Here is a 57,671-nt window from a genome sequence, read left to right as displayed (position 1 = left end):
CACGATCGGGAACCCTGCGACGATCGCGAGCGGACTCGTCACGACTGCACCGCAGCCGTTCGCGAACGTCACCATCATCCGGCAGTCGATGATTCCTTGACCCTTGCACGTTCGGTCGGCGGCTCGAATGGCGTCGGCTTCCGTCGGGTGGTTGACCGAAAACGCGTAGACGTTGCCCCACGCACTGAGTGAAACGGCGCCCCAGTTGACCGGGTCGGCGGCGGCAGGCGGCGCCGCAAGAACGGCAGCGGCGCTCACCGAGAGGGCGGCGACCGCAAAGGATTTGTTGAACAAGTCTCGTGCTTCCTCTGCGCGCCGACCAGGGTGCGGCGATCGCATGGAAGATACCGCAGCGCATGGAATCGAGATCGCCCCAAGTCTTGGGGGCACGGCAAAGACCATCACGAACTGCGGTGTTCGTGACGAATCTGCCGAAACCGATCTAGTCGCCCTTGGCTGCGGCAGCGCCCCCGTCAGTGGCCATCGCCTCGCGCAGCGACGCACGCGGTCAACTATGAGTGCACGCGCATCGCGATGGCCGGGCCGTTGGCGAACGCGTCAGAAAGTCAACTGCGTCTGTTGACTCTTGGCGGTAGCCTGGGCGCTCGGCGTTGCAGAGGGAGGGGTTATGGCGCATATCTGGGTGGTCGTGTGCTTGCCGCCGGACGCAATCGATGACGTACAAACGGCGCTCACTCGAGCCCTCGCTCCGTTCGAGATGTACGAACAGCCCGCTGAGCGAGGTATGTGGGATACATGGCGGATTCGCGGCGGCGGCGAAGGCGCTGGGTTCTATGTACGACCGGGCTTTGAGGACGACCCCCGGTTGATCCACGACACCCCCAACTACAGGGGCGAAGTGTTGCCCACCAACCGAGGCGAGTGCGCGGGTGGGCCAAAGGCATTGCTGGATCTCGCAAGGAGAACCCTCACATGGTCGGATCTGCTCACTCTCGACGGTTGGTGGGTCGAGGAGAGCGGCGTCTGGGCCCATAGGGACTGGGACGAAAACACGTCTTACGAAAACGAGCCCGACTGCCCGGTACCACCGGGCGGCAACAAGAACTACCTGGCGGCATTGCCCGAAGACACAGTGCTTGTCCGGGTCTATTGCCACGGGTGACAACGCACTCATCTGCCGCATACCGCGCTGACTGAACCGGCCACCGCGGACAGCCATCGACACGGCTCAATGAGTCTGTGCGCGTGGCGGTTTGCCCACGAGTTAGACGTTGAAGCGGAATTCGACCACGTTGACATCCAATATCTGCACGTCAAACGCCCTCCCCACCCCTCGGCTCGCGTTCCGGAACCGAACAACCTCAGAGCGGGACCAGCCGTTGGACGACGACCCGTAATGCCGAATGCCGAGTGGCACATGGTGGAGGTGAATCTGGACAAAAGCCCTCCAGGACGTGCCCCTCGGCGACGATGGCGCTGACCGTGCTGTCCGAACCGGCTGGGACGGGGGTGCGGAAGATCAACCGGCCGTCGCGATCGGCCGGTTACCAGCCGTCGCCAGCAAGCCATTCCGCTTGGAACTCCGACGGGGTGATGTGATCTCGGCTGCACGGGCATTCGGATCCGCCGACAGTGTTGCGAGATCGAGGTCATCATTCAGCCACGTGTGATCGGTTCGGACGAACCCTCCGGCGCATTCTGTGCGGCCGTCTCGAAACTTCTGGACCTTCCGACACTCGAAACCTTCGTCATGGACCTCACTGAAGATTTCATACCCTTCGACCATGCAAGCCGACATTGCAGGCGCTGTGCGCGTCGCGAGTAGAGCGAGGGCCTTCGAGTGGACCTGGGCGCAAGCTGACATCGATCGGTTCTAAGAGACGGACGAGATGAGTCGCTCGAGCGGCTTACGGTCACCATCACGGATCTAACCCGCGATGCCACCCCGGCTCTCACCGTGGCCCTTGCCGATCATTTCGATCAGTTGGCGGAGCGGTTGACGCGAGACTTCGGTCCCCCGACCCACATCGAGGCCAAGCCGGAGTCGGAGATCGGTTGGGAGTACCCCGATGTGGTGATCAACGTCGTATCCCACGACAGATTCCTGCTGTTGGAGATCGTGAATCCGCGGCGGTGGAGAGAGCGACGTGCGGATCAGGACTCCGACTGACGGTTCTAGTAGTCGGGAAGTGCGCTTCATCAAGCTGCCCGGAGCTCGACATACGGCCGGCCTCCGAACGCACTCTTCTGCCGCTTCCCGCGCTGACCGAATGGGCCAGCGCGAGGAGGACGACATGATCCAGCTGTTCGGGACCCCGGTGGTCGGGTCACGGCGCCTCATTCGATGAGTCGTCGAAGCGGCAGCGGCCGGTGTCGCGTTCTTACAATCGTGGGCGGCGTCGGCGATCCAGACTGGGCTGACAGCAATGTTGTTGCGGAGAGGAAAGATCCATGGCAGTTGCCACGCTGAAGATGCTCACCCTGGACAGTGCCGACGCGCGCCGAGACGCGGAGTTCTGGGCGGCCGCGCTCGGTTGGGAGATCGCCCACGTGCAGGACGAGTACGCCATGCTTACTGGTCCAGACCACGCGCTGGGATTCGGCACGGTCGCGGGCTATCAGCCGCCCACCTGGCCGAACGAGAATGGAACCAAGCAGTTCCATCTGGATTTGGCGGTCGAAGACCTCGAGATGGCCAGTAAGCAACTGGTCGAGTTGGGCGCTACGGTGCCCGAGTTTCAACCGGGTGAAAGCTGGCGGGTGCTGCTCGATCCGAGCGGCCACCCGTTCTGCCTCACCCTCGCGGCCAATTGGGCTAGCTGACCGGTCTGGCCGTATCTGACCGGGTATCCGCATGCCGCGCTGACCGGACCGGCCGGCGCGGCCACCCATGACACAGCTCAGCCCCGCGCAGAACACCGGGCGGGCTCAATGAGTCTGTGCACAGGCGCTGCTTCGTACGGACTGCGTACGCGTTGTTTTGCCGAATGCAGCGCGTTTGCTCGTCAGTAAGTGCCTGTGTGCGAACTGATCATTTGGTGCGGCGCGGCGGCGCCGTATCAGGATGATGATGGCCCGCTGGACCTGACGGACCAGCCTATGAACTGTCGGTTACGGAAGCACGGGCACAATCCCGGCAAGCGGTCAGCCGCGCAGCGGGCCGATGAAGGTGCCCGGATGGGTCGCACCTTCGGGCCAGACCATGATCGAGCCCAGAGCGGCAGGCCAGACTGCATGCAGTTGGGTGGTGGAATCGGGTGGGGTGACGATGATTTCGGTGGGGGTACTGGTGCCGGTTGCGTAGGTCAGGGTGCTCTTGGCCTGACCTCCCGGGGGTAGGTGGACCGGTCGGCCCTGTTCGGTGGTTCGGGGCAGCGAGGCGCGGCCATTGTCGCCCACCGCGGCCAGGTCGACTCCCGGGAAGCCTTGCAGGACACAGGATTCCTGAGACAGATTCGTCAGCACAACGCTCGCGGTGCGCTGACTTCCGCCGGGCTGTCCGAGCTCGGGCTGCACTGTGAGGCCCAGCCGGGAGGCCCCGCACCACGGCTCATCCGCCTGCGCCTGTCCCGCCGCCATGCAGGGTACTACCGCCCCGGCCACCACCAGCACCGCCGAAGCCACTGCCCTGAAACGCATATGCCGATCCTTCCGCATCGTCGTGATCGACAGTGATCTTGCGGATGGAACCTTGTGGGCGACTTATGATCCGCTGAACACTGCCGTCCTCGGTGGAGGCGGCGTAACCGGGCCAATGCGGCAGGCTCCGCGCGCCGCCATTGAAGACGTGGCGGCCAAGCTCAACCAGGCACGCACGGGTTTCGCAACTACGTACTCTCTGCGTACCCGTCCGGGGGGCGAAGGATGCGGACCCGGGCAAGGAAACGGCCTGACCTGCGGCCGAAAGTGTGCCCTCGGCAGGATTCGAACCTGCGACACCCGCTTTAGGAGAGCGGTGCTCTATCCCCTGAGCTACGAGGGCTGACCGCCCGGCCGAGGCCGGGTCGTCGGCAGTCTACCTGGTTGGGGGCTCGGGGGTCGCATCCGCTGGGTCAGCGGCGGGAGGCCTCGGATTCGAGGTAGTCGGCGGGGGTGAATCTGGTTGTTTTCCAGCGGAACAGGAGGGTGGCGCCGGGCCAGTTGTTGGTGATGCGGCCCGAGGCGTTGCGGTACCAGCTGGAGCAGAAGTTCCAGGGGGTGTCCTTCAGGCGGCGCTGCAGCCAGTCGTCCCAGGACTGTTCCGCCTCGGGGGTGGCGGAAAGGTAGCGGCCGGGGTGGCGGGACAGGTAGGAGATGGCCTGGCGGATGTAGCGGGACTGGGACTCCAGCATGTAGATGATGGAGCCGGACCCGACATTGGTATTGGGGCCGTACATGAGGAACAGGTTCGGGAAACCGGGGACCGACATGCCCAGGAAGGCGCGGGCGCCCTCGGGGGACCACTCGTCGGCCAGTTTGCGGCCGTGCAGGCCGTAGATGTTCATGGGGGCCAGGAACTCGGTGCCCTTGAAACCGGTGCCGTAGACGATCACGTCGACCGGGTGCTCGACACCGTCCGCGGTGCGAATCCCGTTGGGGGTCACCGCCTCGATGGCGGTGGTCTCGACCGTCACATTGGGCTGCGACAGGGCGGGGAAGTACTCGTTGGAGAACAGACCACGCTTGCAGCCCGCCGCGTAATCGGGGGTCAGCTTGGCGCGCAGGGCCTCGTCGGGAACCTGCTTGGCGCGGTGTCGATCGGCGATCGCGATCACCGGATGCTTGATCGCCGGAACATCGGTGAGCGCCAGCGCCATCACCTCGAAGAAGGTCCAGATGGCGAACCGCTCCGCCAGTCGCGCACCGGGCACGTACTCGAACAGGGCGTGGTGCAGCCGGGTGTATTCGACATCGAACTTCGGCAGCACCCAGGCGGCCGAACGCTGGAACAGCGTCAGCTGGTCGACCTTCGGCTGGATCGCCGGAATATATTGAATGGCACTGGCTCCCGTGCCGATACACGCCACCCGCTTACCGGTCAGATCCACCGAATGATCCCATTCGGCCGAATGGAACGCCGCGCCCGTGAAGGAATCGATGCCGGGCAGATTCGGCATGGCCGGCCGCGACAGCTGCCCGACCGCGGGAATCAGCACATCCGCCAGGTGGGTGACGCCGTCGGCGGTGCGGACCCGCCACATCGCGCTCGACTCGTCGAACTCGGCGTCCACCACCTCGGCGCCGAACTCGATCTTGGCCGGCAGACCGTGCTTCTCGGCGACCGTGCGCATGTACGCGTGGATATCGGCCTGCTGCGAGAATCGCCGCGGCCAATCCGATTTCGGCTCGAACGACCACGAGTACAGCGGCGACGGCACATCGCAGGCCGCGCCCGGATAGGTGTTCTCCCGCCAGACCCCGCCGAGGTCGGCGGCCTTCTCCAGAATGGTGAAGTTGGTCAGGCCGTGGCGCTGCAATTCCAGCGCCATACCCAGTCCGGCGAATCCGGCACCGATGATCAGAATGGACGGCTCCCGCTGCATACCAGCAACGGTAGAGCGCATTACCGCTGGTCATGCAGACATCGCCGGTCAGTGAATCGGTATTTTCGGTCACTCCGGGTTGTGAGCCCGGGTTCGGATGCCGGGAGTTGCCGGAATGTCGTTCTCACGGTCCACTGTCCGGGTCAGTGAGCGCCGTCTGACCTGCGACGCTGTCCCCGACTGGACAGCCCGGTGTCACACTCCCTATATTCACGGAAGTCTTTGCTCCAATTTGCTTGTCCTGGTTAGTGATTGGCTATTCTGCGCCGCCGCAGGGGGCGTCGTCAGCGCGCCGAGTCGCTGATCAGGACCGCGGAGCCGGCTGGTCGTCGTGTTGGGCGGCGGCGGGTCGGCAACGGGCTGCGGACGGCGAGGGTGGGGTTCGTCGTCCGCAGCCCGAGACCTCGTCCCCCGCCCCGGGGCGACTTCCTCTCGGCTCATGTCCGAATTCGGCTAGGCTCGCCGAAGTGACTCAGTTCACGTCACTCGTGACATGCAAGGAGCGGTTGGGAAATGTTGAGCACCATGCAGGACGAGCAGCTGTCACTGGCGACACTGCTGCGCTACGCCTCCACCTTCCAGGGCGACAGTCATGTCTCCACCTGGACCGGCGACGGATTGCGCACTCAGACCTATCGTGAGGTCGGCCAGGACGCGGCCCGGCTCGCCAATGCCCTGCGTGACCTGGGCATCGGTGTCGGAGACCGGGTCGGCACCTTCATGTGGAACAACAACGAGCACATGGTCGCCTACATCGCGGTCCCCGCGATGGGCGCGGTGCTGCACGCCCTCAACATCCGGTTGTTCCCCGAACAGCTGGTGTTCGTGGCCAACCACGCCGAAGACCAGGTGGTGATCGTCGACGGCTCGCTGCTGCCGATGTTCGCCCAGTACCTGCCCAACCTGAAGACCGTCCGCCACGTGATCGTCGCCAATGGCGACGCGGCCGCGCTCCAGGCTCCCGAGGGCGTCACCGTGCACTCCTACCGCGAGCTGCTCGACGCCCAGCCCGACAGCTACGACTTCCCGGTCATCGACGAGCGCTCCGCCGCCGGTATGTGCTACACCTCCGGCACCACCGGCGACCCCAAGGGCGTCGTCTACTCGCACCGCTCCAACTGGCTGCACGCCATGCAGGTGATCTCGCCCAACGGCATGGGCTTCGACGCCGCCGACACCGTGCTCGCCATCGTGCCGCTGTTCCATGCCAACGCCTGGGGCATCCCGTACGCCGCCATGATGTCCGGCGCCAATGTGCTCATGCCCGACCGCTTCCTGCAGCCCGCCCCGCTGCTGGAGATGATGGCCGCCGCCAAGCCCACCTTCGCCGCCGCCGTGCCCACCATCTGGGGTGGCGTGCTGGCCGGGCTGCAGGCGCAGCCGCAGGACATCTCGCACCTGCGCACCTGCGTGGTCGGCGGCGCGGCCGTGCCGCCGTCGATGATGCAGGCCTTCCAGGAGCGGCACGGCGTCAAGCTGCTGCACGCCTGGGGCATGACCGAGACCTCCCCGCTGGGTTCGGTGGCGCACCCGCCCGCCGGCGCCGAGGGGGAGGAAGCCTGGAACTACCGCTACACCCAGGGCCGCTTCCCGGCCGGCGTGCAGGCCCGCCTGGTCGCCGACGACGGCTCGGTGCTGCCGAACGACGGAGAAGCGCTGGGCGAGTTGGAGGTTCGCGGCCAGTGGATCACCGGCGCGTACTATTCGCCGTCCGGCGCCGAGGTGGATCCCGACAAGTTCCACGACGGCTGGCTGCGCACCGGTGACGTCGGCAAGATCAGCCCGAACGGCTACCTCACCCTGGTCGACCGCTCCAAGGACGTCATCAAGTCCGGCGGCGAGTGGATCTCCTCGGTGGACCTGGAGAACGCGGTCATGGGCCACCCGGCCGTGGCCGAGGCCGCCGTCATCGGCATCCCGGACGAGAAGTGGGACGAGCGCCCGCTGGTCGCCATCGTGCTGGCCGACGGTTCCGCGGCCAAACCCGAAGAGCTGCGCGACTTCATCGCGCCGAAGTTCGCCAAGTGGCAACTGCCCGAACACTGGGCCTTCATCGCGGAGGTGCCCAAGACCAGTGTCGGCAAGTTCGACAAGAAGCGGCTGCGCGCCCAGCACGCCGACGGCTCGCTGACCGTCGTCACGCTGGCCTGATCGCTGTACCCGTCATACGGCTCGAGCCGCGTCCCCATGTGGGACGTGGCTCGAAAATCAGGTGCCTGACCGGGGCGAATTACCCCATATACAGATCAGTCCCCGGTAGTCTCCACCGAATTCGGAGTATCAGTCGTCGCTGATTACTCTCCATCCGACTGGCTTGCCGGGGGCCTGGCCGGATTCCTCGAACATGCCACCCATGTCTTCCGACGTCTCGTCCGACACTATGGCTCGCCCCGGTGTTCCGGTGTGAATTCAAGTGTCTCGCCGTAGGGATCGCCAGTCAATAGCTTGCGGCTATCTGTCTTTGACCGCGCTCAATCCGTAGAGCACCGGGACGATCGGATCCGCGGGCGGGAGCCGCCACCAGCCGGTCTCGGTCGGCACCATCTGCGGCCAGCGCGGCCACGGCAGGGTGTCGGTCTCGGTCAGGCCGGTCAGGCGCAGGCCCGCGTCGAGCAGGGCGGTGACCACCTCACCGAGACCGTGCCGCCATTCGTAGGCGGTGGTGTCGGAGGTCAGGTCCGGGCCGTCGGTGTAGGTGTGCGCGCTGTCCCGGCGTTGCGCGCCGCGCCCGGCCAGATAGTCGTCGTGCAGGACGAGCTGACTCGGGTCGATCTCCGGCGGCGGCGTGGGACCCAGCGCGTGCAGCAGCGGATGGAATTCCACCAGATAGAACAGCCCACCGGGCCGCAGCAGATCGGCGACCACCCGCGCCCAGCGGGTCAGATCCGGCAGATAGCAGAGCGCGCCCTTGCCGGTGTAGACGACGTCGAAACTATTCTCGCCCAGGGCCTCTCGGGCGTCGTACACGTCGGCGCACACGTATTCGACGGCATCCCCGGCCAATTCGCGCGCGTGCCGGACCGACTCCGGGGAGAAGTCCAGGCCCACCGCGCGAGCGCCCCGGCGCGCGAATTCGACCGTCTCCGTGCCCAGATGACATTGCAGATGGGCGACGTCCAGGCCGCCCACATCCCCCAGGACATCCCATTCGAAGGGTGCGAACCAGTAGCTCGCATCGTGATCACGGTAGAAACGGCTGGCGGCGTGGATGCCGGCGCGGGCATCCCAGTTCCGCCGATTCGCCGACAACGGATCTGTCACGGTCGCCATGATAGGCAGTTCCGGTCGCGGCCCCGGGTCCGTACGGTTAGTTTGAGGGCAGATGCCCGCAATCCGCAGGGGTGGACGAGGAGGTCCGGGGTGCAATCGAAACAGGGTGGTCAGGCATGACATTCGGGCTGATCAAGTCGGTGGGGGAGCGGGCCTACCTGGAAGCCGAATCCGCGCGCCTGGCCCTGGAAGCCGGGTTGGCGCGCCTGGAATCCCCGGCGGTCCTGCTGGCTGCCGCCACCGCCATGCTGCGCTACGGCACCCTGGCCGCCGGGCTGCGGCTGTCCGCAGCGCGCTACGGCGGTCGTATCGCCGTCATCGACGAACTGGGCGAACTCACCTTCGCCGAACTCGAGGACCGCTCCAACCGGCTCGCCAACGCCTGGCGCGCACGCGGACTGAAACCGCGTGAGGGCGTGGCCGTGCTGGCCCGCAATCACCGCGGCCTGCTCGAGGCCATCTTCGCCGCCGCCAAGTGCGGGGCCCGGATCATCCTGCTCAATACCGATTTCGCGGCCCCGCAGATCCGCGACGTCGCCACCCGCGAGGGCACCGACCTGCTCGTCTACGACGACGAGTACGCCGAACTGCTCGGCGAGGTGCACCCCAAGCGCGGCAGCTACCGAGCCTGGACCGAGGAGCCGCGCGAGGACAGCCTCGAACACCTCATCGCCACCGGCTCGTCCGCCGCGCCGCCCGCGCCCGGGGCCGAACCCAAGATCATCCTGCTCACCAGCGGCACCACCGGCACCCCCAAGGGCGCGCCCCGCGCGGAACCGAAATCGCTGCTGTCCCTGGGCGGTCTGCTGTCCAAGGTCCCGTTCCGGGTGAACGAGGTGACCGAATGCTGCGCCCCCATGTTCCACACCCTCGGCTTCGCCATGGCCATGCTGAGCCTCGGCTTCGGCTCCACGCTGGTGATCCGCCGCCGCTTCGACCCGCAGACCGCCATCGACTCCATGGACCGGCACGGCGCCACCACGCTGATCGTGGTGCCGGTCATGTTGTCGCGCATGGTGGATCTGGGTGGGCAGGCGCTGGCCGGACGCGACCTGTCCGCGCTGCGCATCGTATTCGTGGCCGGATCCCAGCTGGGCGCGCAACTGTGCCGGGAGGTGACGGCGGCGTTCGGGCCGGTCGTCTACAACCTGTACGGGTCCACCGAGGTCGCCTACGCCACCATCGCCACCCCCGCCGACCTCGCGGAAGAGCCCGGCTGCGTGGGCAAACCGGTGCTGGGGGCGCGCGTGGAGATCCTCGACGAGCGGGGCCGCACGGTGCCGAACGGCGCGACCGGTCGCATCTTCGTCGGCAACACCATCCAGTTCGAGGGGTACACCGGCGGCGGCCACAAGGAAGTCATCCGCGGGCTGATGTCCTCCGGGGACGTCGGCCACTTCGACGCCGCCGGACGGCTTTTCATCGACGGCCGCGACGACGACATGATCGTGTCCGGCGGCGAGAACGTCTTCCCGGCCGAGGTCGAGGAACTGCTCTACACGCATCCGGCGGTACGGGAGGCGGCGGTGATCGGGGTCGCGGACGAGCAATTCGGTGCGCGGCTCAAGGCTTTCGTGGTCGTCCACGACGGAGCCTCGTGCACTGAACCCGAGGTCAAGGACTTCGTGAAGGACAACCTGGCCCGGTACAAGGTGCCGCGCGAGGTGGTGTTCCTCGCCGAACTGCCCCGCAACCCCACCGGCAAGGTGCTCAAGCGCAAACTCCAGGAGGTCTGAGCGACAGCGCTGTTCGGCGGGCGCGTCCGCACGCTGCCCTTCCGGCGGACCGCGCCGTATGCTGGGCAGCGCAGTACGCGGTCGAGTCAGGGAGGACAGGTGCCGGGGGCAGGTAATCTCGGCCATTATCGGCTGCTCAAGCTGCTCGGCCGCGGCGGTATGGGTCAGGTGTGGCTGGCCGAGGACACCCGGCTCGAGCGGGAAGTGGCGCTGAAACTGCTGCCGGTCGAACTCGCCGAGGACGAGGACTATCGGCGGCGGTTCGAACGCGAGGCCCGGCTGGCCGCCCGGCTGCGCGGACCGCACGTGGTGCCCATTCACGCCTTCGGTGAACTCGACGGCCGCCTCTACATCGACATGGAGTTGGTCGATGGCTCCGACCTGGGGAAGATCCTGCGCGAGCAGGGAGCCCTGGCGCCCGCCCGGGCCGTCGAACTCGTCGCCCAGGTCGCCGACGCGCTCGACATCGCGCACAAGGCCGGGCTGGTGCACCGGGATGTGAAGCCCTCCAACGTCTTGACGCTGCCCAGCGGATTCGCCTATCTCATCGACTTCGGCATCGCCCGCGGCGTCGGCCAGGCCACCATCACCGGTACCGGTGTGGCCGTGGGCACCTGGGCCTACATGGCGCCCGAACGCTACTCCGGCGACGAGGACCTACGCTCGGACGTCTACTCGCTGGCCTGTCTGCTGTACGAAACCCTCACCGGCGCGAAACCTTTCGCCCACGCCGATCCCGTCCAGCAGATGGCCGCGCACGTGACGTCCGAACCGCCCCGGGCCAGCGACCGCAGCTCCCTCGTTCCCGCCGCCCTCGACGCGGTCGTCATCCGCGGCATGGCCAAGGATCCGGCCCGGCGGTTTCCGAGCGCGGGCGCCCTGGCCGCCGCGGCCCGCGCCGCCCTGGAATCCGCGCCCGCCCCGCAGCCGGGCCCGCCCCGCCGATCCGATCCGACCACGAAATGGGATGGCGACGACGGCTTCCCGAGCCACGGTTCCACCCCCGCGCCGCAGTACCCGCCCTACACCCCGGCCCCGGGACCCGCGCCCGGCCTCGCGGCCCACAATCGCCGCGCACCAGGCGCGACACCCCTGCCGGCCAGAACCCCTTCGGGCGCAACGCCTCCGCCGAAGAGAATCAACACGGGCACACCGCCGCCGAGCCGAATCGGCCCGCAGAGCGGCCCGGGCCGGAGCGCGACGCCGCGACCGCAGGGGATGAATTCGGGCGCGACGCCCTTGGCGACCGGGACACCGGGTGCGACGCTGCTGCCCACCGGGATGGGTTCGGGCGCAACGCCGCCGCCCGGGATGAGCTCGGGCGCAACGCCTGGCCCCGGTGGCATGGGCTCCGGCGCGACGCCGATGTCCAGCGGGATGGGCTCGGGTGCGACGCCGTTGCCGGGTGGCATGGTCGGCGGCGGAGCTGGGCGGCCGGGTGGGACGGGGCCGATGTCCGTGCCCGCCGGGATGGGGCCGGTCGGCGCGTCCGGGTCCGGTGCGATGGGGTTCGGGTCGCCGTACGCGGCGGGTTACGGGGCGATGGCGGCGAAGCCGGAACGGCGGCAGGGGATTCGGCCGTGGCAGCCGGTGTGGTGGGCGATCCTCGGAGTGGGGGTGCTGTTCTTCGGGATCATGAGCGTCGGCGTACTGGCGGTGACGTTCTCCGAAGGGTTCGACGACTGGCTGGAGACGCTGATCGCGTATCTGATCTTCGTCGCGCCGTTCGCGGGATCGATCTGGGTGACGGTGCTGGAGGTGCGTCGGTTCCGGGCGCGGGGGTAGTGCGGAAACGGCGCGACCGGGTCGCGGTCGCGCCGAATCCGGATGGGGCGCTCAGCAGTTGCGCAGTTCCGGGCTCTGGTTGAGCAGCTGGGCCCGGGTGGAGATGAAGGTGGAGTAGGTGTCGCCGCCGACCGAGGCGAGCGGGAAGGCCGCGACCCGGTGGCAGTTCTGGAAGGCGAGCTTGATGCCGAAATGGCGTTCCAGGCCGCCGCGAATGGCGTCGGAGGCCATGGCTCGCAGCAGCTGACCGCGCGCCGTCTCGTCCGGCGGCGCGATGGTGTTGTCGGCGTATTCCGCCGTGCCGGAACGCAGATCGTCGGCTACCCGGCTGACGACCTCGTAGGCGTAGGGCAGCGAGTTACGGACGCATTCGACGAACTCTGCGTCGCTGACTTCACCGCGTTCGGCGCGCTCGAGTAGTGCGGTGGGTACATCGAGTGACATAGCGCTCTCCTCATGGGATGGCGGAAGGTGTCAGCCGATTGTAGATGAAATCCGTTGTCAATAAGTCTGAATTCGCGTCGAAAGTGCCCGCTCCAGAGCCTTTTTCGCGTCCGCGGTGAGGGTTCGGACCAACTCGCCCGCCGGTAGCTCCGGCGCCAGCGCATGCGCCTGACCTGCCCAGAGATTCACCGCGTCGGCATTGCCCTCGGCCCGCGCCGCCGCTCGCAAAGGCCCGGTGGCGTAATGGATCTCGGGATAGGCGACCGGTGCGTCCGGATGCTCCACCAGGAATCGATTCCGCAGCCCGCGCGCCCGGCGGCCGGTGAAGGCGCGGGTCAGCATGGTCGGGGTGTCGGCGACGATCGCCGCGCGCACCACCGGCGCGGTTCCCGCCTCGGGGCAGCGCAGGAACGCGGTGCCCAGCTGCGCGGCGGCCGCGCCGGCCGACAGCGCCGCGGCCACGCCCGCGCCGGTCGCGATGCCGCCCGCCGCCACGATCGGGGCGTCCACCGCGTCGCGCAGCAGTTGCAGCAGGGTCAGCAGGCCCAGGGGGTCGGTGAGGTCGTCGGCGGGATCGTCGACGAACACGCCGCGGTGCCCGCCCGCCTCCGCGCCCTGCGCGATCAGCACGTCCGCGCCCGCGGCCACCGCCTCGCGCGCCTCGGCGACGGTCGTGACCGTCACCCAGACCTCGGTCCCCGCCGCGCGCAGACGCGCGATCTCCGCCGCGGACGGGCAGCCGAAGGTGGTCGACACCACGGGGACCGGGTCGGCGGTGAGCAGGTCGAGCTTGGCGGCCCAATCGTCGCTGTCGTAGCGGGGCTCGCCGACGGGGAACTCGGCGGCCAGGCCGCCCACATATGTATCGAACCGATCGGTCGGGCTCGGTTCGGAGGGATAGAAGAGATTCACCCCGAACGCGCCGGCGGTGAGCGCCCGCGTCGTGGCGATCCGCGCGGCCAGCTCACTCGCGGGCAGATATCCGGCGGCAACGAACCCCAGCCCGCCCGCGTCGGTCACGGCGGCGGCCAGCTCCGGGGTGGACGGCCCCCCGGCCATGGGTGCCAGGACGATCGGCGTACGCAACTCGTCGAGAACCATCTCACCATTGTGCCTTTTCGGTTACGGTTTGTGATCAAGGGTTCGAGTGCTCGAGCTGGCGTTATCGCACAGAAGGTTGCGAAATGGTCACAAGCGAGTACTGTTTCCATCACAGCGATGCCGAATCGTTACCGGACCCTCCGAACGCTAGGACTTGCAGTGCCGCATCACCGAACGACCGCGAACTCCGTATCAGTCATGGATTTGCTTGGTGATTCCGGTGCTGTCCGCACTGGCGTCACCTCGCGCAGGCGGCACCGGGCCGAGCCCACCGCCACCGACAAGGTCAAGACCGCCGCCAGTTTCGCGGTCGCGGCCGGTGCGCTCATCGGTACCGGATCGCAGCTGGTCCCCGCTCTCGCGCACGCCGCTCCGCTGCTCCCCACGCACGACGAGAAGGCCGCCACGATCGAGGAGGACGTCGCCCCCGTCGCGGCGACCTCCGAGCTGAAGCAGGCCAAGGACGTGGCGGCCCCCATCGCCGAGCCCGCCCCCGCGGTCCCGGTCGCGGCCCCCGCGCCGAACCCGGCTCCCTTCGGCCTGCAGAACCTGCCGCCGGAGATCTCCGCCCCGCTGGCGCAGGCCGAACAGACTCTGAAGTCCCTCCAGCAGCAGCTCAACCCGGGCCCGGGCGTGGTGAAGCCGGTCGACGGCCAGCTCTCCTCCGGCTTCGGCATGCGCTGGGGCGCAATGCATTACGGCATCGACTTCGCCGACCCGATCGGCACCCCCATCCACTCGGTGATGGGCGGCACGGTCATCGACGCCGGCCCGGCCTCGGGCTTCGGCCTCTGGGTGCGCGTCAAGCAGGACGACGGCACCACCGCGGTCTACGGACACGTCAACGACATGTACGTCAACGTGGGCCAGCGGGTGAACACCGGCGATGTCATCGCCTCCGTGGGCAACCGCGGGAACTCCACCGGTCCCCATCTGCACCTCGAGATCTGGGACGCCGCCGACAACAAGATGGATCCGCTGCCATGGCTAGCCAGCAAGGGCGTTCTCATGCAGCAGCAGTGGGGACCGGACCAGTAGATCGTTCACCGGCCCCCGCGATGACCGGGCGTTTTCCGGACCGGCGTCTGCCGGTGGGTGCGGTGACGACACTGGACGAACTCTTCGACCCTGCCTCCGTGCACGGCCGTTCCTACGCGCTGCTGGTTCAGCACCCGCGCTCCACCGTGCTCGAGGTGGCCGAGCGGCTGACCGTGCCGCCCCGCGTGGCCGAGTCCGCGCTGGAGGCGCTGTGCCAGCTCGAGGCCGTGGTCCGGCTCACCGACGGCAAGGGCGTGGTGCGTTTCGACGCGCACGCCCCGGAAGCCTTGTCGGAGGCCGAGACTCGCCGCCGTAATCAGGACATGCTGCGCATGCAGTCGGCCGCCGCGCGCCTGGGGGAGACCTTCCGCTCGGTGCGTCGCACCACCGACGCCGACGGCGCGGTGGTGGCCGTCTACGAGCGCCGCCAGCTGCTGGCCGACTTCGAGGACCTGCAGCACACCGCGCACGCCACCGTGAAGGTGGTGGAACGCGGGCCGTTCCTCTCCGATGTGGAGACCGAGGAGCGGATGTTCGAGCTCAAGACCTCGCGCATCGCCGCCGGCATCGACTACCGGACCCTGTACCAGGAGACCATCTACCAGGATCCGGAACGGCTGCGCCACGTGCTGGCCACCAACGCCGTTGGCGCCCAGGCGCGTACGCTCGCCGACCCGCCGATGAAGCTGATCGTCGCCGACGATCGGCGCGCGGTGCTGGTGCTGCACACCGACGAGCGCCGCGGCGACCCCATGGGTGTCCGCGTCGGCCCGTCGCCCACCCTGGATCTGCTGGTCAAGACCTTCGACGCGCTGTGGCTGACGGCCACGCCGATCTCGGTGAACCCGTCCGAGGCGCTCGACGATCGGGACAAGGCCATCCTCACCCTGATGAGCATGGGCGCGACCGACGACACCATCGCGCGCCGGCTGGGCCTGTCGCGCCGAACGGTGGTGCGCCGCACCGCGAGTCTGCTCGAACGGCTGGGCGCCAGCACCCGTTTCCAGGCCGGAGTGCAGGCGACACGCCGCGGCTGGCTCTAGGGGTCTGTGGCGCAAGTCACCTCACAGCAACACTTCTCGCTGGTCAGCGATATTCATCATGCATGGCTGCTCGGGGCACTTCGCGAGCATCGATATGATTGTTTTCGTCCGCTGACCTTTTGACGTCCCGGGAACAGACGTCAGTTTTCGTGGGTCCGCCGAGTGTCTTCGGCTGCGGAAAAGACCAACCCGAGAGGTGAATGCACGCGTATGGATACTGCCCGCCGTACAGCACGCGGTACTCGTCGGCGTCGGTCCGGCAGCCCACTCTTCGGGCAGTTGCTCACCGCGGCGGTCGAATCCGCCGGTGACGCCATCGCCATCCGCTTCAACCCGACCGGGGATCCGGCCGCTCAGCGCGAGATCAGCTACCGCGAGCTGGACGCGCGCTCCTCGCAGCTGGCCCGGGAACTGATCGCCCGCGGTGTCGGCCCCGGCGACATGGTCGCCATCGGCATCACCCGCTCGATCGAATCCGTGCTGGCCGTCTGGGCCATCGCCAAGACCGGCGCGGCCTATGTGCCGGTCGACCCCGCGTACCCGGCCGACCGCATCGAACACCTGCTCACCGACTCCGGCGCGGTGCTGGGCCTGACCACCCGGGAGTACCGCGCGGGCCTGGGCGACGCCGCCACCTGGATCGAACTCGACGATCCGGCGCAGGAGCAGCGCGTCGCCGCGCACCCGGACCACCCGATCTCCTACGCCGACCGGGTGGGCACGCTCACCGAGCAGCACCCCGCGTACGTCATCTACACCTCCGGTTCCACCGGCAAGCCCAAGGGCGTGGTGGTCACCCACACCGGCCTGGCCGGGCTGGTGGCCGCCGAACGTGAGCACTACGCGGTCTCCGCGGATTCGCGGGTGCTGCACGTCTGTTCTCCCAGCTTCGACGTCTCGGTGCTGGAACTGCTGCTGACCTTCACCGTGGGTGCGACCCTCGTCATCGCGCCCGCCGGTGTCTTCGGCGGTGTGGAACTGGCCGACCTGCTGGACCGCGAGAGCGTCACCCACGTGTTCATCACGCCCGGCGCGCTGGAATCGGTGGACCCGGCCGGGCTCAGCGAACTGACCACCGTCGTGGTGGCCGGTGACAAGTTCGGCCCGGAACTGGTGTCGCGCTGGGCGACCGATGAGCGCTCCTTCTTCAACGGCTACGGCCCCACCGAGGCGACCATTCTCGCCACCTCCAGCGCCCCGCTGCTGCCGGGCGAGCCGATCACCATCGGCGCCGCCATCGCGGGTGTCGGTGCGTACGTGCTGGATTCGCGGCTGCGGCCGGTGCCGGACGGCGTGGTCGGCGAGCTGTACCTGTCGGGACCCGCACTGGCGCAGGGATACAAGGGCCGTCCCGGCCTGACCGCCGAGCGCTTCGTGGTGAGCCCGTTCGGCGAGGCCGCCGGAGCCCCGGGTTCGCGGCTGTACCGCACCGGTGATCTGGTGCGCCGCAATCCGGCCGAATCCGAGCAGCCGGGCGTCATCGAATATCTGGGCCGCTCCGACTTCCAGGTCAAGATCCGCGGTCTGCGTATCGAATTGGGCGAGATCGACAATGCCCTGAGCGCGCACCCGGACGTGGATTTCGCCGCGACCCTGGGCCGGGCGCTGCCGTCGGGCGCGACCGCCCTGGTCTCGTACGTGCTGCCCCGCCCGGGCGTGACCGTGGACACCGCGGCGCTGGCCGCGCACGTCGGCGAGTCGCTGCCCGCGTACATGGTGCCCACCGCCATCGTGGTGCTGGCCGAGATCCCGCTGACCCCGGTCGGCAAGCTGGACCGGAACGCCCTGCCGGAGCCGGTGTTCGCGGCCCGCGAGTTCCGCGCCCCGGCGACCCGCGCCGAGGAAGTCATCGCGGAAGTGTTCGCCGCCTTGCTGATTCCCGACAATCCGGACGCCCGGGTCGGTGCGGACGACGACTTCTTCGAACTCGGCGGCAACTCGCTGCTCGCCGCCCAGGCCGCCGCCCGCATCGGCGCCGCCCTCGGCGTGCGGGTGCCGGTGCACGTGCTGTTCGACGGCTCCACCGTGGCCGAACTGGCCCGCCGCCTCGAGGGTGAGACGGCCCCGGCCGCCACCGGGCCCGCGCTCGGCTCGCTGCCCCGCCCGAACCGGGTGCCGCTGTCCTTCGCCCAGCAGCGCATGTGGTTCCTCAACCGCTTCGACCCGAACAGCGCGGTCGACAACATGCCCCTCGCCGTGCGGCTCACCGGCGCCCTCGACGTGGACGCCATGCGCGCCGCCGCCGCGGACCTGGTCGCCCGTCACGAGGTGCTGCGCACCATCTACCCCGAGGTCGACGGCGAGGGCTTCCAGCAGGTGCTGCCCGCCACCGACCCGCGGGCCCGGCCCGAACTGCCGGTCACCGAGATCGACGCCGCCGAGATCGCCGACCGGGTCGCCGAGGTGGTCGGCGCGGGCTTCGACGTCACCGCCGCGCCGCCGCTGCGCCTGCGCCTGCTGCGCCTCGCGCCCGACGAGCACGTGCTGGTCGCCGCGATCTATCACATCGCCGCCGACGGCGTCTCGATCGGCGTGCTGGCCCGGGACCTGGTCACCGCGTACGCGCAGCGCATGAACGGGGCCGCTCCGCAGTGGGCCCCGCTCCCCGTGCAGTACGCGGATTACGCGGTGTGGCAGCGGGAATCGCTGGGCAGCGAGGACGACCCGGACTCGCCGCTGGCCCGCCAGATCGCCTACTGGCGCGAGAACCTCGCCGACCTGCCCGACGAACTGGTGCTGCCCTGGGATCGGCCGCGGCCCGCCGTCGCCTCCTACCGCGGCGGCAACCACAACTTCCGCTTCGACGACGAGATCTACGCGGCCGCACGCCGATTCGCCGAAACCCACAACACCACGCTGTTCATGGTGGTGCACACCGCGCTCGCGGTGCTGCTGGCCCGGCTCTCCGGCACCCGCGACATCGCCATCGGCACCCCGGTGGCCGGGCGCGGCGAGGCCGAACTCGACGACCTGATCGGCATGTTCGTCAACACGCTGGTGCTGCGCAGCGACGTCGACCCCGCCGCCTCCTTCACCGAGCTGGTGGCGGCGGTGCGCGAGAACGACGTGCGCGCCTTCGGCCACGCCGACGTGCCGTTCGAGCGCCTGGTGGAACTGCTGGACCCGGCCCGCTCGCAGGCCCGCAACCCGCTGTTCCAGGTCATGCTGACCTTCCAGAACATGGCCCCCACCCGGCTGGAACTGCCCGGCCTCACGGTGGCGGGCGCGGACCTGGAGATCCCCTTCGCCAAGTTCGACCTGCAGCTCACCCTGCAGGAATCGCTCGACGAGCGGGGCCACGCCACCGGCATGGCCGCCGAGTTCTCCTACGCCATGGACCTTTTCGACGCCGCCACGGTCGCCGAACTGGCCGCCCGCTTCCAGCGGGTGCTGGCCGCGCTGACCGCCGACCCGGCCGCGCCGGTCGGCGATCTGGCGCTGTTCTCCGCCGGGGAACGGCAGCGGGTGCTCACCGACTGGAACGCCACCGGTTTCGACGTGGCGGCCACGCTGCCCGAAGGCGCTGCGGCGACCCTGGTTTCGCGGTTCGATGCCCAGGCCGCGGCCACCCCGGACGCCGCCGCACTGGTCTTCGCGGACGAGACACTGACCTACCGTGAGCTCGCGGAGCGCTCCAACCGCCTGGCGCGACTGCTGATCGCCGAAGGCGTCGGACCGGAATCGCTGGTGGCCCTGGCCCTGCGCCGGTCGACCGAATTGGTCGTGGCCATGTACGCGGTGCTGCAGGCCGGTGCGGCCTACGTGCCGCTGGATCCCGACCAGCCCGCCGACCGCATCGGCCACATCCTCGACACCGCGCGGCCCCGACTGCTGCTCATCGCGGAAGCGGACGAATTCGAGGCCGGGGCAAGGGAGGTCGCCACCCTCTCGGTCGAACGGGCCGAGGCGTCCGCGCGGGCCCTCGGCGGCGCGCCGATCACCCAGGCCGAGCGCGTCCGACCGCTGCGCCCCGAGCACGCGGCCTACGTCATCTTCACCTCCGGCTCGACCGGCCGCCCCAAGGGCGTCGCCGTCGAGCACCGCGCCATCGTCAACCGCCTGGTGTGGATGCAGCACGAATACGCGCTGACCGCCGACGACGCGGTGCTGCAGAAGACTCCGGCCACCTTCGACGTGTCGGTGTGGGAGTTCTTCTGGCCCTTGCAGACCGGTGCGCGCCTGGTGGTCGCCAAGCCGGACGGCCACCGCGACCCGGTGTACCTGGCGCAGATCATCGCCGAACAGCGCATCACCACCGCGCATTTCGTGCCGTCCATGCTGTCGGCGTTCGTGGCCACGCTGGACAACGACAGCGAACTGGCGCGCGCAGGCCGCGGGCTGCGGCAGGTGTTCGCCTCCGGTGAGGCGCTGCCCGCGCCGACCGCGCGGCAGCTGCGCGAGCTGACCGGGGCGCGCCTGCACAATCTGTACGGCCCGACCGAAGCCGCCGTCGACGTCACCTATCACGAGGCCGTCGACGCCGACACGGTGTCGATGCCGATCGGGCGTCCGGTCTTCAATACCCGTGTCTACGTGCTGGATTCCCGCCTCAACCCGGTCCCGGCCGGGGTCGCGGGCGAACTGTATCTGGCGGGTGTACAGCTGGCGCGCGGCTATGTCGAGCGCCCGGACCTGACCGCGGACCGCTTCGTCGCCGACCCGTTCGGCAGCGGTGAACGCCTCTACCGCACCGGCGATCTGGTGAAATGGACCGCCGAGGGCGAGCTGGAGTATTTGGGCCGCACCGACTTCCAGGTGAAGTTGCGCGGTCTGCGCATCGAACTGGGCGAGATCGAGGCCGCGCTGCTGGCGCAGCCGGGCGTCGCGCAGTCGGTGGTGGTGGTGCGCGCCGACGCGCACACCGGCGACCAGCTGGTCGGCTACGCCGTCGCCGCCGACACCACCCCCGAGGAGCTGAAAGCCGGTCTGGCCCGGTCGCTTCCGGCGTACATGGTGCCCAGCGCGGTCGTGGTGCTCGACGAGTTCCCGCTCAACGCCTCCGGCAAGCTGGATCGCAAGGCGCTCCCGGCTCCGGTGTTCGAGGCCAAGAGCTTCCGTGCCCCGTCGACCCCGATCGAGGAGATCGTGGCCGGGGTGTTCGGCGAGCTGCTCGGCACCGACCGGGTCGGCGCGGACGACGACTTCTTCGAACTGGGCGGCAACTCGCTCATCGCCACCCGGGCCGTGGCGCGGATCAACGCCGCCCTCGACACCACCGTCGCGGTGCGCGAGATCTTCGAGACCGCAACGGTTTCCGGGCTGGCCGCGCGCATCGTGCCGGGTGCGGGCGCCGGGGCGCGGCCGGCGCTGGTGGCGGGGGAGCGTCCCGCCCGCGTCCCGCTGTCGCTGGCGCAGCAGCGCATGTGGGTGCTCAACCAGCTCGACCCGGATTCCCCCGTCTACAACATCCCGATGGTCATCCGGCTCACCGGCGCGCTCGACGTGCCCGCCCTGCGTCACGCCGTCGAGGACGTGCTCACCCGCCACGAGGTGCTGCGCACCCGCTACCCGGAGACCACGCCGGGCGGGCCCGCCTTCCAGGAGATCCTCTCGGTCGCCGACGTGCTGCCGCACGGTCTCGAGCTGGAGCGGGCCGCCGATATCGGTGGCCGGATCGGTGCGCTGGTTGGCGCCGGATTCGATGTGGCGCAACGGGTTCCGGTGCGGGTTCGGCTGATCACCGGCGACGACCCGGACGACTACCTGCTGGTCCTGGTGGCCCACCACATCGCCGCCGACGGCGCCTCCATGGCGCCGCTGGCTCGCGACCTGATGACCGCGTACCTCGCGCACGCCGCGGGCGAGGCCCCGGCCTGGCAGCCGCTCGCGGTCCAGTACGCGGACTACGCGGTCTGGCAGCGGGCCGCGCTCGGCCTCGAGGACGACGCCGAGTCGGCGGCCGCCGCGCAGATCGCGTTCTGGCGCGACCAGCTGGCCGGACTGCCGGACCGCCCGATGCTGCCGCTGGACCGGCCGCGCCCGGCGGTGGCGTCCATGCGCGGCGCGCTGCTCGACTTCACGCTGTCGCCGCAGGTGCACACCGGCCTGAATCGCCTGGCGCGCCAGCACAACGCGTCACTGTTCATGGTGGTGCACGCGGCGGTGGCGGCCTGGCTGTCGCGGCTGTCGGGCAGCACCGACGTGGTGCTCGGCACCGCGGTCGCGGGTCGCGGCGAACGCGCCCTCGACGATCTGGTCGGCATGTTCGTCAACACGCTGACGCTGCGCACCCGGGTGGATCCGGCCGCGTCGTTCGACGAGCTGGTCGAGCGGGCCCGCGAGACCGACCTGTCGGCGTTCGCGCACGCGGACATCCCGTTCGAACGGGTCTCCGAGCTCGCCGCCCGCACCACCGCGAATCCGCTGCTGCAGGTGGTGCTTTCGCTGCAGAACACCGAGACCCCGGTGCTGGAACTGCCGGGCCTGACCGTGGCGGCCGTCGACACCGACCTGGCCACCGCCAAATTCGATCTGCAGATCAGCGTCGAACCGCGCCCCGGCGTGGACGGCGCGACCGGTGAACTGGCCGTCATCCTCAACTACGACACGGACCTGTTCGAGGAATTCTCGATGGCGTCCTTCGGCCGGGCGCTGGAACGGATGCTCACCGCCGTCGCCGCCGACCCGCAGCTGCCGGTCGGCGACATCGAACTGCTCGATGCCGCGGAATCGGTTGCGGTACAGGCGATGTCGCAGGCCGCGCCGGAGCCGGCCGGACTCGGTGTGCGTGGTGCGGCGCTGTCCCAGCTGCTCACCACCGCCGCCGAGGACGACCCGGACGGCCCCGCACTGGTGTGGGGCGAGGAGGCGCTCACCTACTCCGAACTCGACGCCCGCTCCTCGCGGCTGGCCCGGGTGCTCATCGCCCGTGGCAGCGGACCCGGCACCGGAGTGGTGCTGCGTCTGGACCGCGGTGTGGACCAGATGGTCGCCATCTGGGCGGTGCTCAAGGCGGGCACCATGATGGTGCCGTTCGCCGCCGCCGAGACGCCCGGTCAGGACGTGAAGGTCGGCATCACCGTCGGCCGCGCGCCCGAGGGCGTGCGCGGCATCGACTGGGTGGTGCTCGACGATCCTGAGACCGCGGCCGAGGTCGCGGCCGAATCGGCGCGACCGGTCACCTACGCCAACCGGATTCGCGCGCTGCGCGGTGACGACCGGGCCCGCACGTCGGCGGACGGGACGCTCACCTACGACGAGCTGGCCGCCGCCGTCGACCGCGCCCGCGGTCTGGACCTCACCTTCGAATCGCGAACCTTCCATCACGGCGCCGCGGATTCCGCGCTGGCCATGATCGAAGCGGTCGCGGCCGGAGCGGTCGGGGCGTCGGTGGTGCTGGTTGCCGCCGAGCCCGGCGCGGAACTGTCGGACGCGCTCGCCGACGAGTGGGTCACCCACGTCTTCGCCGAGGCCGATCGCCTCGGCGAACTGGATCCGGCTCCGCTCGAAGATCTTCGGGCCGTCGTACTCGACGCCCCCACCGCGGCCGCCGAGCCGTGGGCACAGACCGCCACCGTGGCGGTGCTGCCGGCCACCGGGACGGTGCCGCCGGAGTAACGGAGACGACGCTGCCGCGTTTGCGTCGCGGTAGCCCTCGTGCAGAGCGGTCCCCCCGGACCGCGTCGGCGCCGGCGGAATTCACCTCCCGCCGGCGCCGTTGGTAGCCATCACGAATGGCTATGGCGCAGATCACATCATGCAACGCCGTGTCGCTGCCATCGATAGTCCTTCCAGTTCGAGCGGTCGGACCAGCCGTGCGCGGCTATGCTGTGCCGGTTCGCCCGGCTGTGCAGGCATGTCGGCTCGGGCTGGTCGAAGACCTTCGACGTGTGTGGATTGCTGTATCTGTGAGGTGAACAACTGTATGGAAACTGCCCGCAGAGCAGCTCGTGGTAGTCGACGACGCAGGTCCGGCAGCCCATTCTTCGGCCAATTGCTCACCGCCGCGGTCGAATCCTCCGCCACCGCCGTCGCCGTCAGTTTCAACCCCACCGGAGATCCGGCCGACCTGGTCGAGCTCACCTACCGCGAACTCGACGAGCGGTCCTCGCAGGTCGCCCGCGAACTGATCGCGCTGGGCGTGGGTCCCGGCGACGTGGTGGCCATGGCCATCGCGCGCTCGGTGGAATCGGTGCTCGCGGTGTGGGCCATCGTGAAGACCGGCGCGGCCTACCTGCCGGTGGACCCGACCTACCCGGCCGACCGGATCGAGCACATGCTCACCGACTCCGGCGCGAAGTTCGGCGTCACCGTGGCCGCCCACCGCCGCGGTCTCGGAACCGCCGCCTACTGGGTCGAACTCGACGATCCGGCCCGCGCGGAACGGATCGCCGCCCGGCCGTCGCACCCGATCTCCTACGCCGACCGCACCCGGGCTTTGACCGAACAGCACCTGGCCTACGTCATCTACACCTCCGGATCCACCGGCAAGCCCAAGGGCGTGGCCGTCGACCACGCGGGCCTGGCGGTGCTGGCCGCCCGCCGCGAACACCGTGGCATCACCGAGGATTCGCGGCTCACCCAGCTCATCACCCCCAGCTTCGACTTCTCCATCGTCGAACTGCTGTGGGCGTTCAGCGCGGGCGCGACCCTGGTGGTGGTGCCGCCGCACGTGTTCGGCGGGCCGGAACTGACCGAACTGCTACGCCGCGAACGCATCACCCACCTCTGCATCACCCCGGCCGTGCTGGAATCGCTGGATCCGGCGGTGCCGCAGGACCTGCAGGCCGTCATGTGCGGTGGCGAGCGGGTGCCGTCCGCGCTGGTCGACCGGTGGGTCACCCCCGACCGCGAGTTCTTCATCGAATACGGCCCGAGCGAGGTCACCGCCATCGCCACCGCCACCGACGCGCTCCAGCCCGGCGGCGGCACCCACATCGGTTCGCTGCTCCCCGGCATCGGTGCGTACGTGCTGGACGCGGGCCTGCGGCCGGTGCCGCCCGGCGTGATCGGCGAACTGTACCTGGCGGGTCAGGCGCTCGCCATGGGCTACCTGAACCGGCCCGGGCTGACTTCGGAACGTTTCGTCGCGAGCCCCTACGGCGAACCCGGGCAGCGGCTCTACCGCACCGGCGACCTGGTCCGCCGCCGCGAGGACGGGACCTTCGAGCACCACGGCCGCACCGACTTCCAGGTCAAGATCCGCGGTCTGCGCATCGAACTCGGGGAGATCGACAGCGCGGTGACCGCGCACCCGGACGTCGACTTCGCCGTCACCCTCGGCACCACCCTGCCGACCGGCGCCGCCGCCCTCGTCACCTATGTGCTCCCCACCCCCGGCGCGACCGTCGACGTCGCCGCCCTGACGGCCTTCGCGGGCGAGTCGCTACCCGCCTACATGGTTCCCGCGGCCATCGTCGCCCTCGACGAGATCCCGCTGACCCCGGTCGGCAAGGTCGACCGCGCCCGCCTGCCCGCACCGGTCTTCGCCGCCCGCGCCTTCCGGGCCCCGGCCACGCCCGCGGAACAGGCCGTCGCCGAGATCTTCTCGGGCCTGCTCACCCCGCCCGGCGCGGACCCGGTGCGGGTCGGCGCCGACGACGACTTCTTCGAACTCGGCGGCAATTCGCTGCTGGCCGCGCAGGCCGTGGCCCGCATCGGGAACGCGCTCGACGCGCGGGTGCCGGTGCGGGTGCTCTTCGACGCCTCCACGGTGTCCGCGCTGGCCCGGCTGGTCGAGGACGAACTCAGCACCGGGAACGCCGCGCCCGCACTGGTCGCCGGGCCGCGCCCGGACCGGGTGCCGCTGTCCTACGCGCAGCAGCGCATGTGGTTCCTCAATCGGTTCGATCCCGCCAGCGCGGTCGACAATGTCCCGCTCGCGGTCCGGCTGTCCGGCGCACTCGACCTGGACGCCATGCGCGCCGCGGCCCGGGACCTGGTGGAACGGCACGAAGTGCTGCGCACCATCTACCCGGAGGTCGACGGCGAGGGTTACCAGCAGGTGCTGCCCAGCACCGATTCCCGTGCGATCCCGGCACTTCCGATCGACGACATCGACCTCGCCGACCTGACCCCACGGGTCATGGAACTCGGCGGCACCGGCTTCGACGTCACCGCCGAACCGCCCCTGCGACTACGCGTCCTACGACTGGGACCGGACGAGTACGTCCTGGTCTGCGTGGTCCACCACATCGCCGCCGACGGGTTCTCCATGGGACCGCTGGTGCGGGACCTGGTGACCGCCTACGTCTCCCGCAGCTCCGGCGACGCGCCGCGGTGGCAGCCGCTGCCGATCCAGTACGCCGACTACACGCTCTGGCAGCGGGCCGCCCTCGGCAACGAGGACGACGAGAATTCGGCCATCGCACGGCAGATCGCGTTCTGGCACGACACCCTCGCCGAACTGCCCGACGAACTGGTGCTGCCCGCGGACCGCCCGCGCCCGCCGGTCGCGTCCTACCGCGGCGGCACCTTCCGCTTCGAGCTCGCCGACGACGTGTACGCGGGCGTGCGGCGACTGGCCCGCGCCCACAACGGCACCACCTTCATGGTCGTGCACGCCGCGCTCGCGGTGCTGCTGGCCCGGCTCTCCGGCACCCGCGACATCGCCGTGGGCACCCCGGTCGCGGGCCGCGGCGACGCCGAACTCGACGACCTCATCGGCATGTTCGTCAACACCCTGGTGCTCCGCACCGACGTCGACCCCGCGCTCGGGTTCACCGAACTCCTGGGCCGGGTCCGCGAATCCGACCTGCGCGCCTTCGGCAATGCCGACGTGCCCTTCGAACGACTGGTGGACCTGCTCGAACCGGCCCGCTCGCAGGCCCGCAACCCGCTGTTCCAGGTCATGCTGTCGTTCCAGAACCTGGCGCCCGCCGACCTGCGCCTGCCCGGCCTGACCGTCTCCGGCGCGGACCTCGAGGTGCCGTTCGCCAAATTCGACCTGCAACTGACCGTGCAGGAACGGGTCGACGAGCACGGCGACGGCACCGGCATGGCGGCCGAATTCTCCTACGCGCTCGACCTTTTCGACGACGCCACCGTCGCCTCCTTCGCGCGCCGGTTCGCCCGCGTGCTCGAACTGGTCGGCGGCGACCCCACCGGTCCGGTCGGCGATCTCGCCCTGCTGTCGGAGGAGGAACAGCGCCGGGTCCTCACCGACTGGAACGCCACCGACTGCGACGTGGTCGCGGCGGTGGGCCTGCCCCGCGGCAGTGCGCCGACCCTGGTCTCGATGTTCGAGGCGCAGGTCGCGAGTTCCCCCGATGCCGTGGCGCTCGTGTTCGAGCACGAACGCCTCACCTACCGCGAACTCGCCCAGCGCGCCCGCCGTCTCGCCCGTGAACTGGTGGACGAGTACGGCGTCGGACCGGAAACCCTGGTCGCCCTGGCCATCCGGCGCTCCACCGAACTCGTGGTGGCCATGTACGCCATCGTCGAGGCGGGCGCGGCCTACGTGCCGCTGGACCCCGAACAGCCGCACGACCGCATCGCCCACATTCTCGACACCGCCCGCCCGCGCCTGGTGCTCACCACCCGCGCCTACGGATTCGACGGCGGGGACGGCATTCCCGCCGTGCTGGTGGAGGCCGCCGAGGACCGGGCGCGGCACCGCTCGGCCGAACCGATCGGCGAGCTCGACCGGGTGCGACCCCTGCGGCCCGCGCATCCCGCCTACGTCATCTTCACCTCCGGCTCGACCGGGCGGCCTAAGGGCGTGGCGGTGAGCCACGCGGCGATCGTCAACCGCCTGGTCTGGATGCAGGCGCAGTACCGGCTGGCCTACACCGACGTCGTGCTGCAGAAGACCCCGGCGACCTTCGACGTCTCGGTGTGGGAGTTCTTCTGGCCGTTGCAGACCGGCGCGCGCCTGGTCGTCGCCCGGCCCGACGGGCACCGGGACCCGATGTACCTGGCCGAGGTGATCGCCGAACAAGGCGTCACCACGGCGCATTTCGTGCCGTCCATGCTCGCCATGTTCCTGTCCACCCTGGGCGAGGGCAGTTTCGCGGGGACCGCGCTGCGGCAGGTATTCGCCTCGGGCGAGGCGCTGCCGGCGCCCACCGCGCAGCGGCTGCGGGAGCTCACCGGCGCGCGGCTGCACAACCTGTACGGGCCGACCGAGGCCGCGGTCGACGTCACCTATCACGAGGTGACCGACGCCGACACGGTATCGGTGCCGATCGGACGGCCGGTCTTCAATACCCGCCTCTACGTGCTGGATTCGCGCCTGCGGCCGGTCGCGCCCGGCGTCGCGGGCGAGCTGTACCTGGCCGGTGACCAGCTGGCCATCGGCTACGTGGCCCGCCCGGACCTCACCGCCGACCGCTTCGTCGCCGACCCCTTCGGCCACGGCGAGCGCATGTACCGCACCGGCGACCTGGTGAAGTGGACCGCCGACGGCGAGGTCGAATACCTGGGCCGCACCGACTTCCAGGTGAAACTGCGCGGCCTGCGCATCGAACTGGGCGAAATCGAGGCCGCGCTGCTGGCACAGCCGGGTGTCGCGCAGTCGGTCGTGGTGGTGCGGTCCGACGCCGTCACCGGCGACCAGCTGATCGGCTACGTGGTTCGCGAACCCGGCGTCGAGGTCGATCCGACCGAGGTCAAAACGGCGGTCGCGCAGCAGCTTCCGGCCTACATGGTGCCGTCCGCGGTCGCCGTGATGGAAGCCTTCCCGCTCAACGCCTCCGGCAAGCTGGACCGCCGCGCGCTGCCCGCCCCGCTGATCCAGCCCCGCCGGTTCCGCGCGCCCTCGACCCCGATCGAGGAGATCGTGGCGGGCGTCTTCGCGGACCTGCTCGGCGTGGACGGCGTCGGCGCGGACGACGACTTCTTCGAGCTCGGCGGCAATTCGCTCATCGCCACCCGGGCGGTCTCCCGCGTCAACGAGGCCCTCGAGGGCACCGTCACCGTGCGCGAACTCTTCGAGACCCCAACGGTTTCCGGCCTGGCCGCCCGCATCGTTCCGGGCGCGGCGGCGGGCACCCGGCCCGCGCTGGTGGCGGGGGAGCGGCCCGCGCGCGTTCCGCTGTCGCTGGCGCAACAGCGCATGTGGGTGCTCAACCAGCTCGACCCGGAGTCGGCGGCCTACAACATCCCCATGGTCATCCGGCTCACCGGCGCGCTCGACGTCACGGCGCTGACCCTGGCCGCCGAGGACGTGCTGACCAGGCACGAGATCCTGCGCACCCGCTACCCGGAATCCGAGCCCGGCGGCGCGCCCTACCAGGAGGTGCTCTCGCTCGCCGAGGCGCTACCCGGCGGCCTCGAACTGCAGCGCACCGGCGATATCGGCGCGTGCGTGCAACGGCTGGTCGGCACCGGATTCGATGTGGCGCAGCAGGTTCCGGTGCGGCTGCGGCTGCTCGCCGGTGACGCGCCCGACGACTACCTGCTGATCTTGGTCGCCCACCACATCGCGGCCGACGGCGCGTCCTTCGCCCCGCTGGCCCGCGACCTGATGACCGCCTATCTGTCCCGCGCCGAGGGCGAAACCCCCGGCTGGGCCCCGCTGCCGGTGCAGTACGCCGATTTCGCGCTCTGGCAGCGCGCCATGATCGGCATCGACACCGACGAGAACTCCATCGCGGCAGCGCAATTGGCGTACTGGCGTGAACAGCTCGCGGACCTGCCGGCGCGGCCGCCGCTGGCGCTGGACCGGCCCCGACCGGCCGCGCCGTCCATGCGCGGCGCGCTGGTCGACTACGTGGTGCCCGCCGAGATCCATGCCGAACTGAACCGGATCGCACGCCGCCACAACGCGTCGCTGTTCATGGTCATGCACGCGGCCCTCGCCGTGCTGCTGGCTCGGCAGTCGGGCAGCTCGGACATCGTGGTCGGCACCGCGGTCGCGGGCCGCGGCGAACGGGTGCTCGACGGCCTGGTCGGCATGTTCGTCAACACCCTCACCCTGCGCACCGCCGTGGACCCCGCCGCCTCCTTCGACGACCTGGTCGCCGCGGCCCGGGAGACCGATCTGTCGGCCTTCGCGCACGCGGACCTGCCCTACGAGCGGGTGGTGGAGGCGGTCGCGCCCGGCGCCGGCCCGCTGCTGCAAGTGGTGCTGGCCCTGCAGAACAACGAGGTCGCCGAACTCGAACTGCCGGGGCTGACCGTCTCCGGCGTGGACGCCGACCTGACCGCCGCCAAGTTCGACCTCCAGATCGGCGTCGAGGCGCACCCGCCCGCGGCCGACGGGACCCCCGGCGATCTGGCCGTCGTGTTCTCCTACGCCACCGATCTTTTCGACGAATCGACCATCGAGGCGCTCGGCGCGCGACTGCTGCGGGTGCTGGCCGCGGTGGCCGCCGACTCGCACATGCCGGTCGGCGATATCGATCTGCTGGACTCGGCCGAACGTTCCCGCGTGCAGGCCGCGCCCACCCCCGTGCCGGTGGTGACCACCACCGCCCACGGCGCCGCGCTGCCACAGTCGCTGTCGGTCACGGTCGAGGACGATCCGGACGGCCCGGCCCTGGTCCACGGCGACGAGTCGGTCACCTACCAGGATCTCGACGCCCGCTCCTCCCGGCTGGCCCGCGTCCTCATCGGGCGCGGCTGCGGCCCGGGCACGGGCGTGGGCCTGCGCCTGGACCGCGGCGTCGACCTGGCCGTGGCCACCTGGGCGGTGCTCAAGGCCGGTGCGGCCGCGGTGCCGCTGGCCTCCCTCGACCGGCTGCCCCCGGCCGGACTGGATATGAAGGTCGGTCTCACCACCGGGACGCCCATGGCGGTCGCCGGCCTCGACTGGCTGGCCCTCGACGATCCGGGCGTGGCCGCCGAGATCGCCGCCGAATCCGCGCGGCCGGTCACCTACGCGCACCGCACCCGCGCCCTGCGCGGCGACGACACCGCCTTCGCCGCCCCCGGGCGGGCCTCCCTGGGCTACGACGCGGTGGCGGCCCTGGTGGACCGGATTCGCGGCGAATCGGAGCTGACTTTCGAATCCCGCACCTTCCGGACGGGCGCGGTGGACCATCCCTTCGCGCTGCTGGAGGTGATCGCCGCCGGCGGCGTCGGGGCGTCCATGGTGCTGGCCGAGCCGGGCGCCGACCTGACCGGGACGCTCGCCGACGAATGGGTCACCCACCTGTTCGCCGAACGCGACGGCGTAGGCCGGGTGGACCCCGCCGAGCTGGAGGATCTGCGAGCCCTGGTGGTGGACGCGCTGCCGGTCCCCGCGCAGTGGTCCGGTCACACCGTGATCGCCCTTCCCGGGGCGGGTGGGGTGTGATGACCACGGGTTGACCTCCCGGAGTGGCTCTCCCGCCCGCCGGGCTGAATACTCTGGGGAAGCCCCGCGTGAACCCGCCGTCTCCGAGGGCGGCGAACCACCCTGCCACCGGCAGGGCGGAGTAACGCGGCCTACGTGGATCCGATGAAGTTTGTCGGTGCACGCGGCGGTAGCGCAACACGGACAGGATGAGGACAAGCTGCATGATTCGGGTGGTCGGGGACCGGAAGAACGAGCTCGTGGCGGTGCAGGCATGACCCGCACGGCTCGCGTACGCCCGACCCGGACCCGCCGCGGACCGCACGTCCCGACCCTGCCGCAACTCATGGCCACCGCCGTGGAGGCCAACCCGGGCGGCACCGCCGTCGTCCTGGCCGACGCCGACGCCGCCCTGGCCCGCCTGGGCTACGGCGAACTCGACGAACGCTCCAACCGGCTGGCCCGGCTGCTCATCGCGCGCGGCCTCGGCCCGGAGGATCTGGTCGCGGTCGGCATCCGCCGCTCGGTGGAGTCCGTGGTCGCGGTCTGGGCGGTCGCCAAGACCGGCGCCGGCTTCGTGCCGGTCGACCCCAGCTACCCGGCCGACCGCGTGCTGCACATGGTCACCGACTCCGGCGCGGTCCTCGGCCTGACCGTCGCCGACACCCGCTCAGCGCTGCCCGCCGCCGTGCCGTGGCTCGACATCGACACCGACGAGTTCCTGGCCGCCGCGAACACCTACTCCGCCGAACCGGTCACCAATGCCGACCGGGTGCGCCCGCTGCGCGCCGAGCACGCCGCCTACGCCATCTACACCTCGGGTTCCACCGGTCTGCCCAAGGGCGTCGTGGTCACCCACACCGGTCTGGCCGCGCTCACCGCCGAGATGCGGGAACGCTTCGGCATCGGCCCGGAGTCGCGGGTGCTGCACGTGGCCACCCCGTCGTTCGACGCCTCCATCATGGAACTGCTGATGGCCGTGGGCGCGGCCGCGACCCTGGTGGTCACCGTGCCCGACGTGTACGGCGGCCCGGAGCTGGGCGCGCTGATCGCCCGCGAGGGCGTCACACACGGCCTGATCACGCCGTCGGTGCTGGCTTCCCTGGATCCCGAGCAGCTGACCGGCATGGAGTCCATCGTCGGCGGCGGCGAGGCGGTGTCGCCGGAGCTGGTGCGCCGATGGTCGACCAGCCCGTCGGGCAACCGCCGGTTCTTCAACGCCTACGGCCCCACCGAGGCCACCATCGCCACCAATATCTCCGACCCGCTGGCGGCCGACCGCACGGTCACCATCGGCGCGGCGGTCCGCGGCGCCACCGCGCACGTGCTGGACGAGCGGCTGCGGCCGGTTCCGGCCGGAGCGCCCGGTGAGCTGTACATCGCGGGCGCGCTGCTGGCCCGCGGCTATCACGCTCGCCCCGAACTGACCTCGTCCCGCTTCGTGGCGAACCCGTTCGAGGGCAACGGTTCCCGGCTCTACCGCACCGGCGACCTGGTGCGCGCCAATGCCGCCGGTGAGCTGGAGTATTTGGGCCGCAACGACTTCCAGGTCAAGATCCGCGGCCTGCGCATCGAACTCGGCGAGATCGACGCCGTGCTGGCGGGCGACGAGTCGGTCGACTTCGCGGTGACCATCGGCCACGAGGTGAACGGGCGCGCCACCGCGCTGGTCTCGTACGTGCATGCCGCCCCGGGCTATTCGATCGACACCCTGCAACTGTCCGAGCTGGCGGAACGGGCGCTGCCCGCGCACATGGTGCCCGCCGCCATCATGGAGCTCGACCAGATCCCGCTGACCCCCGCGGGCAAGCTGGACCGCCGCGCGCTGCCCGAACCGCAGCTCGAGATCAGCGAGTATCGCGCGCCGGAGACCCCCGCGCAGCAGGCGGTGGCCGAGGTCATCGCCGAGGTGCTGCACCTGGACCGGGTCGGCCTCGACGACGACTTCTTCAGCCTCGGCGTGGATTCCATCACCGCCATCCAGATCGTGTCCCGGGCGCGCGCCCGCGGCCTGGGCTTCAAGCCGCGCGAGATGTTCGCCGCCCGCACCGTGGCCGCGCTGGCCGAGGTCGCGGTGCCCGTCGAGAACGCCACCGCCACCGAGGAACTCGCGACCGGCCCGCTGGTCGAGCTGGACGCGGCCGACGAGGCGCGGCTGCGCGAGCGGTACCCGAACCTGTCCGAGGTGTGGCCGCTGACGCCGCTGCAGTCCGGCATGCTGTTCCACGCCCGCCTGGCCGAATCCTCGGTCGACGCCTACATGGTGCAGTTCGCCCTCGACGTGGCCGGTGAGATCGACGTGGCGCGCGTGCACGCCGCCGCCCGCGCCATGCTGGAACGGCACGTCAACCTGCGGGCCGTCTTCGCCGAGGACAGCGCGGGCAATCCGCTGCAGGTCATCCTCGACGACGTCGAACTGCCCTGGCAGTACCTGGATCTCAGCGACCGCGAACCCGCCGAGGCGCTGGCCGAGACCGACCGGCTCATGGCCTTCGACGTGGCCCGCCACTTCGACATGGGCGCGGGCCCGCTGCTGCGCATCACGCTGTTCCGGACCGCCGCGGACCGCTACCGGGTCTGCGTCACCAGCCACCACATCCTCATCGACGGCTGGTCCATGCCGCTGCTGGTGCAGGACATGCTGCTGCTCTACGCGGCCGACGGCGACGCCTCCCGGATCCCCGCGGTGCGCCCCTACCGCGACTACCTGGCCTGGCTGGCCGCCCGCGACCACGGCGCGGCGCGCGAGGCCTGGCGCGAGACCCTGGCCGGATTCGACGATCCGACCCCGCTGGCCGCGGTCGACCCCTCCCGCGAGATCACCTCGGGCATCGGCGAAATCACCTTCACGCTGTCCGAGACCGACACCGCCACCCTGACCAAGGTGGCCCACAACGCCGGCGTCACGCTCAACACTGTCGTGCAGGCCGCGTGGGGTCTGCTCATCGGCCGCAGCACCGACCGCGACGACGTGGTCTTCGGCGCCACCGTCTCCGGCCGTCCGCCGCAGCTGGCGGGCATCGAGACCATGATCGGCCTGTTCCTCAACGCCATCCCGGTGCGGGTGCGGCTGAACGCGGGCGACACCCTCGCGCAGGTGCTGCGGTCGCTGCAGGACGAGCAGGCCGCCCTGCTCGACCACCACTACGTCGGCCTCGGCGAGATCCAGGAGATCGCGGGCGTCGACGGGCTTTTCGACTCCATCGTGGTGTTCGCCTCGTTCCCGGTGGACGAGGAGTCGCTCGACGACGCCGCCGCGCCCATCGACGGCGCGGGCATCCTCGGCGCGTCCGCGACCAACGGCACCCACTACCCGCTCACCGTCATGGTGCAGCCGCGCGGCAAGGGCCTCGGCTTCGGCGTGAAGTACCTGCGCGACCTCTTCGACGAGGACGCCGCGCAGGCCATCGCCGACCGGCTCGCGGCGCTGCTCGGCCGCATCGCCGCCGATCCGCGGGCCCGCGTGGCCCGGATCGACGCGCTGCTCGACGGCGAGCGCCGCGCGCTGGCCGAGGTCAACGCCACCGATGTGCCCGAGCTGCGGGACGATTCGACACTGCTCACCCTGTTCGACGCCCAGGTGGCCCGGACCCCCGACGACCCCGCCGTTGTCTTCGACCGCACCAGCCTCACCTACGCCGAGCTCGACGCCCGCTCCCGCCGCCTGGCGCAGGAGCTCACCCTGCGCGGCGTCGGCGCGGAATCCCGGGTGGCCGTGGCCATGCGACGCAGCATCGACCTGGTCGTGGCCGTCTACGCGGTGCTGCGGTCCGGCGGCGCGTACGTGCCGGTCGACCCCGACCATCCGGCCGAGCGCAACGAGTACGTGCTGGCCGGATCCGCGCCGGTGTGCGTGCTCACCCGCGCCGCCGACGACTTCGAAACCACTTCCGGCGTCCCGCTGTTCTTTGTGGACGCGCTCGCGGGCGCGGACCAGTTCGTCGAGGTGGCCCCCGCGCCGGTGCGCCCGGACAATACCGCCTACGTCATCTACACCTCCGGCTCCACCGGCCGCCCCAAGGGCGTGGTGATCACCCACCGGCAGATGGCCAACCAGTTCCGCTGGTCGCAGCGCACCTACCCGCACCGTCCCGGCGACGTGGTGCTGCACAAGACGCCGATCACCTTCGACATCTCCACCTGGGAGCTGTTCTGGCCCTTGCAGACCGGTGCGACCGTGGTGGTCGCCGAGCCGGACGGGCATCGCGACCCGGCCTACATCGCGCGGGTGATCGACGAATACGCGGTCACCTCCGTGCATTTCGTGCCGTCCATGCTCGACGCCTACCTCGACGGCGCGGCCCGGCGGCACCCCTCGCTGCGCTGGGTGTTCGCCGCCGGTGAGGCGCTGTCCGCCGAGAGCGCCGCGAAATTCGCGGCGGCGCTGCTGGATACGCGGCTGGTGAACTGGTACGGCCCCGCCGAGGCCACCGTGGTCACCGCCCACCCGGCCGAGCACACCCACGGTGTCGCGGTCCCGATCGGCGGTCCCGTCGCCAACACCCGGGTCCTGGTGCTGGACCGGCAGCTGCGCCCCGTGCCGTTCGGCGCGGCCGGCGAACTGTATGTCGCCGGTGTGCAATTGGCGCGCGGCTACCTCGGCGCACCCGCGCTCACCGCCGAACGCTTCGTCGCCCATGAGAACGGGCAGCGGCTCTACCGCACCGGCGACGTGGTCCGCTGGGTGCCCTCCGGCACCGGCCACGCCCTGGAATACCTGGGCCGCAGCGACTTCCAGATCAAGCTGCGCGGCCAGCGCATCGAACTCGGCGAGATCGAGACCGTGCTGCTCGGCCACCCCGCCGTGCACCGCGCCGCCGTCTCCCTGGTGCGCGGCGAGACCGGCGACCGCCTGGTCGCCTACGTCGTCCTCGAGGACGACGCCCAGGTCACCGACACCGACCTGCTCGCCCACACCCGCGAATCCGTGCCCTCCTACATGGTGCCCTCGGCCGTGGTGCGCCTGGAGGCCATGCCGCTCAACGCCTCCGGCAAGCTCGACCGCAAGGCGCTGCCGGTGCCGCAGTTCCAGGCCCGCGAATATCGCGAGCCCGCCACGGCCGCCGAGCAGACGGTGGCCGAGATCTTCGCGACCGTGCTGCGCGCCGACCGCGTCGGCGCCGACGACGACTTCTTCGAACTCGGCGGCAACTCGCTCAACGCCACCCAGGTGGTGGCCCGCCTGGGCGCGGCCATCGGCGCCCGGGTCCCGGTCCGCGCCCTGTTCGAGCACCCGACCGTCGCCGAACTCGCGAATTCCCTGGACGCGCTGGCCGATTCGGCCGTCGCCGGTGCCGCCCCGCTGCGGCCCATGCCGCGCCCGGAGCTGATCCCGCTGTCCTACGCGCAGCAGCGCATGTGGTTCCTCAACCGGCTCGACCCGGAGGCGGCCACCTACAACCTGCCCACCGCGCTGCGCGTCACCGGCCCGCTGGACGTGCCCGCGCTGCGCGACGCCGTGGCCGACCTGGTGGCCCGGCACGAGGTGCTGCGCACCTACTACCCCGAGCACGACGGCGTCGGCCACCAGCTGATCCTGGCCGTCGACGCGCCCGACGCCATGCCGTCGCTGCCGGTCGTGCAGGTCACCGAAGCCGAAGTGGCCCAGGCGGTCTCGGAGGCCGCGTTCTCGCCGTTCGACGTGACCGTCGCGCCGCCGCTGCGGCTGCGCCTGCTGCGCCTCGGCGACGACGACCACGTGCTGGTGTGCGTGGTCCACCACATCGCCGGTGACGGCTTCTCCGGCGGCCCGCTCACCCGCGACCTGATGACCGCCTACTTCGGCCGCATGCGGGGCCAGGAACCGGAGTGGTCGCCGCTGCCGGTGCAGTACGCGGACTTCGCGCTGTGGCAGCGCGAGAGCCTCGGCGACGAGCACGATCCCGCCTCGCCGCTGGCCCGCCAGTTCGACTTCTGGCGCGACACCCTGGCCGGACTGCCCGACCAGCTGGAACTGCCCACCGACCGGCCCCGCCCGGTGGTGGCCTCCGGCCGCGGCGCGGTGCACGTCTTCGATATCGACCCGCACGTGCACGCCGCCCTGAACCGGGTCGCGCAGCAGCACAACACGACCCTGTTCATGGTGCTGCACGCCGCTTTCGCGGTGCTGCTGGCACGCGTGTCGGGCACCCGCGACATCGCCATCGGCGCGCCCATCGCGGGCCGCGGCGAGGCCGCCCTGGACGAGCTCATCGGCATGTTCGTCAACACCCTGGTGCTGCGCACCGAGATCGACCCGAACGCCGGTTTCGCGGAACTGCTGACCGCGGTCCGCCGCACCGACCTGGCCGCCTTCGAGCACGCCGACGCGCCGTTCGAACGCATCGTGGAACTGCTGGATCCGCCGCGCTCGCAGGCCCGGCACCCGCTGTTCCAGGTGTCGATGACGCTGCAGAACATGACCCCGGCGGTGTTCGAGCTGCCCGGCGTCACGGTCTCCGACGTCGACCTGACCGTGCCGGTCGCCAAGTTCGACCTGGACCTCACCCTGGTCGAGCGCACCTCCACCGACGGTGTGGCGCAAGGCATCTCGGCCGCCTTCACCTACGCCACCGACCTGTTCGACGCCGACACCATGGACCGCCTGGCCGAGCGCCTGCGCCGCACCCTGGTCGCCGCCGCCACCCACCCCGAACGCGCCGTCGGCGACTTCGACCTGCTGGCCGTGGACGAACGCCAGCGGGTGATGACGGACTGGAACGCCACCACCGTCGACCTCACGGCCGGACAGCACGCCTGGAGCTCCACGCTGCTTTCGCAGTTCGAGACCCAGACCCTGCGCACCCCCGACGCGATCGCGATCGACAGTGGCGGCGAGCGGGTCACCTACGGCGAGTTCGCGGCCCGCGTGCACCGCCTGGCGCGACGCCTGATCGCCGAGGGCGTCGGCCCGGAAACGCTGGTGGCCCTGCACATCCGGCGGTCGCTGGACTTCGTCACCGCCGCCTACGCGGTGCTGGCGGCGGGTGGCGCGTACGTGCCGCTGGACCCGGACCAGCCCGCCGAGCGGGTGGCCCACGTGCTCGACACCGCCGACCCGGTGTGCGTGCTCACCACCTCGCGCGACAGCTTCGACGCCGGCGAGCGCCGCGTGCTCGAGGTCGACACCGCGATCCTGGCGGGCTACGCCGAATACCCGGTGACCGATGGGGAACGCCGGGCGCCGCTGCGTCCCGAGCACACCGCGTACGTCATCTTCACCTCCGGCTCCACCGGCCGCCCCAAGGGCGTCGCGGTGCCGCACGCCGCCGCCGTGAACCAGATCCGCTGGATCACCGGCGAATACGGGATCGGCCGCGACGACGTGGTGCTGTTCAAGACCCCGGCCACCTTCGACGTCTCGGTGTGGGAACTGTTCGCCCCCTTGGCCACCGGCGGTCGCATGATCGTCGCCACCCCCGACGGCCATCGCGATCCGCAGTACCTGGCCGACGTGATCGCCGCGCACCACGTCACCATCACCTCGTTCGTGCCGTCCATGCTGCGGATGTTCGCCGCCACCGCCGACCCGGATCGGATCGGCTCGCTGCGCGCGCTGCTGGTGGCCGGTGAGGCCTTCACCTCCGACGCCGTGGACGCCTTCCGGGCGATCAGCCCCGCCGCCCTGCACAACCTGTACGGGCCCACCGAATTCACCGTGCACGCCACCGCCGCGCCCGTCCCCGCCGACGTGGCCGGGGCCGTGCCGATCGGCGGTCCGGTCTGGAACGCCCGCGCCTACGTCCTCGACGCGCGCCTGCACCCGGTCGCCCCCGGCCTGGTGGGCGAGCTGTACCTGGCCGGCGCGCAGCTGGCGCGCGGCTACGTCGGCCGCCCCGACCTGAGCGCGGAACGCTTCGTGGCCAGCCCCTTCGGCCGCGGCGAACGCATGTACCGCACCGGCGACCTGGTGAAGTGGAACGCCGACGGCGACCTGGTCTACCTGGGCCGCAGCGACTTCCAGGTGAAGCTGCGCGGCCTGCGCATCGAGCTCGGCGAGATCGAGGCCGCCCTCACCGCGCACCCGTCCGTGGACCAGGCCGTGGTGGTGCTGCACTCCTCCGAGCACACCGGCGACATGCTGGCCGCCTACGTGGTGCCCGCCGCCGGCGGCGGCATCGATCAGGACGCGCTGCGCACCCACCTGGCCGCCCGGCTGCCGTCCTACATGGTGCCCGCCGCCACGGTGGTGCTGGACGCCATGCCGGTCAACGCCAACGGCAAACTGGACCGGAAGGCCCTGCCCGCACCGGAATTCGAGGCGCGCGAGTTCCGCGGCCCCGTCTCCACGGTCGAGCTGGCCGTCGCGGCGGTCTTCGCGGAGACCCTCGGCCTGGACCGGCCCGTCGGCCTCGACGACGACTTCTTCGCCCTCGGCGGCAACTCGCTGGTCGCCACCCAGGTGGTGGCTCGCATCAACAACGCGCTCGAATCCGGGCTCGGCGTGCGCGACCTGTTCGAGGCCACGACCGTGGACGAACTGGCGCGACGCGTGCTGACCGGCAGCGGCGGCCGCCGTCGTCCGCCGCTGGTCGCGGGCCCGCGACCGGAACTGGTGCCGCTCTCGCTGGCCCAGCAGCGGATGTGGTTCCTCAACCAGTTCGACACCGCCGCAACCGCTTACAACCTGCCGATGGCGCTGCGCCTGGACGGCGAGCTGAACGTCGAAGCGCTGCGCCGGGCCGTCGCGGACCTGGTGGCCCGCCACGAGACCCTGCGCACGGTGTACCCGCAGAGCGGGGGAGCGGCCCACCAGGTGGTGCTGCCCGCCGAGCAGGCGGTGCCCGAACTCACCGCCGAGCCCGCCGCGGCCGCCGACCTGCCCGAGCTGATCGGCACACTGCTGGCCACCGGCTTCGACGTCACCCGCGAGATCCCGCTGCGCGTCCGCCTTTTCGAGGTGGAACCCGCCGTGCACGTGATCGTGCTGGTCGCCCACCACATCAGCGCCGACGGCTGGTCCATGGGCCCGCTGGCCCGCGACCTGATGACCGCCTACATCGCGCGCTCGGCCGGGTCCGCGCCCGCGTGGACCCCGCTCACCGTCCAGTACGCCGACTACAGCCTGTGGCAGCGCACCGTCCTGGGCTCGGAAACCGATGAGCAGAGCCTGATCTCGGAACAGGCCGCCTACTGGCGCACCGCGCTGGCCGGGCTGCCCGACGAGCTCAACCTGCCCGCCGACCACCCGCGCCCGCCGGTGTCCAGCTTCCGCGGCGGCCTGGTGCCCTTCCACATCGACGCCGAACTCCAGCAGGGTCTGGCGCGCATCGCCCGCGAGCAGAACGCCACCCTGTTCATGGTCGTGCACTCCGCGCTGGCCCTGTTCCTGGCACGACTGTCCGGCACCGACGACATCGCCATCGGCACTCCCGTCGCGGGCCGCGGCGAGGCCGCCCTCGACGACGTCATCGGCATGTTCGTCAACACCCTGGTGCTGCGCTCGCACGTGGACGGCGGACTCCGCTTCCACGAACTGCTCGCCGCCACCAAGGAAGCCGACCTGCAGGCCTTCGCGCACGCGGACCTGCCGTTCGAGCGGCTCGTCGAGGTGCTCAACCCCGAGCGGTCCACCGCCCGCAACCCGCTGTTCCAGGTCATGCTGGCCTTCCAGAACACCCCCGACAGCGACTTCGAGCTGCCCGGACTGCGGATCAGCGCCCTGGACTCCGGCATCCAGACCTCCCAGTTCGACCTGTCGCTGACCGTCCGCGAAGGCGACGCGGACAGCGGCCTGCACGCCGTGTTCACCTACGCGCGCGACCTTTTCGAACAGCGCACCGTGGAAGTGTTCGCGGAGCGCTTCGTCCGGCTGCTCGAGGCCATCGTGGACCGGCCCGTCACCGCCATCGGCGACCTGCCGCTGCTCGACGCCGACGAGTACGAACTGCTCACCCACGTGCACGGCGACGAGGTGATGGCCACCGCGCTGCTGCCCGAGCTGCTCACCCGCGGCGTCGCCCTCGGTCGCGACCGCGTCGCCATCCGATACCGCGGGCACTCCATCAGCTACGGCGAACTCGACGACTACTCCTCGCAGCTGGCCCGGGTGCTCATCCGGCACGGCGTCGGCCCGGAGCAGCTGGTCGCCGTGGCCTTCCCGCGCTCGTTCGAGATGGTGGCCGCGGTGCTCGCCACCGCCAAGGCCGGCGGCGCCCACGTGCCCGTCGACCCCGCCTATCCGGCGGACCGGGTGCGGCACATGGTCGCCGACTCCGGCGCCGTCATCGGCATCACCAGCAAGGCCTTCCAGCCCACGCTGCCCGGTGAGGTCGAATGGCTGTGCCTCGACGACGCCGCCACCGACCGCCGGGCCGCGGCCGAGTCCCCGGCGCCGGTGACCGACGCCGACCGGATCGCGCCCATCCGCATGGCCAACCCGGCCTACGTCATCTACACCTCGGGTTCCACCGGAATGCCCAAGGGCGTCACCGTGACCCACGCGGGTCTGGGCGGGCTGAGCGACTACGCGACCGGTCTCTACGACCTCGATCCCGAGCACCGGATGCTGCACATCTGCTCACCCAGCTTCGATCCCTCGGTGCTGGAGTGGATCTGCGCCTTCTCCACCGGCTCGGCCCTGGTGATCGTGCCCCGGGAGATCCTCGGCGGACCCGAGCTCGCGGAACTCATGCGCCGCGAGAACGTCACCCACACGATCATCACCCCCGCGGTGCTCGGCACCGTCGACCCGGCCGGACAGTCGCAGGTGGAAGTGGTGTCGGTCGGCGGCGACGTGACGCCGCCGGAACTGGTGGCCAAGTGGAAGACCGGAAATCGCGTCTACCACAACGCGTACGGGCCCACCGAGACCACCATCATCTCCACCTACGCGCAGCTGGAACCCGGCCGCCACATCACCATCGGCTCCCCGGTGCACGGGATGTCGGCGCTGGTGCTGGACTCCCGCCTGAACCCGGTGCCGCCGGGCGTCGCGGGCGAGCTGTACCTGTCCGGCGGCGCGCTCGCGCGCGGCTACCGCAACCGGGCCGCGCTCTCGGCGGAACGGTTCGTCGCGAACCCGTGGGGTGAACCCGGCTCGCGCATGTACCGCACCGGCGACGTGGTCCGCTGGTTCGCCGAACCCGAACTGCGGGACGGCAATCTGGCCGGGACCCAGGTCAACTGGGAGCTCGACTACGTCGGCCGCTCCGACTTCCAGGTCAAGGTGCGCGGCTTCCGCATCGAACTCGGCGAGATCGACGCCGTGCTGGCCACCCACCCGGCGGTCGAGTACGCCGTCACCGTGGGCCGCAAGAACCACGCGGGCGTCACCGTCCTGGTGTCCTACGTGCTGGCCACGCCCGGCCACTCACCCGACCCGGACCTGCTGACCGAGCACGCGTCGCGGACCCTGCCGCCGCACATGGTGCCCGCCGCCATCCTGGTCCTCGACGAACTGCCGCTCACCCCGGTCGGCAAGCTGGACCGCAAGGCGCTGCCGGAACCCGAACTGCGCCAAGGCGAATACCGCGCCCCGAGCAGCCCGCTCGAGGAGACGGTGGCCGCGGCCTTCGCCGAGGCCATCGGCCTCGACCGGGTCGGCGTCGACGACGACTTCTTCGCCATCGGCGGCAACTCGCTGCTGGCCACCGGCATCGTCGCCAAGCTGCGCGAGCTCACCGGCGCCGAGGTCCTGGTCTCCTGGTTCTTCACCGAGCCCACGGTGGCCGGGCTCAGCGCCCGCATCGCCGCGGCGCTCGAGGGTGGGCACGACTTCGACGCCGCGGCCGACTCGGCCCTCGGGGTGCTGCTGCCCATCCGGGCCACCGGCACCCGCGCGCCGCTGTTCTGCGCGCCGCCCATGGTCGGCATGGCCTGGCCCTACGCCGGACTGTCCCGATTCCTGCCCGAGGACCAGCCGATCTACGGTCTGCAGTCCCCGGCCCTCACCGCGGACGACTACCGGCCCGAATCGCTGACCGAGGTCGCGCGGACCTACATCGAGGCCATGCGCGAGGTCCAGCCCGCGGGCCCGTACCGGCTGCTCGGCTACTCCCTCGGCGGCGTGCTCGCGCACGCCATCGCCACCGAACTGCGGGCCGCGGGCGACCGGGTCGACCTGCTGGCCGTGCTCGACGCCTACCCGGGCGCCGAGTTCGACAGCTTCCGCGAGGATCTGCGCGCGCAGTTCGCGGAATTCGGCGTCGGCGAGGACGCGCTGCCCGCGGGCGACCTGCAGGACCTCAGCGACGAGGCGCTGCACGCCCTGCACGCCGCCATCCCCGCCGAACTGGCCGTGCTCACCGTGGACCGGCTGCGGCGCATGTACCGTGGCGCGGTCCGCACCGTGGAACTCGGTGCGCGCTACCGGCATTCGGTGCTCGACACCCGGATGGACCTGTTCTCCGCCGAATTCGGCCGCGAGGACGGTGAACCGCACAGCGTCGAGGACTGGCGGCCCTACGTCACCGGACGCATCGCCGAACACGTTGTCCCGGTACGGCATCAGCTCATGTGCACCCCGGAGGCGTTCGCGGTCATCGGCCCGCGCCTCGCCGAGCTCATCGAGCGTGCCGACCGTGGCGAAACGCCGGAAACCGACGAACCGGCGGACAACTCGGCGCCGGTGGACAAAGCTGAACCGGTGGAGAGCGCCGAACCGGCGAACAACGCCGACTCGATGAACAACGCCGACGACTGGGCCATCACCCAGGTGCTGCCGATCATCCGGCCCGAGGACCTCGCGCCGCCGGTCAAACTGCACGATCCCGCCGAACCCGCGCGCTCGGTGGGCTCCGAACCCGAGAGCGCCTTCGAGCCCGACGTGGCCTTCGAACGCGATGTCGCCTTCGAACCGGACGTCGCGTTCCGGCCGGAGCCGGAGACCGCCGCGCCGCGGTACGACATGCCGCCCGGGTCGGAGTCCGGGCCCGCCGCGTCCCGCGATGCGGCGGATCAGCGCGCGACCGAACCGGATTCGGCCGTCGACACCCCCGCCCCGGCCGCGCCGAGCACCGACCGCCCCGCGGTCCCGGTGCCCGCCGCGTCCGGCCCCGCGCTCAGCGCGGTCGGCGAGGTGTCGCCGCTGCCCGCCGGAGCCATCGGCCTGCTCGAGGTGGAGCCGTCCGGCATCTGGGTCCGGGCCATCACCCTCGACATCGCCGCCGGCATTTCCGGCACCCGCGTGCGCCGTTCGGTCGCCGGTCTCCTGGACCGGCACCCCGGCCTGTGGGCCCGCCTGCGCCGCGACGGCGACACCGTGGCCCTGGACATTCCGGCCGTGCAGCCGCGCGGCGCCGCCGTGGTGTGGCAGATCGACCCGAACGTCGAGGCCGTCGGCGACCCGATCGAGGCCGTGATCCACGCCGCCGCAGCCGAACTCGACCCGGAGCGCGGCTACAACATGCGCTTCGTGCTGCTCGAGAACGCCGCCGGGGCCGGTGACGCCGGGGACCGTCCCGCCGCCGTGCTGGTGGTGGTCGCCAACGGCCTGGTGGTGGACGACGCCTCGTGGCGCACCGTCATCGAGGACCTCACCGCCTCCTGGTCCGGCGGCCACGCCACCCCGCACAGCGCCGACGCGCACCCGCGCGGCGTCGCCCGGGCCCTGGCCGACCGCGCCGTGGACGACGCCACCGTCGGCGAATTGGACTGGTGGCGTAAGGCGCTCGCGGGCGTGACCGAGGGCATCTCCCCGGACCTGGTGCTCGGCGAGGCCGACTCCGGCAGCCGCGGGCGGGTCTCGGTGGCCATCACCGGGGAGGGCGCCGCGGCCGTCGACGCCGTGGCCCGCCGCTACCACGCCAGCATCGACGAGGTGCTGCTCACCGCGCTGGCCGCGACCCTGCTCGACCCGGACTCCGAAACCCTGCGCGACACACTCGGTTCGGTGGTGCGCCTGATCGCCGACGGCCGCGTCCCCGGCGACCGGGACGGGCTGCGCACGGTCGGCGCGTTCAGCACCAGCTACCCGTTCCCGCTCCGGCTGGAGGGTCTGGACCTGGCCGAGGTGCGCTCCGGCGGGCCCGGCGCGGGCTCGGTCATCGAGCAGATCCGGGACTTCGCGCGCGAAGTGCCCTCGCACGGTGTCGGATTCGGGCTGCTGCGGTACCTGAACCCGGACACGGTCGCCGAGATCGCGGTGCTTCCGTTGGGCCGCATCGGCTTCCGCTACCGGGACCTGCGGCCCGCCGAGGTCTACCCGGAGCCGGTGGCCGCCGACCTGTACCTGGACGTCACCGTCGACACCAGTCAGGACGGGCTCGTCGCCCGCTTCGACTTCGTCGGCGCGGTCTTGACCCTGGACCAGGTCAAGCAGCTGGTCGAGGGCTGGGTGCAGGCGCTGGCCGGGCTCGCCGACCACGGCCGATAAGGGGCGACCGAACAGCCGCTGAGCTGGACGCGAACGGAAATCGATGGGCGACGCGCGGTGGGCCGATGGGCCCGGCCGCGCGGCCCGCCCGTAACATTGCGGCTGTTGCGGCGATGGGATAAGCCGTATGGTCTGTCGGGGGTCGAGACAACCGGAATACCGGACCGCGTGGTCTCCGACCAGCAAACGACACGAGATGAAGGTGCGAAACATTGATTCGTCGACATGTCCGGAACGGCCGGCGCGGGGCGCGAGCCGCCGCCTTCCTCGCCGCCACAGCGGTTCTCACCGGTCTCATGACCGGTGTCGGCGGCGGTTCCGCCTCCGCTGACCCGATCATCGACGGCAAGAAGCTGCTGGCCGACCCGGTGTCGGCGGACGGTTCGAAGATCACCAAGGCCGAGATGAAGGATGACCGGAACATCCGGCTCTACGTCTACTCCGCGGCCATGAGCGCCACCTACCCGGTCGATGTGCAGCGCCCCGCCGACACCTCGGTCCCGCGCCCGACCCTGTACCTGCTCAATGGCGCCGGCGGCGGTCAGGACGACGCCTCCTGGGTGAAGAAGACCAATATCGTCAACGGCTTCCTCGGCGACAAGAACGTCAACGTGGTCCAGCCCATCGGCGGCAAGTGGTCCTACTACCAGGACTGGAACAACGACGACCCGACCCTGGGCCGCAACAAGTGGACCACCTTCTTCAGCGAGGAACTGCCCCCGCTGATCGACGCCGCGCTCGGCACCAACGGCGTCAACGCCATCGCCGGCATCTCCACCTCGGGCACCACCGTGCTCACCCTGGCCGAGGCCAAGCCGGACCTGTACAAGTCCGTCGCCGCCTACTCCGGCTGCGCCCAGATGGCCGACCCGCAGGGCCAGGAGTTCATGCGCCTGACCGTCGAGACCTGGGGCGGCGGCAAGCTGGAGAACATGTACGGCCCCGCGAACTCGCCCGACTGGGCGGCCCACGACCCGGTCATCAACGCGGAGAAGCTGCGCGGCATCAACCTCTACATCTCCTCCGGTAGCGGTCTGCCCGGCCAGTACGACACCCTCAACGGCCCGTACACGCTGCCCGGCTCCTACGGCCTGGCCAACCAGATGATCATCGGTGGCGTCATCGAGGCGGGCACCAACTTCTGCAGCCACAACCTCGCGAACAAGCTGAACTCGCTGGGCATCCCGGCCACCTACAACTTCCGGCCGACCGGCACCCACTCGTGGGGCTACTGGAACGACGAGTTCATCACGTCGTGGCCGCTGCTCGCCCAGGGTCTCGGCATCTAGAGACCCACGCGCACAACGTGATACGGCCCGGCACCGGAAGGTGCCGGGCCGTTCGCCGTTATGGCTGTGGTCACAGGGTGCACGGAAGGGCTAAACAAAAAGTTCGGGAACCCGTAAACTCATCTTGTGAGTACCAGCGTGGCCGATAAGAGCAGCACCCCGTTCCAGCGAGCGCGGTCGGCCAGTGTGCTGCTGGGCCCCGCCTTCGTCGCCGCGATCGCCTATGTCGATCCCGGCAATGTCGCCTCCAACATCAGCGCTGGCGCCCAATACGGCTATCTGCTCGTCTGGGTCGTGGTGATGGCCAACATCATGGCCGGGCTGGTGCAGTTCCTGTCCGCGAAACTCGGCCTGGTGACCGGCCGCTCCCTCCCGGAAGTGGTGCGCGCCAAGGCCGGTCGCTGGGTGCGGCTCAGCTACTGGGCCCAGGCCGAGACCGTCGCGGTGGCGACCGATCTCGCCGAGGTCGTCGGCGGCGCCATCGCGCTCAACCTGCTGTTCGGGCTACCGCTCATGGTCGGCGGCATCATCACCGGCTTCGTGTCGATGATCCTGCTGCTCATCCAGAACCATCGCGGGCAGCGGCCCTTCGAACGGGTCATCACCGGACTGCTCGGCATCATCGCCATCGGATTCCTTGCCTCCGTGGTCATCTCACCGCCCTCCGCGTCCGGCACCGTCGGCGGCCTGGTGCCCCGCTTCGCCGACTCCGGCAGCGTGCTGCTGGCCGCCGCCATGATCGGCGCGACCGTCATGCCGCACGTGGTCTACCTGCACTCCGGCATGGCCCGCGACCGGCACGGGCACCCCGAGGTCGGCGCGGCCCGAAATCGCCTGCTGCGCATCACCCGCTACGACGTCGCCCTGGCCATGCTGCTCGCGGGCACCGTGAACCTGGCCATGCTGCTCATGGCCGCCAAGACCCTGCGCGGCCGCGAGGGCGTCGACACCATCGAGGGCGCGCACGCCGCGGTGCAGGACGTCCTCGGTCCCGTCGCGGGACTGCTGCTCGCGGTCGGACTGCTCGCCTCCGGGCTGGCGTCCACCTCGGTCGGGGCCTACGCGGGCGCGATGATCATGCAGGGTCTGTTGCACCGGCACGTTCCGCTGGTGGTGCGCCGTGTGATCACGTTGATCCCCGCCCTGGTGGTGCTCGCGGTCGGCATCGATCCCACCCGGGCGCTGATCATCTCGCAGGTGGTGCTGTCGTTCGGGATCCCGTTCGCGCTCATCCCGTTGGTCCGGTTCACCAGCGACCCGGAACTCATGGGGGAGAACGTCAATCACCGCGTCACCACCGGGTTGGCCTGGTTGGTGGCCGCCATCATCACCACGCTCAACGTGGTGCTGATCTACCTGACGGCCACCGGAAAGGGCTGACGCCCGGCGCTATTCGGCGAAGACGGCCTTGCGCTTCTGCAGCATGGCCGCCGCGCCCTCAGCGAAATCGCCGGAGCCCAGCAGTTCGCACTGGCCGGTCTTCTCGGCGTCCAGGGCGGCCTCGAGCGAGGTCAGCGCCGCCGCGTTGAGGGCGCGCTTGGTGAGCTCCAGCGCCCGCCGCGGGCCGTGCGCCAGTTTGGCGATCACCGCCTCCACCTTGGCGTCCAGTTCCTCGTCGGAGTACACGCCCGCGATCAGGCTGTGCTCCAGGGCCTTTCGGGCCGGGAGCCGCTCGCCCAGCAGTGCCATCTCGGCGGCCAGTGGGCGTCCGGCCGCGGCCGCCACCAGCGCCGCCGCCCCGCCGTCGGGCATCAGGCCGATATTGATGAAGGCCAGCAGCAGGTAGGAGTCCTCGGCGGCGTAGGTGAGATCGGCGGCCAGCGCGAACGCCACGCCCACCCCGGCGGCCGCGCCCTTGACCCGGGCGATGACCGGGATCGGCGCGTCCACGATGGCGCGGATCATCCGGTTGGCCACGTCCATGGTCATCTCGGGGGTGATGCCGCGGGCCTTCTCCGCCGGGGCGGTGGACAGGTCGGCGCCGGTGCAGAAGTCGCCGCCCTCGCCGGTCAGCACGATGACCCGCACGGCCGGATCCGCGGCGGCGGCGAGCACGGCGTCGCCCAGGCCCTCCATGGTGTCGTAGCTGAGCGCGTTCTTGCGCTTGGGATTGGTGATGGTGATGCGCAGGACGCGCCCGTCCTTGATCGCGGTGTACCCCGGCGTGCTCGTGGTCATCGGGCGCTCCCCAGATATATCTGCGGCCTGGCCGCAGGCTGTGTGTTCGGCTTTGCGAATTGTGGTTAACTTAGGAGCGTTCGTCCGGCACTGTCAACAGCCGGTGTCATCGAGAAGGAGAAACTGTATGGTCGCCGATCGCAGCGAGGCCGCCCTCGCTACCGGGCGACCGGCCGGTACTCCCGACGGGGAATCCGGCCCCCGTCGCCGCCCCAAGAACCGCAAGGCGCAAATCGTGCGGGTAGCGGCGCGCGCCTTCGCCGAACGCGGCTACCACCCGGTCGGCGTCGACGAGATCGCTGCCGAGGTCGGCATTTCCGGCCCCGCCCTCTACCGCCACTTCCGCAACAAGTACGCGCTGCTGGTCGCCGCCGCCGAAATGGGCGCGCAGCAATTGCTCGACGCCGCCAAGGCCGCCGACAATCCCGACCTGGAACCGGAACCACGACTCACCGCGCTGATCCGCGGCGTCGCCGAGTACACCATCGACGTGCGCCGTGAGGGCGGCCTGTACCGGTGGGAACGCCGCTACCTGGAACGCGAGGACCGCACCCGCATCCGGGTCATCTACACCGAGCTGCACGACACCGTCGCCGCCGCCATCGCCGCGCTCTACCCCGACGCCGATCCGGCCGACACCCAGCTGCGCGCCGCCGCCCTGCTCAGCGCCATCGGATCCATCACCGCGCACCGCACCGCGCTGTCCACCACCCGGCTGGTCAACCTGCTCACCGAGATCTGCTGGGACATCCTGCGCGCCGACCTGCCGCCCGCGCCCGCCCCGGTCACCGGCGAGCCGCTGGTGCGCGGCCTGCCCGTCATCTCCAAGCGCGAGCAGCTGCTCACCGAGGCCATCCGCATCTTCGGACGGCAGGGCTACCACGAGGCCAGCATCGAGGAGATCGGCGCGGCCGCGGGCATCAATGCCTCCAGCGTCTACCGCTACTTCGCCAGCAAGGCCGACCTGCTCGCCGCCGCCTTCAACCGCACCGGCGAACGCGTCGCCATCGCCAACAACGAGGCCCTCGCCGAGGCCACCAGCCGCTCCGACGCCGCCGTGCGGATCGCGGACCGCTTCTCCCGCATGACCTTCGCCATGCCGGAGATCCTGCCGGTCTACTTCTCCGAATTCTCCAATCTGCCCGCCTCCGAACAGCATCGGCTGCGCTCGGTGCAGCGGCAGAACGTCCTGGAATGGGCGAACCTGCTCGACGGCGACCAGGTCGAGGCTCGCTTCCGGGTGCACGCCGCCATCGCCCAGGTCATCGATGTGGGCCGGCGCATCCGATTCGACGGGCGGCCGGAGAACCTGGCCCGGGTGAGCGCGCTCATGCGCGCGGTGCTGCTGGGCGCGCCCGCCGCCGAATAGGTCCGGCCCGCCGCCGAATCGGCTTCGGCGGCAGGCCCTCCCGAATCCTCAGACCCGGTGCCGCATCCGGAACAGCGCCCGCGCCACCCGCAAACGGCGCGGATGCTTCTCGAACGTGCCCGAGGTGATCTGGTCCGGCGGGTGCTTCTCGGTGATCGTCTGCGGCCGCGTGAACTCCCGCAGCGTGCGCGGATCCCGGATCCGGCCGGGACCGTTCACGCCGTACACGGGTGCCGCGTTCACCGTGATCAGCTCACTGCGCAGCCGGGCCGCGAACTCCGGGACCGAGCGGACGTCGCGGGTGAACACCGAGACCGTGCGCGGCTTCCGGTCCGCGTTCACGCGATCGGCGGCCTCGTCCATGGTGGCCACGCGATTCACCACCAGCACCGGCCCCACGGCCTCGCCGGTCACCGCGGCGCTGTTCTCCGGCACCTCGGTGAGCACGATCGGCTCGATGTAGGGCTCGCGAATCGATTCCAGACTCCCGACCACCAGTCGTGCGCCCCGGGTCACCGCGTCGCGCACCTGGCGGCGCACCACGTCGATCTGGGCGTCCACGATCATCGGCCCGTAGGAGGCGCGGCGGTCCGCCCCGGGCCGCAGCCGCCGGGCCTGATCGGCGACCAGCTCCAGGAACGGCTCGTACACCGAGTCGGCCACGTACACGCACTGCACCCCGGCCGGCTGCTGGCCCGAATTGGCCATGGCGCCGTACACCGCGGCGGCCGCGGCGCTGTCGAGTTTGGCGTCGACCTGGACCACCATCGACCCGCGCCCGCCCGGCTCGATGACCAGAGGAGTGGACGCCTCGGCGGCCAGCGCGGCCACCTCGCGCGCCCCCGCGCCCGACCCGGCGTAGGCGAGCTTGTCCACCGGCGCCCGGCACAGGGCGGCGGCGGTTCCGCTGTCGCCGGTGACCACCTGCAGCACCGGCTGATTCGGGGCCAGGTGATTCCAGGTGTCGGCCAGCCACGCGCCCACGCCGGGGGTGAGCTCGCTGGGCTTGAACACCACCGCGTTGCCCGACGCCATCGCGCTGGCGATCGAATTCATCGGGGTGAGAACGGGATTGTGCCAGGGCCCCAGCACGCCGACCACGCCCAGCGGCAGGTAGCCGATGGTGCCGGTCGGTTCGCGGCGCAGCGTGGCGCCCAGCCGGGTGGTGCGGCCCAGCGTCCGTTCGGCATGTCGCGCAACCCAATCCAGATGCTCGACGGCCAGGGTGACCTCGATGGCCGCGTCGATGCGCGGCTTGCCGGTCTCGCGGCTGATCAACTCCACCAGGTCGCGGGTGCCGCGGGCCAGGCTGCGTTTCCAATCCAGCAGCCACCGTTTGCGGGCGTCGAATCCCAGTGCCGCCCACCATTGTTCGGCGCTGCGGGCGGAGCGCACGGTGCGGGTCAGTTCGCCCGCCCCCATACCTGCGTATTCGCCCACGACTTCCCCGGTTCTGGGGTCGTAGGACGTGAGTACCTTGGATCTGCGCGCGCCGGCGCGTCCTGCTGCCGGCTGCGCCGACTCGGCCATGGTCAACCTCTCGTGGCCTGTGAATGTCTCTCCCCGCCAAGGCCAGACTATGGTTCGAGGCGCAGATGCGACAAGGTAGCGAAATCGCCGCATACCGCCCGGTCTGCGCCTGGATCAGCGGCTATTCGGTGAGCCCATCGTTTGTGACCAAGGGCACAGTTTGAATTTCGCTGCTTCGGCAAAGAAACGGCCTGCCGCACGGCACGCCGGTAACATCACGGCCGGCGGTGTGGATCATCCCGGCGGGCGGTAACTACCTCCCCCGCGCGATGTGGGGACCCGCCGCCCCGGGGCGACATCGTTCAGCCCGACCAGCCGATAGTGGAGAGTTGATGCCCAGCTTGGACAGACCGGAACCCGTAGCAGCCGACGATCCGGCCGTTTTCGTCGAAGACATTCGTAAGTCCTTCGGCGATGTGCACGCGCTGCAAGGGGTCAGCTTCACCGCCGCCCGCGGCCAGGTCCTCGGCATCCTCGGCCCCAACGGGGCGGGCAAGACCACCACGGTCAAGATCCTGTCCACCCTGCTGCGCCCGGACTCCGGCGTCGCCCGCATCGCCGGGCACGACGTCCGCACCGATCCGGCCGCCGTGCGCCGGTCCATCATGATGACCGGCCAGTACGCCGCCCTCGACGAGAACCTCTCGGGCCGCGAGAACCTCGAGCTCTTCGGCCGCCTCATGGGCCTGCCCCGCAAGGCCGCCCGGCAGCGCGCCGACAACCTGCTCGAGGAATTCGACCTCACCGGCGCCGGCCGCCGCGCGGTCCGGCACTACTCCGGCGGTATGCGCCGCCGCGTCGACATCGCCTGCGGCCTCGTGGTCCGGCCCGAGGTGGTGTTCCTCGACGAACCCACCACCGGCCTGGATCCCCGCTCGCGCCAGGGCGTCTGGGACCTCGTCACCGCGCTCAAGACCCAGGGCATCACCGTCCTGCTGACCACGCAGTACCTCGAAGAGGCCGACGTGCTCAGCGACAACATCATCGTCATCGACAAGGGCACGGTCATCGCCGAAGGCACCGCCGACGCCCTCAAGGAGAAGACCGGCGGCAGCTACTGCGAGGTCGTACCGCTCGACCCGACCCAGCTGACCAAGGTCGCCGACGCCCTCGGCGACCTGGTGCCCGCCGCGGTCCGCGCCGAACTCTCCGGCGACCGGCTGTCCATCCCCGCCCCCGAGGGCGCGGCCACCCTCTCCGAGGCGCTGCGCCGACTCGACGCCGCGGCCGTCCAGCTCGCCGACATCGGCCTGCGCCGGCCCTCCCTCGACGACGTCTTCCTCACCCTCACCGGACACTCCGGCACCAAGGAGACCGTCGGCGCGGAAGGCGCCGCGTGACCGCCCCCGCGGCGAACGCCGCCGATCTCTTCGCCGGGGTGCCCCCGGCCCGGCCCAACAGCTTCGCGCAGTGGCGGGCCCTGACCGGGCGCGTGGTCTGGGTGATGTTCACCAAGGGCGAGATGCTCATCGCGGTCATCGTGCCGCTGGTCTTCACCCTCGGCTTCTACCTGCCGCTGCGCTACGTGATGAAGTTCCAGGGCATCGACTACGCCCAGTTCGTCATGCCGATCATCGTGCTGCAGACCATGTCCTTCACCATGATGTCCAACGCGCAGCTGGCCGCGTTCGAAGCCATGACCGGACTCAACACCCGCATGCAGACCATGCCCATCGGCAAGATGGTGCCGCTGGTGTCGCGACTGTCCGCGGGCTTCGTGCGCTCGGTGGTCTCGCTGATCGCGGCGCTGGTCTGGGGACACCTCATCGGCTTCCACTTCGTCGCCGGCTGGGGTCAGGCCGCGCTGTTCTGCGGGTTCTCCCTCGCCGTCGGCACCATCCTGGCCATCGGCGCCGACGGGCTCGGGTCGCTGACCAAGAGCCCCGAATCCCTGAGCCAGGCCCTGACCCTGCCGACCCTCATCTTCGGCATGCTGTCCTGCGGCTTCGTGCCGGAGAACGGATTCCCGGTGTGGGTGCGGCCGTTCGTGCGCAACCAGCCCATCTCGCAGTTCTCCTTCGCACTGCGCGACATGGCTCAGCACGGGGTGACCTGGAATGTGTTGTGGGTGCCGCTGGTGTGGCTGGGCGGCCTGCTGGTCGTCTTCCTGCCGCTGGCGGTCTGGGCGAGCGTGAGGCGGTCATGAGCACGGCGACCACGGCCGAGACGGCCGTCGAGGAATCCGGGAACCCGGTGAACCGAAACGATTCGTGGGCGGGGCATCAGCCGCTGCCCGTGGTGGAACCCCGCTCGGAGCGCGCGCTCTCGGTGTGGGCCCAGCAGAGCGTGATCCAGTGCAAGCGCATGCTCATCGGCTGGATGCGCGACCCCGCCACCACCATTCAGACCCTGGTCTACCCGGCCGCCACGCTGATCATGTTCCGGATCGTGCTCGGTGACTCGATCACCATGGCCACCGGCATGCCCAGCATCTACGGCACCGTGCCGATGGTCATGCTGGTCGCGGCCATGTCCGGATCGGTGGTGAGCGCGCTCGGCTTCAAGGTGGAGAAGGCGACCGGTCTGCTCGGGCGGTTCTACACCATGCCCATCCACCGCGCCGCCGGACTCACCGGACGACTGATCGCCGAGGCCATCCGCGTGGTGATCACCTCGCTGTTCGTGCTCGCGGTGGGTGTCGCCCTGGGCTTCCGGTTCTGGTACGGGCCCGCGGCTTCGATTGCCATGCTGGCGATTCCGGTGCTGTTCGCGCTCGGATTCGCGGTGCTGGTGACGGCGCTGGCCACGCTGACCGAAGGCGTCATGCTGGTGTCGCTGGTGGGCATCATCAACACCCTGCTGATGTTCTTCAACTCCGGGTTCGTGCCGGTCTTCGCCTACCCGGTGTGGTTGCAGAAGACGGTCGAGAACCAGCCGATGAGTACGGCCATCGACGCCATGCGCGGCCTGTCCTACGACGGGCCCATCGCGACCCCGCTGTGGAAGACCGCCGCCTGGGCGATCGGCATGATCGTGCTGTTCGCCTACCCCGCCATCCGCGGGTACCGGCGCGCGGCCGAGACCGGAGCCTAGGCACCGACGGAAACCGGCGGGCGGACACGCCCGACCGGTTTCCCCGGGTACGAGACCCTCGGGGTTCGAGTGGCGTGCGTCACGTTAAGGTGGCCCCCATGTCATACCTGGTGACCGGGGCAACTGGGTTCATCGGTCGGTTTCTCGTACCCGAACTCCTGAAGCGCGGCGCGGACGTTCACGTCCTGGTGCGGCCGGGCGAGGACTCGGTACTGCGCTACAACCGCTGCCTACGCGAGTGGGGCGACCGCGCCCGGGTCCACCCGGTCCGCGGCGACCTCGCCGCGCCCGGACTCGGCGTCGACACGAGCTGGATTGCCGCGCACCGCGGTTCGATCGACCACGTCTTCCACCTGGCCGCCGGGTTCGACGCCACCGGCGCGGGCGGCGGCGCCCTCCGGGTGGCCGAACTCGCCGGCGCGCTGGACGCGGGTCGGCTGCACCATGTTTCGACCATGCGCGTGGCCGGGGCCTGGGAGGGCGTGTTCACCGAGGACATGACCGACGTCGGCCAGCTGCTGCCCACCCCCCATCAGCGCGCCATGCTGCGCGCCGAACAGGAGGTGCGCGACCAGACCGCGGTGCCCTGGCGGATCTACCGACCGGCCATCGTGATCGGCCACTCCCGCACCGGCGAGATCGACCGCATCGACGGCCCCTACTACTTCTTCCGACTGCTGCGCATGGCCGCGCAACTGCCGCGCATCCTGCCCGTGGTGGCGCCCCAGCTCGGTGAGACCAATATGGTGCCGGTCGATTTCGTGGCCCGCGCGCTCGACCACATCGCGCACCGAAACGGCGACGGACCGGACACCTACCATCTGGTGGACCCGCGCGAGCAGAGCGTCGCCGAGGCCTTCAACCTCTTCGCCGACGAGGCCGGCGCCCCGCACCTGATCGAGGTGATGCCCAAGCAGACCCTCGACGTCACGCTGCGGGTGCCCGGCATGGGGTGGGCGCTGCGTCAGATCGGCATCCCGATGGAGGTCATCGAGGACTGCGAGTTCGCCTGCCGCTTCGACTCCCACAATGCCGCGGCCGCCCTCGCCGGGACCGACATCAAGGTCCCGCCGCTGGCCGCCTACGCCGGGGTGGTGTGGAAGTACTGGATCGAGAACTGGGTCTGAGGCGCGAGCCCGCGCCCGGGCTGTCGCCGACTCAGGGGGTGTTGTCCCCGGGTAGCAGGCTGTCCGGGGGCAGGAGCAGATCGTCCAGTGCGCGGGCCCGCCCGTAATCCCAACCGACCCATCGGTTTCGATTGGTCCAGCCGACCAGGTCGTACCGCCACTTGAACGGCCAGGTGGTCGCGACCGTCATGAACAGCGCCGACCCCAGCGCCGAGTAGTCGGCGTGCGCCGACAGCAGGGCGCGCTGCTGCCGCGGCGGCCGGGTGAAGAACGCATCGAACATGGCGATGGACTGCGCGGTGGTGAGTCGTCCCAGTCCGTACACGCCGCGCATGCGCATCCAATAGACCAGCCGCGCCTGCCACGGCCACAGCGCCTCGATCGGATCGTCGCCGCGCTGCACCGCGTTCAGCGCGGTGTCGACCAGCGCCAGCGAATCGGCCACGCAGTACCCGGTGATCGGATGCATCATGCCGCCGCGCGAACCGAACGGAATCACCGCGCCGCGACCGGCTTTCGGCGGCAGCTCGTCGAGCGGATAGTGGGCGGCCTCGCTCGGCTCGTCGCCGCGCAGCCGAATCCCGTGCGCCGCCAGCCGATTCAGGGTGCGCCGCCGCAACTCGTGCTGCGGCATGCCGCCGCGCAGGCCCAGGCTGGTCTCCTCGAAGATGACCGTGCCGTCGCCGAGCGGCACCGAGTACAGGAACGACGGCGGCTCGTCCGGGCCCGCGCCGTTCTCGTCGCGCCAGTCCAGCAGCAGCCCCTCACCGGCGGTGACCATGGGCGCGGCGATGTCCTCGTCCACGAAGATGCCGTGCGCGCTGGCCGTGCGGCGCGCGCCCGGCGTGGCCTGGCCGCGGGTGTCGAAGACGGTGGCCGCGCGCACCTCGGTGCCGTCGGCCAGCTCCACCCGGTGCGCCTCGACGACGCGGGCGCGACCGGTGATCACGGTGGCGTCGTCGAGCGGGAGCGCGTCGAACAGGCCCTGCTTGGACAGCACACAGTAGGGCCGCGGAATCCGGTGCTCGGTGGTGGTCCACACCACCGGCGTCTCGATCCGGCTGGCGATGGCGCTGGGCGAAAGCCACTGCGGCAGTTCGTCCACCCAGCAGGAGAAGGTCGGGGCCCACGGCCGCGTCGGCCGCGGATCCACCGCGACCACCCGCAGGCCCGCCACCATGGCGCGGTGCGCCAATGCCCGCCCGGTGGGGCCGAGCCCCACCACACACACGTCGGCGGCCCTGCCGACCTCCCGGCCACTCATACCCGCATTCAAACAGCCGGGACCCGCGCACGCCAGGTCGGTCCCGACTTCGCACCCCTTACCTACTTGGGCGTCACCCAGGTGGTGATGTCCGCGTGCACGACCTCGAGCCCCGAACGGTCGTAGATCGACACCGGCACCATCAGTTCGCGGCCCTCGGTGATCTGCGAGAAGTCGGGCACCTCATCGAGTTTCGCGACCGCTCGCAGCCCCGAGTTGGCCTTGGCCAGGTACTGCACGTTCATGGCCTTGGGAATCCAGCGGTGCGTGTCGGGCACGGTGGCCTCCGACAGCATGCCCATCGCCACCTCGGCCAGGTTGCACGCCGCGATGGCGTGGAAGGTCCCCAGGTGATTGTGGATGCCGAACCATTTGGGCGCGGTCACCTCGCACAGTCCCGGTTCCAACCGCACCACGCTCGGCAGCACGGTGCCGAAATACGGCACCCGGGCCACCATGCCGAGCGAGAACAGCGTGTGCCCGATCCGGTTGTCCGGAAGCTTCTTCCACCCGCGATACGTAGCGGTCTCT

General features: G+C 70.5%; 28 protein-coding genes, 1 tRNA gene and 1 pseudogene (2 of these 30 running past the window's edge). 18 read left to right on the top strand and 12 right to left on the bottom strand.

What is annotated here, in order from left to right:
- Nucleotides 1–294: the 5' portion of a DUF4189 domain-containing protein gene (locus ABZ382_RS16320; protein ID WP_357089243.1), read on the bottom strand. The gene continues 117 nt to the left of window position 1, outside the view; the window shows 294 of its 411 coding nt (coding positions 1–294); its start codon is at nt 292–294; the stop codon falls past the left edge of the window.
- Nucleotides 295–628: 334 nt separating this feature from the next.
- Between ABZ382_RS16320 and ABZ382_RS16315 the strand changes: the two genes are divergently transcribed.
- Complete coding sequence (locus tag ABZ382_RS16315) at nt 629–1,123, top strand: hypothetical protein (protein ID WP_357089241.1); 495 nt, start codon at nt 629–631, stop codon at nt 1,121–1,123.
- Between the two features lie 357 nt (nt 1,124–1,480).
- Here the strand turns inward: ABZ382_RS16315 and ABZ382_RS16310 are convergent, their stop codons facing one another.
- Nucleotides 1,481–1,747, bottom strand: coding sequence for a hypothetical protein (locus ABZ382_RS16310; RefSeq protein WP_357089238.1), 267 nt, complete (start codon nt 1,745–1,747; stop codon nt 1,481–1,483).
- A 102-nt stretch (nt 1,748–1,849) separates the two neighbouring features.
- On the opposite strand from ABZ382_RS16310, the pseudogene ABZ382_RS16305 reads away from it, so the two are divergent.
- Together ABZ382_RS16305 and ABZ382_RS16300 are read left to right on the top strand one after the other, a co-directional pair.
- Nucleotides 1,850–2,131 (top strand): annotated as a pseudogene (locus tag ABZ382_RS16305) (DUF6301 family protein); the annotation flags it as partial.
- A 281-nt stretch (nt 2,132–2,412) separates the two neighbouring features.
- Nucleotides 2,413–2,784, top strand: coding sequence for a VOC family protein (locus ABZ382_RS16300; protein ID WP_357089235.1), 372 nt, complete (start codon nt 2,413–2,415; stop codon nt 2,782–2,784).
- 321 nt (nt 2,785–3,105) lie between these two features.
- Here ABZ382_RS16300 and ABZ382_RS16295 read toward each other — a convergent pair whose 3' ends face one another.
- The 3 genes from ABZ382_RS16295 to ABZ382_RS16285 form a co-directional block, all read right to left on the bottom strand.
- Nucleotides 3,106–3,600 carry a DUF4232 domain-containing protein gene (locus tag ABZ382_RS16295; RefSeq protein WP_357089232.1) on the bottom strand — a complete coding sequence of 165 codons (495 nt, stop codon included), beginning with the start codon at nt 3,598–3,600 and terminating at the stop codon, nt 3,106–3,108.
- Nucleotides 3,601–3,870: 270 nt separating this feature from the next.
- Nucleotides 3,871–3,943: transfer RNA gene (locus ABZ382_RS16290), tRNA-Arg, on the bottom strand.
- 70 nt (nt 3,944–4,013) lie between these two features.
- Nucleotides 4,014–5,483 carry an NAD(P)/FAD-dependent oxidoreductase gene (locus ABZ382_RS16285; protein WP_357089229.1) on the bottom strand — a complete coding sequence of 490 codons (1,470 nt, stop codon included), beginning with the start codon at nt 5,481–5,483 and terminating at the stop codon, nt 4,014–4,016.
- Between the two features lie 513 nt (nt 5,484–5,996).
- Between ABZ382_RS16285 and ABZ382_RS16280 the strand changes: the two genes are divergently transcribed.
- Entirely contained in the window at nt 5,997–7,634 is a 1,638-nt protein-coding gene (locus ABZ382_RS16280) for a long-chain fatty acid--CoA ligase (RefSeq protein ID WP_357089226.1), read from the top strand.
- A 300-nt stretch (nt 7,635–7,934) separates the two neighbouring features.
- Here the strand turns inward: ABZ382_RS16280 and ABZ382_RS16275 are convergent, their stop codons facing one another.
- A complete protein-coding gene (locus tag ABZ382_RS16275; RefSeq protein WP_357089223.1) occupies nt 7,935–8,744 on the bottom strand; it encodes a class I SAM-dependent methyltransferase in 810 nt (269 codons plus the stop codon).
- A gap of 125 nt (nt 8,745–8,869) precedes the next feature.
- Here ABZ382_RS16275 and ABZ382_RS16270 point away from each other — a divergent pair, with 125 nt between their 5' ends.
- Together ABZ382_RS16270 and ABZ382_RS16265 are read left to right on the top strand one after the other, a co-directional pair.
- Complete coding sequence (locus ABZ382_RS16270; RefSeq protein WP_357089220.1) at nt 8,870–10,489, top strand: acyl-CoA synthetase; 1,620 nt, start codon at nt 8,870–8,872, stop codon at nt 10,487–10,489.
- A 99-nt stretch (nt 10,490–10,588) separates the two neighbouring features.
- Complete coding sequence (locus ABZ382_RS16265; RefSeq protein ID WP_357089217.1) at nt 10,589–12,274, top strand: protein kinase; 1,686 nt, start codon at nt 10,589–10,591, stop codon at nt 12,272–12,274.
- Nucleotides 12,275–12,325: 51 nt separating this feature from the next.
- Here ABZ382_RS16265 and ABZ382_RS16260 read toward each other — a convergent pair whose 3' ends face one another.
- Entirely contained in the window at nt 12,326–12,718 is a 393-nt protein-coding gene (locus ABZ382_RS16260) for an SCO5389 family protein (protein WP_357089215.1), read from the bottom strand.
- Nucleotides 12,719–12,775: 57 nt separating this feature from the next.
- The gene (locus tag ABZ382_RS16255) at nt 12,776–13,819 is read right to left on the bottom strand and encodes a nitronate monooxygenase (RefSeq protein ID WP_357089212.1); all 1,044 of its coding nucleotides are present in this window, start codon (nt 13,817–13,819) and stop codon (nt 12,776–12,778) included.
- Between the two features lie 198 nt (nt 13,820–14,017).
- Between ABZ382_RS16255 and ABZ382_RS16250 the strand changes: the two genes are divergently transcribed.
- The 7 genes from ABZ382_RS16250 (at nt 14,018) to ABZ382_RS16220 (ending at nt 48,019) form a co-directional block, all read left to right on the top strand.
- The gene (locus tag ABZ382_RS16250; protein WP_357089209.1) at nt 14,018–14,857 is read left to right on the top strand and encodes a M23 family metallopeptidase; all 840 of its coding nucleotides are present in this window, start codon (nt 14,018–14,020) and stop codon (nt 14,855–14,857) included.
- Nucleotides 14,858–14,919: 62 nt separating this feature from the next.
- A complete protein-coding gene (locus tag ABZ382_RS16245; RefSeq protein ID WP_357089206.1) occupies nt 14,920–15,900 on the top strand; it encodes a helix-turn-helix transcriptional regulator in 981 nt (326 codons plus the stop codon).
- 279 nt (nt 15,901–16,179) lie between these two features.
- Nucleotides 16,180–23,457 (top strand): amino acid adenylation domain-containing protein, encoded by a 7,278-nt coding sequence (locus ABZ382_RS16240; protein WP_357089204.1) that lies wholly within the window; start codon nt 16,180–16,182, stop codon nt 23,455–23,457.
- Nucleotides 23,458–23,833: 376 nt separating this feature from the next.
- The gene (locus ABZ382_RS16235) at nt 23,834–31,078 is read left to right on the top strand and encodes an amino acid adenylation domain-containing protein (RefSeq protein ID WP_357089202.1); all 7,245 of its coding nucleotides are present in this window, start codon (nt 23,834–23,836) and stop codon (nt 31,076–31,078) included.
- Between the two features lie 253 nt (nt 31,079–31,331).
- Complete coding sequence (locus ABZ382_RS16230; RefSeq protein WP_357089200.1) at nt 31,332–45,350, top strand: amino acid adenylation domain-containing protein; 14,019 nt, start codon at nt 31,332–31,334, stop codon at nt 45,348–45,350.
- Nucleotides 45,351–45,646: 296 nt separating this feature from the next.
- On the top strand, nt 45,647–46,639 hold the full coding sequence (locus ABZ382_RS16225; RefSeq protein ID WP_357089919.1) for an alpha/beta hydrolase family protein: 993 nt from the start codon (nt 45,647–45,649) through the stop codon (nt 46,637–46,639).
- Between the two features lie 138 nt (nt 46,640–46,777).
- On the top strand, nt 46,778–48,019 hold the full coding sequence (locus ABZ382_RS16220) for an Nramp family divalent metal transporter (RefSeq protein ID WP_357089916.1): 1,242 nt from the start codon (nt 46,778–46,780) through the stop codon (nt 48,017–48,019).
- A 9-nt stretch (nt 48,020–48,028) separates the two neighbouring features.
- On the opposite strand, the gene ABZ382_RS16215 is transcribed toward ABZ382_RS16220, so the two are convergent.
- Nucleotides 48,029–48,817, bottom strand: coding sequence for an enoyl-CoA hydratase-related protein (locus ABZ382_RS16215; RefSeq protein ID WP_357089198.1), 789 nt, complete (start codon nt 48,815–48,817; stop codon nt 48,029–48,031).
- A gap of 127 nt (nt 48,818–48,944) precedes the next feature.
- Between ABZ382_RS16215 and ABZ382_RS16210 the strand changes: the two genes are divergently transcribed.
- The gene (locus ABZ382_RS16210) at nt 48,945–50,186 is read left to right on the top strand and encodes a TetR family transcriptional regulator (RefSeq protein ID WP_357089196.1); all 1,242 of its coding nucleotides are present in this window, start codon (nt 48,945–48,947) and stop codon (nt 50,184–50,186) included.
- A 48-nt stretch (nt 50,187–50,234) separates the two neighbouring features.
- Here ABZ382_RS16210 and ABZ382_RS16205 read toward each other — a convergent pair whose 3' ends face one another.
- Entirely contained in the window at nt 50,235–51,716 is a 1,482-nt protein-coding gene (locus ABZ382_RS16205) for an aldehyde dehydrogenase family protein (RefSeq protein ID WP_357089194.1), read from the bottom strand.
- Between the two features lie 332 nt (nt 51,717–52,048).
- Between ABZ382_RS16205 and ABZ382_RS16200 the strand changes: the two genes are divergently transcribed.
- The 4 genes from ABZ382_RS16200 to ABZ382_RS16185 all read left to right on the top strand — a co-directional run bounded on the left by ABZ382_RS16200 (nt 52,049) and on the right by ABZ382_RS16185 (nt 55,876).
- The gene (locus tag ABZ382_RS16200) at nt 52,049–53,056 is read left to right on the top strand and encodes an ATP-binding cassette domain-containing protein (protein WP_357089193.1); all 1,008 of its coding nucleotides are present in this window, start codon (nt 52,049–52,051) and stop codon (nt 53,054–53,056) included.
- Nucleotides 53,053–53,862 carry an ABC transporter permease gene (locus ABZ382_RS16195; RefSeq protein ID WP_357089192.1) on the top strand — a complete coding sequence of 270 codons (810 nt, stop codon included), beginning with the start codon at nt 53,053–53,055 and terminating at the stop codon, nt 53,860–53,862. Before ABZ382_RS16200 ends, ABZ382_RS16195 begins: the two co-directional genes overlap by 4 nt.
- A complete protein-coding gene (locus ABZ382_RS16190) occupies nt 53,859–54,749 on the top strand; it encodes an ABC transporter permease (RefSeq protein WP_357089189.1) in 891 nt (296 codons plus the stop codon). The genes ABZ382_RS16195 and ABZ382_RS16190 overlap by 4 nt, the downstream gene beginning before the upstream one ends.
- Nucleotides 54,750–54,847: 98 nt before the next feature.
- Entirely contained in the window at nt 54,848–55,876 is a 1,029-nt protein-coding gene (locus ABZ382_RS16185) for an SDR family oxidoreductase (RefSeq protein WP_357089187.1), read from the top strand.
- Between the two features lie 31 nt (nt 55,877–55,907).
- Here the strand turns inward: ABZ382_RS16185 and ABZ382_RS16180 are convergent, their stop codons facing one another.
- Together ABZ382_RS16180 and ABZ382_RS16175 are read right to left on the bottom strand one after the other, a co-directional pair.
- The gene (locus tag ABZ382_RS16180; RefSeq protein ID WP_357089185.1) at nt 55,908–57,140 is read right to left on the bottom strand and encodes a lycopene cyclase family protein; all 1,233 of its coding nucleotides are present in this window, start codon (nt 57,138–57,140) and stop codon (nt 55,908–55,910) included.
- Between the two features lie 62 nt (nt 57,141–57,202).
- A protein-coding gene (locus tag ABZ382_RS16175) for a hotdog fold domain-containing protein (protein ID WP_357089182.1) crosses the window boundary here: on the bottom strand, nt 57,203–57,671 show its 3' portion. It continues 8 nt past the right edge of the window; the window shows 469 of its 477 coding nt (coding positions 9–477); its start codon lies beyond the right edge, outside the window; it ends in the stop codon at nt 57,203–57,205.

This window comes from Nocardia sp. NPDC005825, from assembly GCF_040630175.1.
In the GTDB taxonomy this organism is placed as follows: domain Bacteria; phylum Actinomycetota; class Actinomycetes; order Mycobacteriales; family Mycobacteriaceae; genus Nocardia.
This window is presented reverse-complemented; position numbering and strand designations above follow the sequence as displayed.

Excerpts from the sequence above, each read along its gene's own strand:
- ABZ382_RS16300 (WP_357089235.1), top strand. The coding sequence starts at position 2,413 with ATGGCAGTTGCCACGCTGAAGATGCTCACCCTGGACAGTGCCGACGCG.
- ABZ382_RS16255 (WP_357089212.1), bottom strand. The coding sequence starts at position 13,819 with ATGGTTCTCGACGAGTTGCGTACGCCGATCGTCCTGGCACCCATGGCC.
- ABZ382_RS16205 (WP_357089194.1), bottom strand. The coding sequence starts at position 51,716 with ATGGCCGAGTCGGCGCAGCCGGCAGCAGGACGCGCCGGCGCGCGCAGA.
- ABZ382_RS16285 (WP_357089229.1), bottom strand. The coding sequence starts at position 5,483 with ATGCAGCGGGAGCCGTCCATTCTGATCATCGGTGCCGGATTCGCCGGA.
- ABZ382_RS16190 (WP_357089189.1), top strand. The coding sequence starts at position 53,859 with ATGAGCACGGCGACCACGGCCGAGACGGCCGTCGAGGAATCCGGGAAC.
- ABZ382_RS16250 (WP_357089209.1), top strand. The coding sequence starts at position 14,018 with ATGGATTTGCTTGGTGATTCCGGTGCTGTCCGCACTGGCGTCACCTCG.
- ABZ382_RS16315 (WP_357089241.1), top strand. The coding sequence starts at position 629 with ATGGCGCATATCTGGGTGGTCGTGTGCTTGCCGCCGGACGCAATCGAT.
- ABZ382_RS16270 (WP_357089220.1), top strand. The coding sequence starts at position 8,870 with ATGACATTCGGGCTGATCAAGTCGGTGGGGGAGCGGGCCTACCTGGAA.
- ABZ382_RS16180 (WP_357089185.1), bottom strand. The coding sequence starts at position 57,140 with ATGAGTGGCCGGGAGGTCGGCAGGGCCGCCGACGTGTGTGTGGTGGGG.
- ABZ382_RS16225 (WP_357089919.1), top strand. The coding sequence starts at position 45,647 with ATGACCGGTGTCGGCGGCGGTTCCGCCTCCGCTGACCCGATCATCGAC.
- ABZ382_RS16310 (WP_357089238.1), bottom strand. The coding sequence starts at position 1,747 with ATGGTCGAAGGGTATGAAATCTTCAGTGAGGTCCATGACGAAGGTTTC.
- ABZ382_RS16280 (WP_357089226.1), top strand. The coding sequence starts at position 5,997 with ATGTTGAGCACCATGCAGGACGAGCAGCTGTCACTGGCGACACTGCTG.
- ABZ382_RS16200 (WP_357089193.1), top strand. The coding sequence starts at position 52,049 with ATGCCCAGCTTGGACAGACCGGAACCCGTAGCAGCCGACGATCCGGCC.
- ABZ382_RS16230 (WP_357089200.1), top strand. The coding sequence starts at position 31,332 with ATGACCCGCACGGCTCGCGTACGCCCGACCCGGACCCGCCGCGGACCG.
- ABZ382_RS16185 (WP_357089187.1), top strand. The coding sequence starts at position 54,848 with ATGTCATACCTGGTGACCGGGGCAACTGGGTTCATCGGTCGGTTTCTC.
- ABZ382_RS16295 (WP_357089232.1), bottom strand. The coding sequence starts at position 3,600 with ATGCGTTTCAGGGCAGTGGCTTCGGCGGTGCTGGTGGTGGCCGGGGCG.
- ABZ382_RS16210 (WP_357089196.1), top strand. The coding sequence starts at position 48,945 with ATGGTCGCCGATCGCAGCGAGGCCGCCCTCGCTACCGGGCGACCGGCC.
- ABZ382_RS16215 (WP_357089198.1), bottom strand. The coding sequence starts at position 48,817 with ATGACCACGAGCACGCCGGGGTACACCGCGATCAAGGACGGGCGCGTC.
- ABZ382_RS16260 (WP_357089215.1), bottom strand. The coding sequence starts at position 12,718 with ATGTCACTCGATGTACCCACCGCACTACTCGAGCGCGCCGAACGCGGT.